Origin of the sequence: Haematobacter genomosp. 1, from assembly GCF_002196855.1 — a bacterium.
Taxonomy (GTDB): Bacteria; Pseudomonadota; Alphaproteobacteria; order Rhodobacterales; family Rhodobacteraceae; genus Haematobacter.
Map to the genome: position 1 here is coordinate 113787 of NZ_NIPW01000024.1, position 55760 is coordinate 169546.

The 55760-nt window shown below is 66.8% G+C and carries 51 protein-coding genes, 2 tRNA genes and 1 pseudogene (2 of these 54 cut by a window edge); 26 read left to right on the forward strand and 28 right to left on the reverse strand.

The genetic code is table 11. The features are described from left to right. On the reverse strand, positions 1–860 hold the 5' portion of the coding sequence (locus CDV49_RS12700; protein WP_088215799.1) for an NADP-dependent malic enzyme. The gene continues 1420 nt to the left of window position 1, outside the view; the window shows 860 of its 2280 coding nt (coding positions 1–860); its start codon is at positions 858–860; its stop codon lies off the left edge, out of view. A gap of 439 nt (positions 861–1299) precedes the next feature. Between CDV49_RS12700 and cdd the strand changes: the two genes are divergently transcribed. Genes cdd through CDV49_RS12730 form a run of 6 tightly spaced genes read left to right on the forward strand, consistent with a single transcriptional unit; the run spans position 1300 to position 6359 of the window. Further along, entirely contained in the window at positions 1300–1686 is a 387-nt protein-coding gene (cdd, locus tag CDV49_RS21110) for a cytidine deaminase (protein ID WP_373447803.1), read from the forward strand. Continuing rightward, positions 1686–2993, forward strand: a complete 1308-nt coding sequence (locus tag CDV49_RS12710) for a thymidine phosphorylase (protein ID WP_088215800.1) — start codon at positions 1686–1688, stop codon at positions 2991–2993. Before cdd ends, CDV49_RS12710 begins: the two co-directional genes overlap by 1 nt. Further along, positions 2990–4189, forward strand: coding sequence for a phosphopentomutase (locus tag CDV49_RS12715; protein WP_088215801.1), 1200 nt, complete (start codon positions 2990–2992; stop codon positions 4187–4189). Before CDV49_RS12710 ends, CDV49_RS12715 begins: the two co-directional genes overlap by 4 nt. Beyond that, positions 4186–5166 (forward strand): adenosine deaminase, encoded by a 981-nt coding sequence (locus CDV49_RS12720; RefSeq protein WP_088215802.1) that lies wholly within the window; start codon positions 4186–4188, stop codon positions 5164–5166. The genes CDV49_RS12715 and CDV49_RS12720 overlap by 4 nt, the downstream gene beginning before the upstream one ends. Continuing rightward, positions 5163–5795 carry a uracil phosphoribosyltransferase gene (gene upp / locus CDV49_RS12725; RefSeq protein WP_088215803.1) on the forward strand — a complete coding sequence of 211 codons (633 nt, stop codon included), beginning with the start codon at positions 5163–5165 and terminating at the stop codon, positions 5793–5795. Before CDV49_RS12720 ends, upp begins: the two co-directional genes overlap by 4 nt. 9 nt (positions 5796–5804) lie before the next feature. Next, positions 5805–6359, forward strand: coding sequence for an SPOR domain-containing protein (locus CDV49_RS12730; protein WP_088215804.1), 555 nt, complete (start codon positions 5805–5807; stop codon positions 6357–6359). Between the two features lie 48 nt (positions 6360–6407). Here the strand turns inward: CDV49_RS12730 and CDV49_RS12735 are convergent, their stop codons facing one another. The 7 genes from CDV49_RS12735 to CDV49_RS12765 all read right to left on the reverse strand — a co-directional run bounded on the left by CDV49_RS12735 (position 6408) and on the right by CDV49_RS12765 (position 14559). Beyond that, complete coding sequence (locus tag CDV49_RS12735; protein ID WP_088215805.1) at positions 6408–7427, reverse strand: hypothetical protein; 1020 nt, start codon at positions 7425–7427, stop codon at positions 6408–6410. Positions 7428–7609: 182 nt separating this feature from the next. After that, positions 7610–9808, reverse strand: coding sequence for a 3-hydroxyacyl-CoA dehydrogenase NAD-binding domain-containing protein (locus tag CDV49_RS12740; protein ID WP_088215806.1), 2199 nt, complete (start codon positions 9806–9808; stop codon positions 7610–7612). 23 nt (positions 9809–9831) lie between these two features. Continuing rightward, positions 9832–11043 (reverse strand): acetyl-CoA C-acetyltransferase, encoded by a 1212-nt coding sequence (locus tag CDV49_RS12745; protein ID WP_088215807.1) that lies wholly within the window; start codon positions 11041–11043, stop codon positions 9832–9834. A gap of 10 nt (positions 11044–11053) precedes the next feature. Continuing rightward, positions 11054–11692 carry a glutathione S-transferase family protein gene (locus tag CDV49_RS12750; protein ID WP_088215808.1) on the reverse strand — a complete coding sequence of 213 codons (639 nt, stop codon included), beginning with the start codon at positions 11690–11692 and terminating at the stop codon, positions 11054–11056. Positions 11693–11728: 36 nt separating this feature from the next. Next, entirely contained in the window at positions 11729–13507 is a 1779-nt protein-coding gene (locus CDV49_RS12755) for an acyl-CoA dehydrogenase C-terminal domain-containing protein (protein ID WP_088215860.1), read from the reverse strand. Positions 13508–13615: 108 nt separating this feature from the next. Further along, positions 13616–14068 (reverse strand): MerR family transcriptional regulator, encoded by a 453-nt coding sequence (locus CDV49_RS12760; protein WP_088215809.1) that lies wholly within the window; start codon positions 14066–14068, stop codon positions 13616–13618. A gap of 95 nt (positions 14069–14163) precedes the next feature. Further along, complete coding sequence (locus tag CDV49_RS12765) at positions 14164–14559, reverse strand: MerR family transcriptional regulator (RefSeq protein WP_088215810.1); 396 nt, start codon at positions 14557–14559, stop codon at positions 14164–14166. A gap of 113 nt (positions 14560–14672) precedes the next feature. Here CDV49_RS12765 and CDV49_RS12770 point away from each other — a divergent pair, with 113 nt between their 5' ends. From CDV49_RS12770 to CDV49_RS12780, 3 genes are read left to right on the forward strand one after another with little or no spacing between them, the layout of a single operon-like run. Then, on the forward strand, positions 14673–15098 hold the full coding sequence (locus tag CDV49_RS12770) for a PaaI family thioesterase (RefSeq protein WP_088215811.1): 426 nt from the start codon (positions 14673–14675) through the stop codon (positions 15096–15098). Position 15099: 1 nt separating this feature from the next. Continuing rightward, the gene (locus tag CDV49_RS12775) at positions 15100–15606 is read left to right on the forward strand and encodes a PaaI family thioesterase (RefSeq protein WP_088215812.1); all 507 of its coding nucleotides are present in this window, start codon (positions 15100–15102) and stop codon (positions 15604–15606) included. Positions 15607–15616: 10 nt separating this feature from the next. Continuing rightward, a complete protein-coding gene (locus tag CDV49_RS12780) occupies positions 15617–16222 on the forward strand; it encodes a hypothetical protein (RefSeq protein WP_088215813.1) in 606 nt (201 codons plus the stop codon). Here the strand turns inward: CDV49_RS12780 and CDV49_RS12785 are convergent. From CDV49_RS12785 to CDV49_RS12825, 9 genes are all read right to left on the reverse strand, one after another. After that, the gene (locus tag CDV49_RS12785) at positions 16215–17048 is read right to left on the reverse strand and encodes a substrate-binding periplasmic protein (protein WP_088215814.1); all 834 of its coding nucleotides are present in this window, start codon (positions 17046–17048) and stop codon (positions 16215–16217) included. The genes CDV49_RS12780 and CDV49_RS12785 overlap by 8 nt on opposite strands. Before the next feature lie 132 nt (positions 17049–17180). Beyond that, positions 17181–18941, reverse strand: a complete 1761-nt coding sequence (locus CDV49_RS12790; protein ID WP_088215815.1) for a pyrroloquinoline quinone-dependent dehydrogenase — start codon at positions 18939–18941, stop codon at positions 17181–17183. 66 nt (positions 18942–19007) lie between these two features. Next, the gene (locus CDV49_RS12795; RefSeq protein ID WP_179209198.1) at positions 19008–19601 is read right to left on the reverse strand and encodes a c-type cytochrome; all 594 of its coding nucleotides are present in this window, start codon (positions 19599–19601) and stop codon (positions 19008–19010) included. A gap of 144 nt (positions 19602–19745) precedes the next feature. After that, positions 19746–20582, reverse strand: a complete 837-nt coding sequence (locus CDV49_RS12800; protein WP_088215817.1) for a substrate-binding periplasmic protein — start codon at positions 20580–20582, stop codon at positions 19746–19748. Next, the gene (locus CDV49_RS12805; protein ID WP_088215818.1) at positions 20579–21394 is read right to left on the reverse strand and encodes an ABC transporter permease; all 816 of its coding nucleotides are present in this window, start codon (positions 21392–21394) and stop codon (positions 20579–20581) included. Before CDV49_RS12805 ends, CDV49_RS12800 begins: the two co-directional genes overlap by 4 nt. Before the next feature lie 1231 nt (positions 21395–22625). Continuing rightward, complete coding sequence (locus CDV49_RS12810; protein ID WP_088215819.1) at positions 22626–23606, reverse strand: ABC transporter ATP-binding protein; 981 nt, start codon at positions 23604–23606, stop codon at positions 22626–22628. A gap of 14 nt (positions 23607–23620) precedes the next feature. Next, entirely contained in the window at positions 23621–23977 is a 357-nt protein-coding gene (gene arsC / locus CDV49_RS12815; RefSeq protein ID WP_256947332.1) for an arsenate reductase (glutaredoxin), read from the reverse strand. After that, entirely contained in the window at positions 23968–25026 is a 1059-nt protein-coding gene (locus tag CDV49_RS12820; RefSeq protein WP_088215820.1) for a quinone-dependent dihydroorotate dehydrogenase, read from the reverse strand. The genes arsC and CDV49_RS12820 overlap by 10 nt, the downstream gene beginning before the upstream one ends. Further along, complete coding sequence (locus CDV49_RS12825; RefSeq protein ID WP_035707778.1) at positions 25023–25361, reverse strand: DUF952 domain-containing protein; 339 nt, start codon at positions 25359–25361, stop codon at positions 25023–25025. The genes CDV49_RS12820 and CDV49_RS12825 overlap by 4 nt, the downstream gene beginning before the upstream one ends. Before the next feature lie 165 nt (positions 25362–25526). On the opposite strand from CDV49_RS12825, the gene CDV49_RS12830 reads away from it, so the two are divergent. Both CDV49_RS12830 and CDV49_RS12835 read left to right on the forward strand, forming a co-directional pair. Then, positions 25527–27101 carry a bifunctional metallophosphatase/5'-nucleotidase gene (locus CDV49_RS12830; RefSeq protein WP_088215821.1) on the forward strand — a complete coding sequence of 525 codons (1575 nt, stop codon included), beginning with the start codon at positions 25527–25529 and terminating at the stop codon, positions 27099–27101. Positions 27102–27334: 233 nt separating this feature from the next. Then, positions 27335–27408 (forward strand) — tRNA-Gly (locus CDV49_RS12835). Between the two features lie 275 nt (positions 27409–27683). Here CDV49_RS12835 and CDV49_RS12840 read toward each other — a convergent pair. Then, positions 27684–28427: a hypothetical protein gene (locus CDV49_RS12840; RefSeq protein WP_088215822.1), complete on the reverse strand. Its 744-nt coding sequence runs from the start codon at positions 28425–28427 to the stop codon at positions 27684–27686. Between the two features lie 395 nt (positions 28428–28822). Between CDV49_RS12840 and CDV49_RS12845 the strand changes: the two genes are divergently transcribed. Further along, entirely contained in the window at positions 28823–29374 is a 552-nt protein-coding gene (locus tag CDV49_RS12845) for a manganese efflux pump MntP (protein WP_088215823.1), read from the forward strand. Between the two features lie 345 nt (positions 29375–29719). On the opposite strand, the gene CDV49_RS12850 is transcribed toward CDV49_RS12845, so the two are convergent. Both CDV49_RS12850 and CDV49_RS12855 read right to left on the reverse strand, forming a co-directional pair. Next, positions 29720–29796 (reverse strand) — tRNA-Arg (locus CDV49_RS12850). A gap of 56 nt (positions 29797–29852) precedes the next feature. Further along, positions 29853–31268: a sensor histidine kinase gene (locus tag CDV49_RS12855; RefSeq protein WP_088215824.1), complete on the reverse strand. Its 1416-nt coding sequence runs from the start codon at positions 31266–31268 to the stop codon at positions 29853–29855. A 242-nt stretch (positions 31269–31510) separates the two neighbouring features. Between CDV49_RS12855 and rpmH the strand changes: the two genes are divergently transcribed. From rpmH to CDV49_RS12880, 5 genes are read left to right on the forward strand one after another with little or no spacing between them, the layout of a single operon-like run. Beyond that, the gene (gene rpmH, locus CDV49_RS12860; protein WP_035707816.1) at positions 31511–31648 is read left to right on the forward strand and encodes a 50S ribosomal protein L34; all 138 of its coding nucleotides are present in this window, start codon (positions 31511–31513) and stop codon (positions 31646–31648) included. A 26-nt stretch (positions 31649–31674) separates the two neighbouring features. Further along, complete coding sequence (gene rnpA, locus CDV49_RS12865) at positions 31675–32217, forward strand: ribonuclease P protein component (protein WP_088215825.1); 543 nt, start codon at positions 31675–31677, stop codon at positions 32215–32217. Further along, positions 32214–32450, forward strand: coding sequence for a membrane protein insertion efficiency factor YidD (gene yidD / locus CDV49_RS12870; protein ID WP_035707821.1), 237 nt, complete (start codon positions 32214–32216; stop codon positions 32448–32450). The genes rnpA and yidD overlap by 4 nt, the downstream gene beginning before the upstream one ends. Continuing rightward, a complete protein-coding gene (ttcA, locus tag CDV49_RS12875) occupies positions 32450–33319 on the forward strand; it encodes a tRNA 2-thiocytidine(32) synthetase TtcA (protein WP_088215826.1) in 870 nt (289 codons plus the stop codon). Before yidD ends, ttcA begins: the two co-directional genes overlap by 1 nt. Before the next feature lie 57 nt (positions 33320–33376). Next, the gene (locus CDV49_RS12880; RefSeq protein WP_088215827.1) at positions 33377–34915 is read left to right on the forward strand and encodes a VOC family protein; all 1539 of its coding nucleotides are present in this window, start codon (positions 33377–33379) and stop codon (positions 34913–34915) included. Between the two features lie 4 nt (positions 34916–34919). Here the strand turns inward: CDV49_RS12880 and CDV49_RS12885 are convergent, their stop codons facing one another. Both CDV49_RS12885 and CDV49_RS12890 read right to left on the reverse strand, forming a co-directional pair. Further along, a complete protein-coding gene (locus CDV49_RS12885) occupies positions 34920–35477 on the reverse strand; it encodes an NADPH-dependent FMN reductase (protein WP_088215828.1) in 558 nt (185 codons plus the stop codon). A gap of 108 nt (positions 35478–35585) precedes the next feature. Continuing rightward, entirely contained in the window at positions 35586–44597 is a 9012-nt protein-coding gene (locus CDV49_RS12890; protein WP_088215829.1) for a GH36-type glycosyl hydrolase domain-containing protein, read from the reverse strand. A 198-nt stretch (positions 44598–44795) separates the two neighbouring features. On the opposite strand from CDV49_RS12890, the gene CDV49_RS20500 reads away from it, so the two are divergent. From CDV49_RS20500 to CDV49_RS12910, 4 genes are all read left to right on the forward strand, one after another. After that, complete coding sequence (locus CDV49_RS20500; RefSeq protein WP_218821966.1) at positions 44796–45059, forward strand: hypothetical protein; 264 nt, start codon at positions 44796–44798, stop codon at positions 45057–45059. A 317-nt stretch (positions 45060–45376) separates the two neighbouring features. Beyond that, entirely contained in the window at positions 45377–46183 is an 807-nt protein-coding gene (locus CDV49_RS12900; RefSeq protein ID WP_088215862.1) for a S49 family peptidase, read from the forward strand. Between the two features lies 1 nt (position 46184). Continuing rightward, a complete protein-coding gene (locus CDV49_RS12905; RefSeq protein ID WP_088215831.1) occupies positions 46185–46370 on the forward strand; it encodes a hypothetical protein in 186 nt (61 codons plus the stop codon). A 39-nt stretch (positions 46371–46409) separates the two neighbouring features. Next, positions 46410–47192 (forward strand): SDR family oxidoreductase, encoded by a 783-nt coding sequence (locus CDV49_RS12910; protein WP_088215832.1) that lies wholly within the window; start codon positions 46410–46412, stop codon positions 47190–47192. A gap of 81 nt (positions 47193–47273) precedes the next feature. Here CDV49_RS12910 and CDV49_RS20505 read toward each other — a convergent pair whose 3' ends face one another. After that, a complete protein-coding gene (locus CDV49_RS20505; protein WP_179209199.1) occupies positions 47274–47411 on the reverse strand; it encodes a hypothetical protein in 138 nt (45 codons plus the stop codon). Between the two features lie 117 nt (positions 47412–47528). On the opposite strand from CDV49_RS20505, the gene uvrC reads away from it, so the two are divergent. Further along, positions 47529–49400, forward strand: a complete 1872-nt coding sequence (gene uvrC, locus CDV49_RS12915; RefSeq protein ID WP_088215833.1) for an excinuclease ABC subunit UvrC — start codon at positions 47529–47531, stop codon at positions 49398–49400. Between the two features lie 5 nt (positions 49401–49405). On the opposite strand, the gene CDV49_RS12920 is transcribed toward uvrC, so the two are convergent. Then, positions 49406–50026: a restriction endonuclease gene (locus CDV49_RS12920; RefSeq protein ID WP_088215834.1), complete on the reverse strand. Its 621-nt coding sequence runs from the start codon at positions 50024–50026 to the stop codon at positions 49406–49408. Between CDV49_RS12920 and CDV49_RS12925 the strand changes: the two are divergent. Next, a pseudogene (locus CDV49_RS12925) lies at positions 49973–50165 on the forward strand (integrase core domain-containing protein); the annotation flags it as partial. The gene CDV49_RS12920 and the pseudogene CDV49_RS12925 sit on opposite strands and share 54 nt — an antisense overlap. 34 nt (positions 50166–50199) lie before the next feature. Here CDV49_RS12925 and CDV49_RS21115 read toward each other — a convergent pair. Continuing rightward, the gene (locus tag CDV49_RS21115) at positions 50200–50511 is read right to left on the reverse strand and encodes a winged helix-turn-helix domain-containing protein (RefSeq protein ID WP_143413170.1); all 312 of its coding nucleotides are present in this window, start codon (positions 50509–50511) and stop codon (positions 50200–50202) included. A gap of 223 nt (positions 50512–50734) precedes the next feature. Here CDV49_RS21115 and pgsA point away from each other — a divergent pair, with 223 nt between their 5' ends. Genes pgsA through CDV49_RS12940 form a run of 3 tightly spaced genes read left to right on the forward strand, consistent with a single transcriptional unit; the run spans position 50735 to position 52095 of the window. Continuing rightward, positions 50735–51400: a CDP-diacylglycerol--glycerol-3-phosphate 3-phosphatidyltransferase gene (pgsA, locus tag CDV49_RS12930; RefSeq protein ID WP_088215835.1), complete on the forward strand. Its 666-nt coding sequence runs from the start codon at positions 50735–50737 to the stop codon at positions 51398–51400. Next, positions 51397–51645: a molybdopterin converting factor subunit 1 gene (gene moaD / locus CDV49_RS12935; protein ID WP_088215836.1), complete on the forward strand. Its 249-nt coding sequence runs from the start codon at positions 51397–51399 to the stop codon at positions 51643–51645. Before pgsA ends, moaD begins: the two co-directional genes overlap by 4 nt. 3 nt (positions 51646–51648) lie before the next feature. After that, positions 51649–52095 carry a molybdenum cofactor biosynthesis protein MoaE gene (locus tag CDV49_RS12940; RefSeq protein ID WP_088215837.1) on the forward strand — a complete coding sequence of 149 codons (447 nt, stop codon included), beginning with the start codon at positions 51649–51651 and terminating at the stop codon, positions 52093–52095. Positions 52096–52850: 755 nt separating this feature from the next. Here CDV49_RS12940 and CDV49_RS12945 read toward each other — a convergent pair. The 3 genes in view from CDV49_RS12945 to ubiA are tightly spaced (at most 59 nt apart) and all read right to left on the reverse strand, a layout consistent with a single transcriptional unit that may run on beyond the window. Then, a complete protein-coding gene (locus CDV49_RS12945) occupies positions 52851–53168 on the reverse strand; it encodes a hypothetical protein (protein ID WP_088215838.1) in 318 nt (105 codons plus the stop codon). Between the two features lie 59 nt (positions 53169–53227). After that, positions 53228–55261, reverse strand: a complete 2034-nt coding sequence (locus CDV49_RS12950; RefSeq protein WP_088215839.1) for an OmpA family protein — start codon at positions 55259–55261, stop codon at positions 53228–53230. Positions 55262–55319: 58 nt separating this feature from the next. Next, positions 55320–55760: the end of a 4-hydroxybenzoate octaprenyltransferase gene (gene ubiA / locus CDV49_RS12955; RefSeq protein ID WP_088215840.1), read on the reverse strand. It continues 525 nt past the right edge of the window; only the last 441 of its 966 coding nucleotides appear in the window; its start codon lies beyond the right edge, outside the window; the stop codon is at positions 55320–55322.

The following is a 55760-nucleotide window of genomic DNA, read 5'->3' on the forward strand; positions in this document are numbered from 1 at the left end:
AACACGATGGGGGCGGGGGTCATCTTCGCCACCATCTCCGGGGTCAGCACGCCGGGGCCGGAAAGGCCGAGGAACATATCCGCCCCTTCAATCACATCGGCAAGGCTGCGGGGCCCGCCGGGCTGGGCGAATTCCGCCTTCTGCGGCGTCATCTCCTCCTCCCGGCCCTCATAGACGAGACCGGCGAGATCGCAGAGCCAGATGTTCTCGCGCTTCACGCCCAGCTTCACCAGCATGTTCAGGCAGGCGATGCCCGCCGCCCCGCCGCCGGTGGAGACGAGCTTGATGTCTTCGAACTTCTTGCCGGCCACCAGCAGCGCATTGGTCGCGGCGGCGCCCACCACGATGGCGGTGCCGTGCTGATCGTCATGGAAGACGGGAATGTTCATCCGCTCCCGGCAGAGCTTTTCGACGATGAAGCAGTCGGGGGCCTTGATGTCCTCAAGGTTGATCGCGCCGAAGGTGGGTTCCAGCGCGCAGACGATCTCCGCCAGCTTCACCGGATCCTTCTCGTCCAGCTCGATGTCGAAACAGTCGATCCCGGCGAATTTCTTGAAGAGGACCGCCTTGCCCTCCATCACCGGCTTGGAGGCCAGCGCGCCGATATTGCCCAGCCCCAGCACCGCCGTCCCGTTGGAGACCACTGCCACGAGGTTCCCGCGCGAGGTGTAGCGCCGCGCGGTGGAGGCATCCGCCTTGATCTCCAGGCATGCTTCGGCCACACCCGGCGAATAGGCGCGCGACAGGTCGCGGCCATTGGCGAGCGGCTTGGTGGCGCGAACCTCCAGCTTTCCCGGTTGCGGGAATTCGTGGTAGTCGAGCGCTGCCTGCCGGGCGTTCTCCTGCCGGGTTTCCTCCATCTGGATTCTCCTGCCCTCTGCCGCTTGCGGGGATCTAGTTTAATGCTGAACTATCTGCGACACGGGTCAAACTGCCCCCTTTGGCGGGCGGATTCAAGGGCGGGTTTCGTGGGCAGGTCGCTTGCATCGCGGGAATGATCGCCGCAAAGTCGCCTCAGACCCCGCGAGGCAGTACCACATCATCCAACGGCGGGGCCATGGCAAGGAGGCCGGTGTGTCCAAATCCGACGGATCGAAGGCGGAGGGGGCGAAAGCGGAGGGGGCGAAAGCCGCAGGCACCGGCCCTGAGGATGGCGCAGAGGATGCGGAAGCCGCCGCTGCGAAAGGCGACCCGGAGGGCTCGGCAGGAGGAGCAGGCAAAAGCCGTGGAAAAAGGGCCGATGCCACCGCCGCACCGGAGGCAGGGCACGGCCCGCAGGGGCACGGCACCGATGATTCCCTGAAGGACGCCGCCCGGATGGTGCGGGAGAATGCCTATGTGCCCTATTCCGGCTTCAAGGTGGGCGCGGCGATCCGCAGTGCCTCGGGCGCGATCCATGTGGGCTGCAACGTGGAGAATGCCGCCTATCCCGAGGGCACCTGCGCGGAGGCCGGGGCCATCGCGGCCATGGTCGCGGCCGGCGATCTGCGCATTGCCGAGGTCGCGGTGATCGCCGACAGCCCCCATCCCGTTCCGCCCTGCGGCGGGTGTCGGCAGAAGCTGGCGGAGTTCGGCGACCCGGACGTGCCGGTGGTGATGTACAACACTCAGGGAGAGATGCTGCGGACCACCATCCGTGACCTGCTGCCGGGCGGGTTCAGCGTCGATTACATGCTGCGTTCCTGATGCCCGCGCCGCTTTCCCCGGCGGGGGTCATTGCCGCCGTCCGGGATGGCCGGGCCATGCCGGACGGGGCGCTGGCGGCCTTTGCCGCCGGGCTGGCCACGGGAGAGGTCGGCGATGCGCAGGCGGGGGCCTTTGCGATGGCCGTGCTGCTGCGGGGCCTTGGCCCGGCAGGCCGCGTGGCACTGACGGAGGGGATGCGGGATTCGGGCCGGTTGCTGCGCTGGGACCTGCCCGGCCCGGTGATCGACAAGCATTCGACCGGCGGGATCGGCGATTGCGTATCGCTGGTGCTGGCGCCGCTGCTGGCCGCGGCGGGGGCTTTCGTGCCGATGATCTCCGGGCGTGGCCTTGGCCATTCGGGCGGCACGCTCGACAAGCTGGAGGCCATTCCCGGCTGGCAAGCGGAGCTTGATCCCGCGGCCTTTGCCCGCATCGTGCGGGCGGAAGGCGCGGCGATCGTCGCGGCCTCGCCGGATATCGTCCCTGCGGACCGGCGGCTTTACGCGATCCGTGATGTGACCGGCACGGTGGAAAGCATCGACCTCATCACCGCTTCCATCCTGTCCAAGAAGCTCGCCGCCGGGCTGGGCGGGCTGGTTCTGGATGTGAAGGCGGGCTCGGGCGCGTTCATGAAGACCCGGGCGGAGGCGGAAACGCTTGCCCGCGCGCTGGTGGAGACGGCGGTGGGCGCGGGCTGCCCCACGGTCGCGCTCCTCACCGGGATGGAGGAGCCGCTGGCCCCGGCGCTCGGCAATGCGCTGGAGGTGGCGGAGGCAATGGCCGTGCTGGAGGGCGGCGCGGGTCCGCTCCGCGAGGTGACGCTCGCGCTCGGCGCGGAGGCGCTGGTGCTGGCGGGGCTGGCCGCCCCCGCCGAAGCGGAGGACCGGCTGGCGCGGCTTCTCTCCTCCGGCGCGGCGCTGGAGCGCTTCGGGCGGATGGTCGCGGCACAGGGCGGCCCGCGGGATTTCACGGCCCGCTGGCGCGAGATGCTCCCGGCGGCGCCGGTCGTCGCGCCGGTGTTCTTGCAGGAGAGCGGCACGCTCTCCGCGGTGAAGGGCGTTGAACTAGGCCGGATCGTGGTGGAGCTTGGCGGTGGGCGGCGCTATCTGGGGGATCGGATCGACCCTGCGGTTGGCCTGTCCGACGTCGCGCGGATCGGCACGCGGGTCGGCCCGGAGGCGCCGGTCGCCGTGATCCACGCGGCGGATGAGGCAGCGTGGCAAAGGGCGGCGGAGACACTGCGCGCCGCCGTCGTTCTGGGCGGGGACACAGCCCCGCCGGCAAGGATATTGGGGCGCATCGCATGACACGGGCCTTTCTGATCGTGATGGACAGCGTCGGCTGCGGCGGCGCGCCGGATGCGGCCGATTTCGGCGACGAGGGGGCGAATACGCTCGGACATATCGCGCTGGCCTGCGCCGGGGGCCGCGCGGAGGAGGGGCGCTCGGGGCCGCTCCACATGCCGGTGCTGGACCGGCTTGGGCTGGGCGCTGCCATCCGCCTGGCCTCCGGGCTGGAGGCGCCGGGGTTGGGAGCCTCCCCGGAAGGGCTGTGGGGGGCGGCGACGGAGGTGTCGCGCGGCAAGGACACGCCCTCCGGCCACTGGGAGCTGGCCGGGGTGCCGGTTCCATGGGACTGGCACTATTTCCCCGACGAGATACCCGCCTTCCCGCCGGAGGTCACGGCGGAGGTCTGCCGCCTTGCGGGAACGGCGGGCATCCTTGGCAACTGTCATGCCTCCGGGGTGCCGATCATCGAGGAGCATTGCGCCGCACATCTGCGGACCGGCTGGCCGATCTGCTACACCTCCGCCGACAGCGTGTTCCAGATCGCCGCGCATGAGGAGGCATTCGGGCTGGACCGGTTGCTGAAGCTCTGCGCCGATCTTGCGCCGATGCTCCATGCGATGCGGGTGGGCCGGGTGATCGCGCGGCCCTTCACCGGCACGGTGGAGACCGGCTTCACCCGCACGGCCAACCGGCGGGACTTCGCCGTGGCTCCGCCCGCGCCCACGCTGCTCGACTGGGCCTATGAGGCGGGGCGCGTCAGCCATGCGGTCGGAAAGATCGGCGACATCTTCTCGCATCGCGGCATCACGAAGCTTCACAAGGGACAGTCGGATGCGGCGCTCTTCGACCATCTGATCCGGCTGGCGGGGGAGGCGGAGGAAGGCTCGCTCACCTTTGCCAATTTCGTGGAGTTCGACAGCCTCTACGGGCATCGCCGCGACGTGTCGGGCTATGCGCGCGCGCTGGAAGGGTTCGACGCGCGTGTGGGCGCGTTCCTGGACCTGCTGCGCCCCGGCGATCTGGCGGTATTCACCGCCGATCACGGCAACGACCCCACGTTCCGGGGCAGTGACCACACGCGGGAGCGGGTGCCGGTTCTGGCCGCCGGGCACGGCGCGGAAGGCATCGGGCTGCGCGGCTATGTCGATGTGGGGGCGAGCGTCGCCGCCCATCTGGGCCTGCCGCGTCGCGGGCCGGGGGAGAGCTTCCTATGAGCCTTGCCGATCTGCCGAAGGTGGAACTTCACCTGCATCTCGAAGGAGCAGCCCCGCCCGCCTTCATCCGCGGCCTCGCCCGGGAGCGGAACGTGGATATCGAGGGGCTGTTCGATGAGCGGGGCCATTACCGCTTCAATGGGTTCACCGGATTTCTGAAAGCCTATGAGGCCGCGACGACCGCGCTCACCTCTCCGGCGGACCATGCCCGGCTGTTGCGCGCGGTGCTGGAGGCCAGCGCGGAGCAGGGGGTGATCTACACGGAGCTTTTCGTCTCCCCCGATCTCTGCGGGGGCGGCGATCTTTCCGCGTGGCGGGATTACGTGGCGGCGTTCACGGAAGTGGCGGCGGGCATGGCCGGTGACATCACCTGCCGCGGCATCGTCACCTGCATCCGGCATCTCGGGCCGGAGCGGGCGAAGCGGACTGCCCTCTGCGCGGCGGAGACGATGGGCGGGTTCGTCACCGGCCTGGGGCTTGCGGGCGACGAGCGGGTCGGCGCGGCGAAGGATTTCGCCTGGTCCTTCGACCTTGGCCGCGAGGCGGGGCTGGGCCTGACTGCCCACGCCGGGGAGTTCGGCGGGCCCGCTTCCGTGCGCGAGACGCTCCGCGACCTTGGCGTCAGCCGCATCGGGCACGGCGTCCGCGCCATCGAGGATCTGGCGCTGGTGGACGATCTGGCGGAACGGCAGGTCGTTCTGGAATGCTGTCCGGGGGCGAATATCGCGCTGGGCCTCTATCCCGACTGGCGGCGGCATCCCGTGGGAGAGCTTTTCAGGCGCGGGGTCAGGGTCACGCTTTCCACCGACGATCCGGCGTTTTTCCGAACCGGGATGGCGCGCGAATACGAACGGTTGCATGATGCCTTCGACTGGGACGAGGGCGTGTTTCGCGATATGGCCCGCACCGCGCTGTCGGCCGCGTTCTGTGACGAGGCCACGCGCGCAAGACTGATGAAACGTCTGGAGGACGCATGACCGAACATCTCACCGTCGTCACCCATCCGCTGGTGCAGCACAAACTTACCATCATGCGGAAGAAGGACACGTCCACCGCTTCCTTCCGCCGCCTGCTGCGGGAGATCAGCCAGCTTTTGGCCTATGAGATCACCCGTGACCTGCCGCTGACCTCCACCCGCATCGAGACGCCGTTGCAGGAGATGGACGCGCCCACCATCGAGGGCAAGAAGCTCGTCCTCATCTCCATCCTGCGGGCGGGCAACGGGCTGATGGACGGCATTCTGGAGCTGATCCCTGCGGCGCGCGTGGGGTTTGTCGGCCTGTATCGCGACCCGGAGACGCTGCAACCGGTGCAATACTACTACAAGGTGCCGAGCGAGCTGGACGACCGGATGGTCATCGCCGTCGATCCGATGCTGGCCACCGGCAACTCCTCCGTCGCGGCCATCGACCTGCTGAAGAAATCCGGGGCGAAGAACCTGCGGTTCCTGTGTCTCCTTGCCTCTCCCGAAGGGGTGAAGCGGATGCGGGAGGCACATCCCGATGTACCGATCGTCACCGCCGCTGTGGATGAGCGGCTTGATGACCATGGATATATTGTTCCAGGCCTAGGGGATGCGGGAGATCGCATGTTCGGCACAAAATAGGCGAGAAAATTGTTGTCCTACGACCGCTATGCGTGCATTCTCCGTGAAAAGACTACCGCAGGGACAGCAGGCCTTCGGACGGTGCTGGCAGCGGGCGTGATCGGCGCCTTCGGGTTCCTCCCCGCTGCCAGTGCCGACGATGCCCCCTCCGTCCCTCCGCCGGCGGGTTACGCGGCGGACGAATTCACCGATACGCAGGGCTGTCTGTTTTCGCGCGTGGAGCAGGGCGACCGTCTGCTCTGGGCGCCGCGTTACCGTGCTGATGGCAGCCAGCGCTGCGACGGGCCGGTGGAGGCGGGCGCTGCCGAATGCCCGCTGCCGACGGAGGTCGGGCGCTATGCGCAGGCGGGGGTCTATGTGGATCTTGCAAATGCCCGCAATGCGGCGGCAGAGGTGCGTGCGCTGGGGCTTCCCGTGAATATCGTGCGGCTGAGCCGGAACCCGGAGGGGCGGCATTCCGTCGTGGCCGGTCCCTTCGTCGGGCGGGAGGCCGCGCGGCAGGGGCTGGGCGCGCTGCGCTGCAACGGTTTCCCGGATGCGTTCGGCCGAAACGGGCTGCGCTGAGCAGATTGCGCTGAACGGGCTACACTGAACAGGTTGCGCTAAACGGGGTCAGCGCGTGCAGATCCCCTGCAGGCCCACCCATTCCGTATCGGTAAGGATGGCCGGCGCGGCAACGTCGCGGAACGGATCACCGGTCCGCAGGGCTTCCGTGCGCGCGCCCGTCGGGTCAATGGCCTGAGCATAGGGGGTTGAGGGCACCTTTGCGGCTGCGAATCGCGTCAGCAGGGCCTTGGGATCGGCGTCCGACACCGGGGCCGTCAGCAGGGTCTCGGCAAAGCCGCGAACGGCGGTCGGCGGCAGCTCGCCCGTCGTCAGCAGCCGGAAGGTCGCCAGCAGACCGGCATGCTCCAGCAGCGGCAACAGGGGGTCGGCGGAATCCGCGCGCACCTGTTCGGCCAGCACATATCCCGCGGCAATCTCCTCGCTGTCTTCATCCTCCAGCAGATCGCGCTGCAGCAGGATGCGCCCGCCGGGAAGGTGGACGGCATCGGCAAAACCCTTGGGAAGAACCGAGATCCCCCCCGGCCGCCCGTCCGACAGCCGCGCCCACATCTTGCGGAGCGCGCGGTCGCCGTTCGGCGTGGAACAGACCGGCCCGGTGAGGCGGACCATGTCGCGCAGAACGAGTTCCCCGATGGCTTCGCGTGTGGCCTGCGGCACGGCGGCGACGGTGTGGCGGGTAAGGGCGGTCGGCAGGAAAAGGACCGCCGCGATCAGCAGGGCACCGACAAGCAGCGCGATCAGCGGCCCGCGCAGCCGGCCTTCCTTGGGACGCTGCGAGTCGATGACGCGGCGGACCTGTTCGATCGCGTTGATCATCAGGTCATCGTCGATCTCCAGTGTCTCGCCCGCCGAAGGGTCCGGGCTGTAGCGCGCGGGAAGGTCGCCCGGATTCAACCGTTCCAGCGCCGGCAGGGACCAGTGCGTCAGGGCAAGCGAGTTCTGGATATCCGACAGGATGAGGGAGGCGTCCCCAAAGGAGACGACCACCTCACGTGCTTCCGCGTCGGGCGATTCACGCCACCAACCGAAACATTCCAGTCGCTGGTACCGGGTAAGCGCCGTCATCTTCCCACGGAACCTTGCTGCAACGCCGAAGAAATCATGGATGCAAGATAGCCGAGCATGCGAGCAGCCACAATCGGCCCAAGGGGGGATGCGCGACCTTCTTCCAATGCAAAATAAGTAACGGATTTCCCGTGATATTCTGGGAAAGGAAGCCGGAATCGCGGGGATCCCGGCCCTGTTGGTCAGGCAGCCTTGGCGGTGGGGGCGAAGCGGCTGTAGAAGGTTTCATCCTTGGCGGCCATGTCGCGGAGCAACTGCGGTGCAGCGAAACGCTCGCCATACCGCGCGCTCAGATCGTCGGCGATCTCCACCGCCTTCGCCGCTCCCATCATGTCGAGCCAGGAGAACGGCCCGCCGGACCACGGCGCAAAGCCCCAGCCGAGGATGGCCCCCACATCGCCTTCGCGGATGTCGGTCAGCACGCCTTCCTCCAGCGCGCGAACGGCCTCCAGCGTCTGCACGAACATCAGCCGGTGTTCGACATCGGTGAGCGTCGGCTGATCCTCCACATGCGGATAGCGGTCGGCGAGCCCGGCCCAGAAGCCCTGCCGCTTGCCCTTTTCGTCATAGTCGTAGAAGCCCGACTTCGACTTGCGGCCCATGCGGCCCTGATCTGCCATCCAGAACAGCACCTCGTCCACCGCGCCGTCGGGATAGGCATTGCCCATCGCCGCCTTGGTGGCCTTGGCGATCTTCACGCCGAGGTCGATGGAGGTCTCGTCCACCAGCTGCAGCGGGCCGAGCGGCATGCCCATCAGCTTGGCCGCATTCTCGATCAGCGCCGGCTCCGTGCCCTCCTTCACCAGCCGCACCCCTTCGTTGATGTAGGGGATGATGCAGCGGTTGGCGTAGAAGAAGCGCGCATCGTTCACCACGATCGGCGTCTTGCGAATCTGGCGCACGAAGTCGAGCGCCTTGGCCACCGCCACGTCGCCCGTCTCCTTGCCCCGGATGATTTCCACCAGCGCCATCTTGTCCACGGGGGAGAAGAAGTGGATGCCGATGAATTCCTTGGGGTGGCGGGAGGCCTCGGAGAGCATGGTGATCGGCAGGGTGGAGGTGTTGGTGGCGAAGATCGCCTCCGGTGCGGCCTCCTCCGCCTTCTTCGTCACCTCGGCCTTCACCTTCGGATCCTCGAACACCGCCTCCACGATCAGATCGACGCCCTTGAGCGCGGCATAGTCGGTCGTGGCGGTGATGCGGGAGAGCACCTCCTCCTTCTTCTCCGCCGTGACTTTCCGCTTCTCGATCCCCTTGTCCAGGATGCCGGCGGAATGCGCCTTGCCGCGATCCGCGGCCTCCTGTGTGCTGTCGATCAGAACGACCTCGATCCCGGCGTTGGCGGAGACATAGGCGATGCCTGCACCCATCATCCCCGCGCCCAGAACGCCGAGTTTCCTCACGCTCTGATCCGGCACGTCGGGGCGGTTCGCGCCCTTCTCCAGCGCCTCCTTGTTCAGGAAGAGCGAGCGGATCATCGCGGCGGAGGAGGGGTTCAGCATGACATGCGTGAACCAGCGCGCCTCGATGCGGAGCGCCTGATCGAAGGGGACGAGCGCCCCTTCATAGACGGCGGAGAGCAGCGCCTTCGCCGCCGGATAGACCCCTTGCGTCTTGCCGTTCACCATGGCGGAGGCGCCGACGAAGGTCATGAACCCCTGCGGGCTGTAAGGCGCGCCGCCGGGCATCTTGTAGCCCTTCGCGTCCCACGGCTTCACCAGATCGGCGTCCGTGGCGGAAAGCACCCAGTCCTTCGCCCTTGCCAGCAGCTCCCCGGGGGCAACCACCTCGTCGATCACGCCCTGCGCCTTCAGCGCCTTCGGCGACTGGAGCTTGCCCTCCAGCAGCAGCGGCGCGGCCATCATCGCGCCGAGCTTCCGCGCCAGCCGCGTGGTGCCGCCCGCCCCGGGGAAGATCCCGACGAGGATTTCCGGCAGGCCGAGCCGCGCCTTGGGATTGTCGGCCACGAAGATGCGGTGCGTGGCCAGCGGCAGTTCAAGGCCGATGCCCGCTGCCGTGCCGGGAAGGGCGGCGGCGATGGGCTTGCCGCCTTTCAGCGTCTTGGGGTCCATCCCGGCGCGTTCGATCTTGCGGAGCAGCGCATGGATTTTCATGATCCCGTCGAACAGGCCCTTCGCGGGTTCCGCGCCCGCCGCATCCTTCATCCGGCCGAGGACGTTCAGGTCCATCCCGCCGGCGAAGTCCTTCTTGCCGGAGGTGATGACGATGCCCTTCACCTCCGGGTCGGCGAGGGCCTTGTCCACCGCCGCGTCAAGCTCGTTCAGACCGTCGAGGGTCATGACGTTCATCGACTTGCCGGGCACGTCCCAGGTGATGGTGGCGACGCCGTCGGCATCCGTGGCGTAATGAAATTCGGTCATGGAAGTCTCCCTGCTTCGCCGGATCAGACGCGTTCGACGATGGTGGCCGCGCCCATGCCGGACGCGACGCACAGCGTGGCGAGGCCGGTGCTCTTGCCCGACCGCTCCAGTTCATCGACCAGCGTGCCGAGGATCATCGCCCCCGTCGCGCCGAGCGGGTGGCCAAGCGCGATGGCTCCGCCGTTCACGTTCACCCGGTCCGCATCGACGTTGAACGCCTGCATGAAACGCAGCACCACGGCGGAGAACGCCTCGTTCACCTCGAACAGGTCGATGTCGGAGATCGACATGCCGCTGTCGCGCAGGATCTTCTCCGTCGCGGGCACGGGGCCGGTCAGCATGATGGTGGGGTCGGTGCCGATCTTCGCCGTCGCGCGGATGCGGGCGCGGGGCTTCAGGCCGTATTTCTCGCCGAACGCCTTCGAGCCGATGAGGATGCCCGCCGCGCCGTCCACGATACCGGAGGAGTTGCCCGCGTGGTGGACGTGCTCGATGCGCTCCAGATGCGGATATTTCATGATGGCGATCTTGTCGAAGCCGGGCATCTGTTCGCCCATGTCCTTGAAGGACGCCTTCAGCGCGCCGAGCGACTGCATGTTGGTGTCGGGCCGCATGTATTCGTCGCGGTCAAGGATCGGCAGGCCGTTGATGTCCCGGACCGTCATGACGGAGCGGTCGAAGCGGCCTTCCTCCCAGGCCTTGGCGGCGCGGCGCTGGCTTTCCACCGCGAGCGCATCCACATCCGTGCGGGAGAAGCCGTATTCGGTGGCGATGATATCCGCGGCGATGCCCTGCGGCACGAAATAGGTGGACATGGCGATGGAGGGATCGACCGCGATGGCCGCCCCGTCGGAGCCCATCGCGACACGGCCCATCATCTCCACCCCGCCGGCGACATAGGCCTGCCCCGCACCGGCCTTGACCTGGTTGGCGGCGAGGTTCACCGCCTCCAGCCCGCTGGCGCAGAAGCGGTTGATGGCGAGGCCGGGCACCGATTCCGCAAAGTCGGAGGCAAGCACCGCGGTCCGCGCAAGGCAGCCGCCCTGTTCGCCGACCTGCGTGACATTGCCCCAGATCACATCCTCGACCGCCCGCGTATCGAGGTCGGAGCGCGATTTCAGTTCGTTCAGCACCAGTGCCGAAAGGCGGGCGGAGGTCACCTCATGCAGGCTGCCGTCGGTGCGGCCCTTGCCCCGCGGTGTGCGGACGGCGTCGTAGATGTAAGCTTCGGACATTGGTCCTCCTTCAGAGACCGCGGTCGGAGGGCCGACCGGGCATCATGTCATAGGGATGTTTCCAGCCGGGCAGGGCGGCGACGTTATCGAGCCAGCGGTCGATATTCGGCCAGGCCTTCCGGTCGAAGGTGAAGGGTTCCGGGTAGTAGAGGTAGCCGCAGCAGGCGGTATCGGCGAGGCTGGGCACGTCGTCCACGATGAAGTCGCGCCCTTCCAGATGCGCGTCGAGCACCTTGAACGCATCGCGCAGCCGCCCCGACAGCCAGCGGATCACTTCCTGCGGGCGCTTCTCCTCCGGGACGAAGTTCATCAGGAACCGCAGCGTGCCCGCCTGAGAGGACATCTTGTGATTGTCCCAGAGCACCCAGCGCATGACCTCCTGCCGCAGGTGGTGGTCCTGTGGCAGCAGCTTCCCGGTCTTTTCGGCGATGTGATACTGGATGAGCCCGGATTGGGTCAGCACCTCATCCCCGTCGCGCAGCACGGGAACCTCGCCCATCTCGTTCAGCGCGCGGAATTCCGGGGAGCGGGCGTCTCCGTGAAAGAAGTTCACGAAGACCGGCACCCAGTCCACCCCCGCAAGGGTCATGGTGAGCGCCGCCTTGTAGGAATTTCCGCTTTCCCCGAAACAGTAGAGCTTCATCGCCATTCCGTCGTCCTCCCTTTGACGGGCGGCAGCATGGCCTCAGAACCCCGCCACGTCGAGCGCCATGACCGGCTCCGCCCCGGAAGTGATCCGGGCGAGATGCAGTCCCGTCGCCGGAAGCTGACGGGCCATGTAGTAGCGCCCCGTGGCGATCTTGGCGTTGAGGAAATCGGCATTGCCCCGGCCCGCGGCCAGCGAGTCTTTCGCAGCCTTCGCCATCCGCGCCCACATCAGGCCGAGACAGACATGCCCGAACAAGTGGACAAAATCGTTCGACCCGGCGAGCGCCGCGTTGGGGTTCTTCATGCCGTTTTCCATGAAGAACATGCCCGCGGACTGCAGATCCTTGGACGCGGCCTTCAGCGGATCGAGGAAGCCCGCCTTCAGTTCGGCATCGCCCTCGTTCTCCTTGAGGAAGGTTTTCACCATGTCGAAGAAGGCCATGACATGCTTGCCGCCGTCCTGCGCCAGCTTGCGGCCGACGAGGTCCAGCGCCTGCACGCCGTTCGCGCCCTCATAGATCATGGTGATCCGTGCATCACGCACGAACTGGGAGACGCCCACTTCCTCGATATAGCCGTGGCCGCCGAAGATCTGCTGGGCCTGCACCGCCATCTCGAAGCCCTTGTCGGTCTGGAACGCCTTCAGCACCGGGGTCATCAGGGAGATCAGCCCTTCGGCATCCTGATCATCGAGCCGCTTGGAGCGGTCGATGAGATGCGCGCCCCAGAAGGTGAAGGCGCGCGCCCCTTCGATGAAGCTCTTCTGGTCCATCAGGCTGCGGCGGATATCGGGATGCACGATGATCGGATCGGCGGGGCCGTCCGGGTTCTTCACCCCGGTCACGTCGCGGCCCTGAAGCCGTTCCTTGGCATAGGTCAGCGCGTTCTCGTAGGCGGCCACGGCCTGCGCATAGCCCTGCAGGCCCACGCCGAGACGGGCCTCGTTCATCATGGTGAACATCGCGCGCATCCCCTTGTGGAGATCGCCGATCAGCCAGCCCTTGGCGCCGTCGTAGTTCATCACGCAGGTGGCGTTGCCGTGGATGCCCATCTTCTCCTCGAGCTTGCCGACGGAGAGGTTGTTGCGCGCGCCGGGGGAGCCGTCCTCATTCACGAGGAACTTCGGCACGATGAACAGGCTCACGCCTTTCGTGCCCGGGCCGCCGCCCGGCGCCTTCGCCAGAACGAGGTGGATGACGTTCTGCGACAGGTCGTGATCGCCCGCGGAGATGAAGATCTTGGTCCCCGTGATGGCGTAGCTGCCGTCCTCCGCCGGTTCGGCCCGCGTGCGCATGATGCCGAGATCGGTGCCTGCCTGCGGCTCCGTGAGGTTCATCGTGCCGGTCCATTCGCCGGACACGAGCTTCGGCAGATAGGTCTGCTTCTGCTCGGCCGAGCCGTGGGTATGGATGGCCGAATAGGCGCCGTGGGTCAGGCCCTGGTACATGTTGAAGGCCATGTTGGCGGCCACGAACATCTCGCCCGTGGCGCTGTTCAAGACATAGGGCATGCCCTGGCCGCCGTATTCCGGGTCGCAGTCCAGCCCCATCCAGCCGCCGGCGGCCATCTGGTCATAGGCCGCCTTGAATCCCGTGGGCGTGATCACCACGCCGTTTTCCAGCCGGCACCCTTCCCGGTCGCCGACGGCATTCAGCGGGGCCAGCACCTCGGAGGCCAGCTTGCCCGCCTCCTCAAGGATGGCGGCGGTCGAGTCGCGGTCGAGTTCGTCGTAACCCGGCACATCGCTTTCGCTCACCTTCAGAACCTCGTGCAGCAGGAACTGCATGTCCTCGACGGGGGGCGTGTAGGTGGTCATGTCGGTCATTCTCCGCTTTTCCGGGCCGGGGTAAGGATATGCCCCTTGCCGCAGGTGTCCTGGGCGCGCAGGCGTTTTCCGCCGCGCAGCCGCTTTTCGGGGGAAGGATTATTGCGCCGCGGTCAGGTCGCGCGGGCCGCCGGCCAGCACGTCATCGGCCCAGGCGATCTCCTCCTTCAGTTCGGCAATCGCCTCGTCCAACTCCGCCCGACGGCGCTCAAGGTCATCGAGACGTCTGGCCGCCACGTCACGCGTGCGGCGGAGCTGGGTGAGCTGGCTGCCGTCCCTGTCGTAGAGATCGAGAAGCTGGCGCATCTCCTCAAGGCTGAAGCCAAAGCGCTTGCCCCGCAGGATCAGCTTCAGCCGCCCGCGGTCGCGCCTTGTGAACCAGCGCGTCTGTCCCTCCCGTATGGGCGAGAGCAGCTCCTTGGATTCGTAGAATCGCAGGGTGCGCGGCGTGACGTCGAAAGCCGCGCACATTTCACCGATGGTCATGAGCCTGCCGGTATCATCTCTGGCCGAAGCCAGGCTGACCGGCGCGGAATGTATCGCCCGCTGCATCCTGTTCCTCCTTCGCGTTCCCTGAGGAAATCGCGTCCCGAAGAAAGGTTACAACAGGGCATGACGTTTACGTAAACGAAACGTAGCGTAACGTCTTATCCTGACGTGACGTGAGGGGCGGGCTCCACCTTTTCAAGCTCTTCTGCCACCTGGTTCCGCAGCTCCCGCAGGTCTTCGAGGGTCGCACGGAGTTCGGCGATCTGGTTTTCCAGCTTGTCGATCTGCCGGTCCGCCATCACGACCCAATCCTCCATCTGGGTACGGGTTCCAGACTTGTCATAGACCTCCAGCCACTGCCGGATTTCCTCAAGGCTGAAGCCGAAGCGGCGGCCGCGTAGGATCAGCGTCATCCGCGCCACCTCCCGCGGCCCGAACAGGCGCGAGCGCCCCTCCCGCACCGGACTGAGCAGTTCGATATATTCGTAATAGCGCAGGGTGCGGGGCGTCACATCGAACTTCGCGCACATTTCCTTGAAGGTCAGCATGGTCATGGAGTGTCTCCTTGGGTCACAAGGTAATCACCACACCCGCGTAACGCAACGTCACGGGCGGCTTGCTCCTGCCCGCAGATGGGCCAATAACGGGGTGGATACGGGGGTGACGCATGACATCTGAGCGACGCAAGAAGTTCTACGACGAGATCGACCGCAGCCCGCATGCCGCGGCCCTCGGGCTCAGGGTGGAGGAGATCGGCGTGGGCGAGGCGCGGATTTCCATGCCCTACGACCGCAAGCTCATCGGCGAGCCGGCAAGCGGGGTGATCCACGGCGGCGCGGTCTCCGCCCTCATGGACACCACGGGCGGGGCCTCCGTTGTGAGCGCGGATGAGGGGGTGATCGCCACGGCGACGCTGGATCTGCGAATCGACTACATGCGCCCCGCCACGCCGGGACAGGCGATCACCGCGCATGGCGTCTGCTACCATATCACCCGGCTGCTGGCCTTTGTACGCATCACCGCGACGGATGAGGACACGGCCCACCCGGTTGCCAGCGCCACCGGCACCTTCACCGTGGAAAGGGAGGACTGAGATGGCCCGACCCGCGCCCGAACCCGTCGCCGCCATCAAGGAGCGCCGCGACGGCGTGCTCCGCCGGCTGATCGAGGCGGTTCCCTATATCGGTTTTCTTGGCATCGACTTCGACCGGCGGGGCGATGAACTGACCGCCGTGCTGAACTACAACGAAAAGCTCATCGGCAACCCGTTCCTGCCCGCGCTGCACGGCGGAGGAACCGCCGCCTTTCTGGAGACGACGGCGATCATCACGCTCGCCTGGTCCACCCTGTGGGAGGATATGGAGAACGGCAGGCTGGACCCTGCCGATTTCTCCGCCGGGACGATGCCGCGCCTGCCGCGCACCATCGACTTCACGGTGGACTACCTCCGCTCCGGCCTGCCGCGGGATGCCTATGCGCGCGCCCGTGTGAACCGGTCGGGTCGTCGGTTCGCCTCCGTCCATGTGGAGGGGTGGCAGGACAATCGCGACCGGCCGTTCATTCAGGCGACGGGACATTTCCTGATGCCCCGGCGGGATTGAGGCGCGGCGTATGTCGCTTCTTCAGGACCTGACCGTCCAGCAGATCGTGACCCGTATCTTCGCCATGCTGATCTATGCGGCGGTGCAGGGGGCCTTGCTGGCGGGGCTGGCCCGCGGTCTGGGCGATGTCCGCCCCGCGCGGGAGGGGCGGCTCACGCTGAACCCCTTCCTTCAGGCCTCCGCCTGGGGCGTCGCCATGGGGGTGCTGTTCCGCATGGGCTGGATCGCGCCGCTGCGTCTTTCGCCCGCACAGGGGTTCGGCGAACGGGTCAGGATCCTCGTGATCGTGGCGGTGGGGCTGGGGGCGATGCTCGTTCTCGTGCCGCTTCTGGATCTGCTGCGCGCGCCGTTGCAACAGGTACTGCCGCGCACCGCCGGCTACTACGTGCTCTACGCGCTCCAGATGGTGCAGGAGGTGACCTTCGGCTCCGTCGCGCTGAACCTGCTGCCGGTGCCGGGGCTGATCGCCGGCAACCTGTGGCGCGCGGTCTGGCCAGGCGGAGAACGTCTCCTTCAGCGGGCCGAGCCGCTGGGACTGGTGCTGGTCGGTGCGGCGCTGATCCTCGGCTGGGTGCCGCTGCCCTTTGGCTGGCTGGACCGGCTGCACCTCATCTGACCGGACCTTCGCCCGCGACGCCCTCATAGCCGAAGCGTGTCATGATCTCCGCGATCGTGCCATCCGCGACCAGCGCGTCGATGGCCGCGTCGATCTGGCTGCGCAGATAGCTGTCGCGCACCCCGACCAGCGCCCCCACCCGCGTGGCCGCAGCCGGAACCGGCGCCGTGTCGATCACCCGGAGCGCCCGCGCCTCCGGGTGATGGGTCTTCAGCGCCGTCAGAACCGGCTGCCACAGGAGCATCCCCGCCAGCCGCCCGTCTTCCACCCGCCGGAGCATCAGCTCCGGGTCGGCATAGGGCAGGCGGACCCAGCGTTGCTCCTTCGGTTGCTGCTGGTTCCAGGTGATATAGACCATCTCGCCCATGCTCTGGATCGCGGTTCCGATGAGCCGGTCATGCGGTATATCGCCCAGCCGCGACCACCCGGCCTCCTTCACGGCCAGAACGAAGGGGATCGTGGCATAGGGGCGCGTCACCATGGCCCAGTCGGGGAAGGGCGAATCCTCCTGCACGGAGATACCCATGAGCAGGTCGCAGGTATTGGTCATGGCGATCTGCAATTCGTCCATGAACCCGTCACCGCTCAGGGGGAACCCCTGGAACCCCTGTGCGAATTTCACGTCGAGCAGAAGGGCGGAGCCGATGGCGCGCGCCACCTCCCGGTCGAATTCGAGTATCTTGCTGCTGGCATCGTTGCAGACGGTCAGACTGTCGCCCTGCTGCCTGCGGGTGGAGTTGAGCAGTTCCCCCGGCACGCCTGCCGTCTGGGCATCTGCCGTTCCGGTCATAGCCAGAAGCGCCCCGGCAAGGATGAGATGCCGCATGTGAACCCCTTTCTGTGGGAGGGGGCGGACGTGCCGCCCCCGTTCAGTGGCCGCCCCTCCATCCGGGGCAAAAAGCTCCCCCGGTCAGTGGGCAAGGGGCGGATGGCCCGCCCCCGACCTGTCAGGTGCCGGTCAGTTGCTGGCCTTCGGCAGCTTGTAGACAAAGATCGAGTTGCCCGAACCCGTCGGCAGCGGCGTCTCCGGGAAGGCGGAGGAGATGGAGCTGGCCGCGTTGGAGTAACCGGTTGGGACGACCAGATACTGCTCCCCGTCGATCTCATAGGTCACGGGGGAGCCACCGATCGGCGCGTTCAGCCGCTGGCGCCAGAGCACCTTGCCCGTTTCCTGATCCCAGGCGGAGACGTAGCGCGCGGCGTCGCCGCCGAACACCAGCCCGCCCGCGGTGGCAAGAACGGAGCTGGTCATGGAAGGCCGCTCCCGCGCCTGCCATTTCGACTCGCCCTGCTTGGGATTGATGTCGAGCGCCTGAAGCAGCCCCGCCTCCGTGATGCCTTCCGGCAGAACACGGGGGCCGAACTTCACCGAGCCGACGGCGTTGCCGGCGGTGAATTCCGACTGGGTCGGCGTCACCGTGTTGCAGGCCTCCGTCAGCGGCACGAAGAACGCCTTGGTGTCCGGGCTGTAGGCCCCGGCCATCCACAGCTTGCCGCCCGAGACGGAGGTGCAGGCGAGCTTGCTTTCCCCGATGGAGCTGGAGACGAGGTCCGTATTGATGTGAACCGTGCCGTCCGCATCGATCTTGGAGATGACGTTCTGCTTCACCGTCTCCTTCGACCACAGGTATTTCCCGGTGTCGCGGTCGAGCGCGAAGGCGATGCCGTTCTTGCCCGGAACGGAGATCAGCATGTGGCTGGTCTTGCCGCCGGTCTCCTGATCCACGAGAATCCGCTCGAACGGGCTGTCGAGGTCCCAGTTGTCGCGCGGGAGGTGCTGGAAGTACCACTTCAGCTTTCCGGTATCGGCATCCAGCGCGAGCGTGGAGTTGGTATAGAGCACGCTGCCCTCACCCGAACCGCGCACCAGTTCCGAATACGGCCCCGGCATCCCGATGCCCCAGAAGGTCGTGTTGGTCCGTTCGTCATAGGAGCCGGTCGCCCATGGCGTGCCGCCCCAGCGGTTTTCCGCGGGCACCGGCCCCCAGCTTTCCTGCTGCTTGGGATTGTCCGGGTCGTCGATCGTGTTGAAGCGCCACAGTTCCTCACCGGTATTGAGGTTGTGCGCCATGATGAAGCAGCCGCCGGCCGTGCCCGCGATGGAGCAGCCGGAGATCGCGGAGATGATCTTGTCCTTCACGATGATCGGGCCGACGGTGTAGCTGTAGCCCTTCTGGTAATCCAGAACCTGCTTTTCCCAGACGACCTTGCCGTCCGCCGCGTTCAGCACCACGATCTTCGCGTCCGCGGTCGTCAGCACGACCTTGTCGCCGGCAAGGGCGATGGAGTTCTTCTGCCGCCGCGCCTGGTTGGCCTGATAGGACCAGGAGGCCGGGATCTCCGCCAGAACGTGACGGTAGGTCCAGATCAGGTCGCCGGTCTTGGCGTCCAGCGCCTCGACGATGTTGTTGTTGGTCTGCAGGAACATCACGCCGTCATGGATGAGCGGCACCGTCTCCTGGATGCCTGCTTCCGCCATCGGCCAGGCCCAGGCGAGTTGCAGCTTGCCGACGGTTTCCTTGTTGATCTGCTTGAGCTTGCTGTAGCCGGAGTTGAAGCGGTCGCCCCGCCACATCAGCCATTCGCCCTCCGGCGGATTGGCAAGCATCTCCTCCGTCACGGGTTTGTAGTTCTCACGGACGTTCTGGGCGAAGGCCGCGCCGCTCAGCGCCACGAGGGCGGTGGTGGCGGCAAGAAGCGGTTTCGAAAAGAATGACATCATGTCCTCCTCGGTGCGCATGGCGCGCGATATGTGCTGTGCGCGGGCCGGTCGCGGCCCCGCGCGTCACTCGACGGTCGGGAGCTTCTTGCCCCAGGTGAAGGCCTGCGGAATGCTGCTGGCGGCGGCGGTGGTCTGCATGGTGTCCACGGCTGGGCCGCCCGGAAGCGGCTTGCCCCAGGTGAAGGCCTGCGGGACGTTCGTGTCCCCCGCCATATCCGGGGCCGCAGCGCCCCCGCCGGCCGGACCGGCCGCGGTTTCCGCCGTCAGGCTGATGGCGGCGAGCTTCTCCTCATCCTCCACCAGAGGATCGGGGCCGGGCTGGGCGCCGTTGAACGCCATGATGTAGGCGATGATGTCGAGATAGGTCGCCGTCCCGAGCTGACCGGGCGCGGAGGGCGGCATGGCGACGGAAATGAAATCGTAAAGCCCGCCGGGTGTATCCCAGTTGGCCATCACGTCCGGCCCGACGAGGCCGGGGGCCTCCGGGCCTTCGAGCTGCATTCCGTGACACTGGGCGCAGTTCGCATTGTAGGCGGTCTTGCCCGCCTCTGCCTGTTCCGCCGTGAACCCGCCGGCAAGGCCGGGCAGGGCGGAAGACAGAGTTGCGACTGCTGCCAGCATCCCGGGGATTGCGGATCGTTTTGTGAAGAAGATCACGGCTACCCTCCCTCCTGAAGATGCGCGAGCGCCGGCGACTGGGGTGTCGTAACGGCAGGTGGCGCGACAATCTGTCCCATACCTTAGTAGGAGGTGCAATATCATGCAGCAGAGAAATGGAAAAAAGCCAATTATACTGGCATATTACATATGCGAAGCCGCCCCTGCTTCGGCGGTCAGGCCGTAGCGGTTCCGAAGGGTCGCGATTTCCTCCCGTCCCGCCGCATCCGAAAGCGCGGCAGTCAGGGCGCGCTTCAACGTCACATCCCCCTTCCAGGTTCCAAAGGCCAGCGGCACTGGCGCGAGGGCGGGGTCGTCCGGCCAGACAGCGGTGAAACCCGGCAGGGCATCTTGTTGCCCGGACAGCGCGAAATTCTCGCCGACCGCGGCCGCCGCACGCCCCTCCAGCAGCGCCGTGCGGAGCGCCGCGCCATCCGCCACCAGCAGGGGCCGGTAGCCCTCGGCCCGCATCCATGCGGAAAGCGCCAGCCGGTCAAGCCCGCTCGCCCCCGGCAGGACCGCGAGGGTGCTGCCTGATGGCGGAAGGGCACCCGCGGGCAGCAGCAGGAGCCAGCCGATCCGCTCCCCGGTCGGGAGAAGCTGCAGGAAACCGCGCGCGGTCGGCGTATCCGCGATGCCGCCGCCGATCATGTCGCATTGGGCGCGCGTCAGGTTCCAGTTCCGCGGGTTGAAGTCACGCCCGATGGTCGGCACGACGTTCACCGCAAGGCGCAGACCCACGCGATCCGCGAGAATGCGGGCAAGCTCAACGTCGTAACCGGGCCGATCCGGCTCTCCCGTCACCAGCGGCGGATAGGCGGGGGGGACGCAGAGTTTCAACACGCCTGCCGCCCGGCGCTCGGCAAGGGAATTGTCCTGCGGAAGCAGGCCGGCAAGGGCGAGGATCACCACCACGATGCCGAGATTCCTAATCGCCGGTCCCCAGCGGCCCCGGAGCGGAGAGGCGGGCGGCGCGTTCATGCCCTGCGGAAGTCGATCACGGCGAGGAGGAAGAACACCGCCGCCATGCCGAAGATCACCAGCGGCCCCGTCGTGGGGGCGAACTGGTAGAAGCCGATCAGCACGCCCCGAAGCGCATCGACCGCATAGGTGATCGGGTTCGCGCGGACCAGCGTCACCAGCCATTCGGGATAGGTCGCCACCGTCTGTGTGCGGGTGAGCGAGGGATCCAGCGGAAAGACCGAGGAGGAGGTGAAATAGAGCGGCAGGATGATGGTGTTGGAGAATACGCCGAACCCCTCGAAGCTGCGCACCCGCTGGGCCAGAAGCACGCCGAAGGAGGTCAGCCCGAAGGCCAGCACGAACATCAGCCCGATTGCCGTGAGCGACTGCCCGACCGTCAGCGTCACATCGGCAAACCGCGCGAGGATCAGCACCAGCGTGCCATGCACTGTCGCGACCGTCGCCCCGCCCAGCACCTTGCCCAGCAGGATCAGCCATCGCGGCATGGGAGAGACGAGCACCTCCCGCAGGAAACCGAACTCCCTGTCCCAGATCACCGAAACGGCGAACTGGATGGACGTGTACATGATGTTCAGCACGATGACGGCGGGGAACAGGAACTGCAGGTAGGTGAAGGGGATGACCGTACGCACCTCTCCATAGACCTCTCCCCGGAAGTAGGGGTTCAGCCCGATGCCGAGGATGAGCAGCCAGATCAGCGGTCGGCTCACGCCGCCCACCATCTGTCCCCGGTCACGGGTGGCGCGCAGTACCTCCCGCAGCCAGACGCCATAGAGGCCTCGCAGAAGGCCGGGGAGAGCGCTGGTCATGAGGCGCTCCTTTGCGACTTGGAAGGGGGTGGGGGCGCGCCATCGGCCGTGACCCACGGGCTTGCGGAGGAGGTCCGGGAACGTGGCCCGCATGATGAGCGGGATGTGCCCGACGCGCCCCTCCGGGGTGGCCGGGGTAGGGCCTGCGGTGCGGGCGACAGGAGTGGCCCCTGCCCGAAGGCTGAGGGTACCGCGCTTGGCAGAGCGGCGAACTGTGGGCTTGTGGCACCGGGCGCCCTGCGGACCGGTTCGAGGCGCTGAGACCGGAAGCAGCGGGAGGAGCCGGGTATCGGGTTGTGGTGCCGCTTCTTGCGCTCGGACATGACGGCTGCCGGTGTCGGGCCATTGGCGAGGAACGGCGGCCAGCCCGGCAGGGCTATGGGCGGCCGGACGGTTCCTTGCGCTGCAACGGGCGCGACGATCTGTGAGCGAGAGGAGCAGGCAGTGCCCGCCCATGCCGGAATGAGCCGAGCGACGCGGGGTTGGACGAGGGCGCAGCAGCTGGAAAAAGCGCGGCGGCTGGAGGAAGGCTGGGCAGGGATGATCCGAAGGGTGATGGGCCGGAGGGCGGGCTTGAGGGTGGCGGGCCACAGGGGGACGGGCGGCAGTGAGATGGGCCGGAGAGGGGCGGGCCGGACAGCCTCCGCGCCGCTGGGATGGCCGACTGTCGTGGGATCGTCGGCGGTGCAGACCGTTTCCAGTCCGCATGTGCTTCGGCAGTTCTGCCGGCAGGTCGGTTGGACGCGTGACGGCCTGTGCGTCCGGCCTCTGCCCAAGGGTTTGCCGCAGGGGAGCGGGTGTAGCGCTCGGCGCGCCGGCCGTGGACCCATGGCGGGCCGGATTGAGTGCCCCAGCCTCCTGAAGGTCAGCGATGCGGTCCCATGCCGCTGCTGAACCTTGCGGAAGACCGCTTGTCCGTCCCGCCATGCTCGGATCGGGAGCAGGGGCCGAAGGCGCCGCCCCTCACCCCTTGCCGACGGCAGGGGGAACCGGGCGTTCGCGTTTTGCGGTCGATGCCGTGCTGTCGGCCCCCGCAGCAGCGGGGAAGAGCTGCAGTCCGGCGGCGTTGGACCTGCCCGCAGAGACCCGGCCCGCAGACACCCGGTCCGCGGATGCAGTGAACCGGGGTTCAGGCACAATCCGTTCGCACAGGGCCTGCGCAAACCTCGACCGGGCAAACCGCGCCCGGCTCCCTCCCGACGATCCGGTCCTGTTATGACGGCCGGAGACATCATCGCCGCCCGCCCTTGCGTCCGGCTTCGCGCTCCGCCGCGCGTGCGCCTTCCCCGCGATCGCGAAGCTCGCGGCCTGTGAGGGAGAGGAACACGCTTTCCAGTGTCGGCTCCTCGAAGCGCACCTCCGTCAGCCGGTTGCCGAAGGCGGCGAGGAACGCCTCGACCGTCGCGGCGTCAGGAGCGGGGATCGCGAGGTGCAGGGGCGCCACTTCCATCGCCGCAGGATAGGCGCGCCGGATGGCCGAGGCAGTTTCCGCCTCCCGCGCGATGACGCGGAGCCACCGCTGGCCATATCCGGCCTTCAGGCTTTCGGGGCTGCCTTCGGCGAGGATGCGGCCATTGTCGATGATGCAGACGAGGTCCGCGCTCTCCACTTCCTCGATGTAATGGGTGGTGGTCAGCACCGTCAGCCCCCGCTCGCGCCTGAGCCCGTCCAGATAGCGCCAGATGCGCACGCGGGTCTGGGCATCAAGGCCAACGGTCGGCTCGTCGAGGAACAGGATGCGCGGGTGATGCATGAGGGCGCGGGCTATCTCCAGCCGCCGCCGCATCCCGCCGGAGAAGTTGCGCACGACCGTTTCCTGCCAGTCGGTGAGTTCGACAAGCGCCAGCACTTCCGCCATTGCGGCGTGCCGCACACGGCGGGCCATGCCATGCGCGAGCCCGTGGAAATCGAGATTCTCCGCCGCCGTCAGCCGGTCGTCGAGGCTCGAATCCTGAAACACCACCCCGATGCCGCGCCGCGCGCGCAAGGGTTCGCGCGCCACGTCGGCACCCGCCACCAGTGCGGTTCCGCTGTCGGGCCGGAGCAATGTGCAGAGGATGTTGAGGAGCGTGGTCTTGCCCGCGCCGTTCGGGCCAAGCAGCGCGAAGCTCGCGCCAGCAGGCACGGAGAGGCTGACATCCTCCAGCGCCCTGGTGCCCCCGAAAGCATGCGAGAGATGTTCGACTTGGATGGCAGGCGGTGTTTCCGGCATGACGGCCCCTCCCCTCAGGGAGTGAGGACATCCAGCACGGCTTCCGCCGGGCGGCCAAGGACGGCGCGGGTCTCGGAAAAGACGATGGGGCGTTCGATGAGAATGGGATGCGCCACCATCGCGGCGATCAGGGTATCGTCGTCACTTGTCTCCGTCAGCCCGGCGTCGCTCCGCGCGCCTTCCTTCCAGCGGAGGATGTCGCGGGGCGCGCGGTCGAGAAGCGAGAGCGCGGCGCGGAGTTCGGCCTCGCTCGGCGGTTCGTTCAGATAGTCCCGCACCACGGGCACCACGCCGTGTTCCTCCAGCAGCGCGAGCGCCCGGCGCGATGTGCCGCAACGCGGATTGTGCCAGATCGAGATGGTCACAGCCACCGCTCCCTCCCGGTTCCGACGGCCTCCGCCACAGTGGCGAAGCCATCGCGGAGAAGCCGGTCCTCGATGCCGCGGACGAGGTCTCCCACCAGCGACAGTCCTCCGAAGACGAGGCCGGTGTAAAGCTGAACCGCGCTCGCTCCGGCCAGAATCTTCTCATAGGCCTGATCGGGAGTGGAAATGCCGCCGACGCCGATCAGCGGCAGCCGCCCCTCCGTCGCCCGTGACAGGCGGGCCAGAACCCGGGTGGACCGCTCGAACAGCGGGGCGCCGGAGAGGCCCCCCGCCTCTCCCCGCGCCGCGCCGCCAAGCCCATCGCGGGAGAGGGTCGTGTTGGTGGCGATCACCCCGTCGATACCGGAGGCGAGCGCGACGGCGCCGATTTCGGCGATTTCGTCATCGGTGAGATCGGGGGCGATCTTCAGGAATACCGGCACCCGCCGCGACAGCCCGTCCCGCACCTCCAGCACACCCGCGAGCAGCGATTCCAGCGCCGCGCGGCCCTGAAGGTCACGAAGCTTCTCGGTATTGGGGGAGGAAACGTTGACCGTGGCGAAGTCGATCCATCCGCCCGTGGCGGCCAGCACTTCCGCAAAGTCCTGCGCACGGTTGGCGCTGTCCTTGTTCGCGCCGAGGTTCAGCCCGATCACCCCCCGCTCCGGCCGGGCGGCCAGCCGGGCCGCGATGGCGGCGGCACCTTCGTTGTTGAAGCCGAAGCGGTTGATGACGGCGCGGTCCTCCGGCAACCGGAACAGCCGGGGGCGGGGGTTGCCGGGCTGCGGGCGGGGCGTCGTCGCGCCGACCTCGATGAAGCCGAAGCCCGCGCGGCTCAGCGGTTCGAGCGCGGTCGCGTTCTTGTCGAACCCGGCGGCAAGGCCCACGGGGTTGGGCAGGTCGATCCCGGCAAGGCTGGTGCGGAGCCGGGGCGAGGTGATCTCCCCCGGCAGGGCGACCAGCCCCGTGCGGAGGGCCATCAGCGACAGGCCATGCGCCCGCTCCGGGTCCAGCCGCGTGAGCAGGCCAAGGCCAAGGGACTCGTACCGGTTCACAGAACCCCCTCCGGGAAGATATGCCCCGTGGCCCCGAGCGGCAGGGACTTGTCCCAGACCACATCCGACAGCCGGAGCGGCCGATAGAGATGCGGAAAAAGCGCGCCGCCCCGTGACGGCTCCCATTTCAGGTCCGCCCCCAGAGGCTCCACGGAGACGGCGACCAGCACCAGATCGCTTTCCTCCGCGAAATGGCGGGCGGCTGTCTCTCCCACCTGTGTGGGCGTGGAAAAATGGATGAAGCCGTCCGCCACATCCACGGGCGCGCCGTGGGTGACACCTGCGGCGCGGAACGCATCCCATTCGGGGCGTCGGAAAATCTTCAGGATCAGCATGGCCGGGTGATGCCCTCACTCCGCCATCCGGTCAAGGAGAACGTGTGCCCGACGGGCGTGGCTGCGCGCGCCGGGGGCGCATCGGGATGGCTCCTCGGGCACGAGAAGCTTTGACAGAGCCGCCGCCGCTCCGCAGACTGCGAGCATCCGCACAGGGAGAACCGCATGTTGGTCCGTCTTCTCGCCACGGCAGGGGTGCTCGCCCTCAGCGCCGGGGCCGCTTCTGCCGAATACACGCTCACCATTCTGCATATCAACGACTTCCATGCCCGGTTCGAGCCGATCAACGGGTCCGATTCGACCTGCGGGGAAAAGGATGCGGCGGAGAACAAGTGTTTCGGCGGCATCGCCCGTCTGGTCACGGCGATAACGGATGCGCGGTCCCGGACCGCCAACTCGCTGCTGATCGATGCGGGCGACCAGTTTCAGGGCAGCCTGTTCTACAACCACTACAAGGGCAAGGTCTCGGCCGAGTTCATGAATGCGCTCGGCTTCGAGGCGATGGCGGTGGGCAACCACGAGTTCGACGACGGCCCCCCGGAGCTTGTGCACTTCCTGGACGAGATTCGATTTCCGATGGTCATGGCCAATGCCGACCTGAGCCGGGAGCCGCTGCTGAAGGGCCGTATCGCCAAATCGGTGGTGGTGGAGAAGGAGGGCGAGAAGATCGGGATCATCGGCCTCACCCCGCGCGACAACCCGGAACTGGCCAGCCCCGGGCCCAACATCATCTTCACGCCGCCCGCCGATGCAGTGCAGGCGGAAGTGGACACGCTCACCGCGGCAGGCGTGAACAAGATCATCGTGCTCAGCCATTCCGGCTATGAGTTGGACAAGCAGATCGCGGCAGAGACAGCCGGCGTGGACGTGATTGTGGGGGGCCACAGCCATACGCTGCTTTCCAGCACCGACCCTGCCGCCGCCGGACCCTATCCGACGATGGTGAACGGCGTGCCGATCGTCACGGCCTATGCCTATGGCAAGTATCTCGGGGAGCTGGCGGTCACGTTTGACGATGCGGGCAAGGTGATCTCCGCCTCCGGTGCGCCGCTTCTGCTGGATGCCGCGGTGGCGGAGGATGCGCCTGCGCAACAGCGGCTGGCCGAGCTTGCCGTTCCGCTGGAGGAGCTGAAGGCCCGTGTCGTGGCAGCGAGCGAGGCGCCGATCGACGGTTCCCGCGATCACTGCCGTCAGCGGGAATGCGAGATGGGCACCCTCATCGCCGATGCGCAGCTCGACCGGGTGAAGGATCAGGGCATCACCATCAGCCTCGTCAACGGCGGCGGTGTGCGCGCCTCCATCGACGCGGGCGATGTGACGATGGGTGAGGTGCTGACCGTGCTGCCCTTCCAGAACACGCTCGCCACGTTCCAGACCACGGGGGCCACTGTCGTTTCCGCGCTGGAGAACGGCGTGAGCCAGCTCGATCAGGGGGCCGGGCGCTTCCTGCAGGTGGCCGGGCTGAAATATGCGTTCGATCCTGCGCAACCGGCGGGCAGCCGCGTAAGTGACGTGCAGGTGCGGAACGGCGAGGGCTGGACCGCGATAGACCCTGCGGCCAGCTATGGTGTCGTGGTCAACAACTACGTCCGCAGCGGCGGCGACGGTTTCGCCATGTTCACGCAGGATGTCGCGAATGCCTATGATTTCGGGCCGGATCTGGCGGATGTGCTGGCGGAGTATCTGGCGAAGGAGGGGCCGTACAAACCTTACACCGACGGGCGCATCACGCGGAAATAGACGTGATCGTGGGCAGGTCGGGGCGGTTGCCTGAGTGCAGTTGCCACCCCGGTGCGAAGGCGCCTTTTGTTCGCATCGGGTGGCCGGGTGTGCCGTTCTCCGCGGCGATGGCCATGGCGACCGATGAAGCCCGCCCATGGGGTCGCCCCTGTCCACGGTCGGTTTTCTGGGGGGAATGCCGGACTTCACCCTTGAGCACCCCGCTGCCGGATGCTATCTCTCGCCCCGCGCTCGCGGGTATGGTGTAGTGGTAGCGCCTCAGCCTTCCAAGCTGATGGGGCGGGTTCGATTCCCGCTACCCGCTCCAATTCGCCTCCGGGCCATGGCGTATTTCCCAATAAATACCGTCGCTTGGGTCTCATCGCGATGCAGATTGAAGCACACGGGGGTCCACGCGTTGAAGCACACGGGGGTCCACGCGCCGAAACTGGCCGCTCTTCTCGGTTCGACGTTCGAGCTGGGGCCGCACCGGCCGCTTCAGAATTCCTGCTCAGATGCGGGCAGGTGTGGCGCCTGGCATCCCGTCTGCACTGGTCATTGTTCAGTGCCGCTTTGAAGATGTTTCATTTGCAGGATGGCGGCTTAATGCTCCGCCTCATCCTGACGCGGCGGAGGAAATTCCTCCTGCGCCCGGTTTGGCAGATATTTCGCCTGCCAGTCCGCAAGACGTGTGACGAAATCCGCCTTGACCCGACATATGTCCGGCTGTCCCGTTCTGATCGAACAGGAGAAGGTGATCGCTGCGAAGGCAAGCCGTTGGGCCAGTTCTTCGCTACAACTCCGCAGCACTCCGTAGTCTGAAAACGGACCTATGCGGGTTTCCCCTTCCGGAGAGATCAGGTGGAAACCGCCGGGGTTGGCATGCGCGGCTTGCTGGCAGAGCAGGTCGTAGGCCTGCGTGCGCTTCTTCTTGGTGTAGCCCGCAAGCTTATCCAGGCGGTCCCGCACTGCGCCGGGGCTGAAACGGTTCCTGCGTTCCTTGTCCGGGAGAGAAAGCCACGCATCCAGACTGCCGGGTTCTCTAGTGAACAGGAGAAGCAGGGACTGCACCTCAAACAGATCCCGAGCCATTGTCATGGCGGGCTGAAAATAACCGCAGCGGAGCAATCGCAGCGCTGACGCCCCGCTGTTGAAGCAGCGTATGCCAAGACGAAGCAGCGCGGTTTCATTGGCATCCCGTTCCGCATGCAGCGCGGGTATCCGCGACAGCAGGTCCAGCGAAGCATTGATGATCCCCAGGTGCTGCGACAGGTCCGGGTCGCTGGCGAGCATCCTGTCATGTGCGGCCACGATCACCCGCTCATCGACCAGAAACAGGTTTGTCATGCCATTCTCCGGTTTGTCCGGCGAAATATGCGGCTGCGGGCGTGGCGCAGCAAGCAGCGGGCTGGCAGTGCCCCAGCAGTGCATTGTTGCCGGTGGCAGTGTTGCGCAAGGATCGGACAATCGGGAATCCGCGAGCAGAAACAACGGGCTTGGCCGAAGTCATGTTCTGCGAATGAGACGCATTCATAACATCATGTTTTCGCTTGACTATTTATTGTTCAACGGTATTTTCCCCGCCATCGGGGAGTAGCGACTGCCGGTTTCCGGCAGGGGCGCGTCAACAGGCTCGCGGGGGATCCGCGTGGCGCGTCCAGCCCAGCGGGCCTTGCAAGACCGTGGCGTGGGACTCTGCGGGCGGGGTCTGTCCATCGCCCGGCTGGCCCAGGAGAGTTCCCATGTCCCCGATGACCATCGGTCTGCTTGCTGTTTCCATGTCCGTGGATGCGTTTATCGCCTCATTGGGCAAAGGTGCAGCGGAACGGCGGCCCAGCTTCGGCCACGCGCTTCGCACCGGCGCGATCTTCGGCACCGTGGAGGCGATTACACCGATCCTCGGCTGGGCGTTGGGCATCGCGGCCAGTCAGTATGTGGAGGCGGTGGATCATTGGATCGCTTTCGCACTGCTGGGCGCGGTCGGTGTCCATATGGCGCTTCAGGCCTTCTCGCCGGAGGAGCGATCGGCAGGCACGTCGGGATGGGCGGTCATCGCGACGGCCATCGGCACCTCCATCGACGCCATGGCGGTAGGGGTGTCGCTCGCCTTTCTGCAGGTGAACATCCTGGTCGTAGCGCTTTGCATCGGTCTTGCGACGATGGTGATGAGTTCCACGGGGATCCTCGCGGGACGGTTCCTGGGCCGCCGCTTCGGGCGGGTGATGGAAGTCGCCGGGGGGCTGGCGCTGATCGGGTTGGGGAGCGTCATCCTGTTTGAACATCTCGCCGTCTGACCACGTGGTCGATCGGATGTCGCGGGTCGGAGGGTTTCGCGGAAGCAGCCCGACCTGCCGCACGCAGGCGTAAGCCTGCGGGCCGCGCCAATCGACAGTCATCTGTGGACGGGGCGACGCCCTTTGCCCGCGCTGTTCCGCCGGAACCTGTGCTTCCGGTCAGGTCGGACCGCCGGAGGCGCTGCCCGAGAGGTGGGCGGAGATTCAAATCCGAACTTTCATCTGGAAACCCAAGACCCGCGGGCGTGATCTCGGCTGAACCGAAGGCCAGACGTGCCGAACCGCGCCACGAGACAATTCCGTGACGCAAAAAGGTAAATTTGCCTGGAACTTGCAAAGGAAAATTGGCGCACCCGAAGAGATTCGAACTCCTGACCCCCAGATTCGTAGTCTGGTGCTCTATCCAGCTGAGCTACGGGTGCGCTGTGGGGGCATGTACCGCCCTGTGCGGGGGGATGCAAGGGAGAAAGTGAAGAAGTTATTGCGCCGCGGTTTCGACCTGCACGCTGCCGCGGGGCAGGCGGATGATGAACTCGGTGCCTTCCTCGTCGCTGCGGACAAGTTCCAGCCGCCCGCCGTGGCCGCGGACCAGTTCAGCGGAGATGGCGAGCCCAAGACCGAAGCCGCCCTTTCGCGCACCGCCCTGAAACGGGGTGAACAGGAACTCCCGTGCCTTCTGCGGCAGGCCGGGGCCGGTGTCCCCCACGCGGATGAACCACTCGACCTCATCCTCCCCGGCGCTGACCTCGATGACACCGGGCTGGCCGGTGGCCTCGATCGCCTGCCGGGCGTTGCGGATGAGGTTGGACAGCACGCGGTGAAGCTGCTCGGGGTCGGCGCGCAGCCACAATGTGGGCGGTACGTCGTTCAGGAAGGTGATCTGGCCGCCAGCCGCCTCATCCGCCATCGTCTCGCTTTCAAGAATCTCGGACACCGTGCGGATCAGCGGGAATCGGGTAAGGCTGGGCGGCGGCTCCTCTGCCCGGCCGAAGGCCAGCGTGCTTTCACACAGGTTGATCGCGCGGGAGAGGGAGCCCACGAGCTTCGGCGCTGCCCGCTGCACGGCAGGGTCTTCGGAGCTTTCCATGCGGTCGGCGAAGAGCTGCGCGGCGGTCAGGATGTTGCGCAGGTCATGGCTGATCCGGGCCACCGCTCCGCCGAGCTGGGCAAGCCGGTCCTTCTGGCGCAGCGCCTGGGTCAGCTGCGTCTGCATGGAGCGGAGGGCCACTTCCGCCTCACGGATTTCCCGCACGCCCCGACTGGACGGCTCGATGATGAGCCGCGCATCCTCCGGCGCCTCCGCATAGGCGGTGACATGCTGGATCAGGTGGCGGATCGGGCGTAGCAGCAGCCGGCTCACCGCCGCGAACAACAACACCGCCGTCACCACGGAGAACACGGCGGAGAGCAGGAGGATGCGCAGCCCGTAGTCCACCATCGCCTTGCGCATCGGCTCCGTTTCCGTCGTCACCTCGATCAGCAGGCCCGCGTCGTGCACCGGATTGCCGATCACGCGGATGATGCGGTTGTCCCGCTCCAGCAGAACGGAGAGCGAGTCGCGGATGAGCTGGAAGGGGCCTGCCTCCCGCAGGTCATAGGTGCCGTAGATCGGCTGGGTGATGGGGGAGGACAGAACGAGCTGGCGCACCTCGTCCCGGCGGAGGACCACGTTCATCACTCCCGCGGTGGCCAGCAGTTCCTTTTCCAGCGATTCGTCCAGCACATCGTCGCTGGCCAGAACGGAGAGCGCAGCGATCTGCGCCCGCTCCAGCCGGAGATGCAGATAATCCACCCGATAACGCGCGATGGAGGGGACGAGGATCAGCACCTCGGCCAGCAGCACGAACAGCGTCGTGACGAGGAGGAATCGGCCGGAGAGGGAGTTCAACACCATGCGAAGCGCCTGCCCCCGGTCGCAGCCCGACGCCGCCGGGGATTTTTCCCGGTTTTTTCACAGCTGCGCGACAGGATAAAGCGGAAAGCGACCTTGCGGCATCTCTCGGCGGGGGAGAGCGACGCCCGGATTGACTTCCTGCCGCTTTCCGCCTATTGGGCTGGCTTCGAACAACCCCGGCCTTCGAATCCGCGCGTTTTGCGGGTTTGGGTCGCATGACAGACGACGAACGGAGTGCCGCGATGAGCAAACGTACTTTCCAGCCGAGCAACCTGGTCCGCAAGCGCCGGCACGGGTTCCGCGCCCGCATGGCGACCAAAGGGGGCCAGCGCGTCCTCAACGCGCGGCGCGCCCGTGGCCGGAAGGTCCTCTCGGCGTAAGCCGGGACGACCCTGAGGTCAGAGACATGACGCCGCCGGAACCCGGTCAGGACGGCCTTGTCGCCGAACCTGATGGGGGGACGGCGGCGGTTTCGTCTGTGGACCAGGCTGCTGTGGACCCGGCTGCGGGCGGGCGGGCGCAGGAGCCTCTTGATCAGCACACCCGCCAGCACACCGGGTTCAGTATTCTGAAGCTTCGCGCGGATTTCCTGCGCGCGGCGCAGGCCCGCCGTCAGGCGACCTCCGGTTTCCTGCTTCAGGCCCGCCGCCGGGCGGAGGGAGAGCCGGGGGAGGGGATCCGCGTCGGGTTCACCTGCTCCAAGAAGGTTGGCAATGCCGTCGCTCGCAACCGCGCCAAACGGCGGCTCCGCGCCCTCGCGCGCGAGCGGCTGCCGCTGATCGGGCGCGAGGGATGGGATTACGTGCTGGTCGGGCGGCCGGGCGTGACGACGGATCGGCCCTTTGCCGATCTGCTGTCCGATCTCGACGCGGCCATCGCCTCTGTCCATCGCGCCTCTGTCCACCGCGAAGGGCCGCGACCGGAGAGGCGGGAAAGGCGGCCAAAGTGACGCCGCTCGCGCATGTGGTGGCACTGCCGGTCCGGGCCTACCGGCTGCTGATTTCGCCGTGGCTGGGCCAGTCCTGCCGGTTTCAGCCGACCTGTTCCGCCTATGCGCTGGAGGCGCTGGAGCGGCATGGCGGGCTGCGCGGCGGCTGGCTGACGCTCCGCCGCCTTCTTCGTTGTCACCCGTGGGGCGGGTCGGGTTATGATCCCGTGCCGCCCGCAAGAAGGGACCGCTGATGCTGGACGAGGCCGACGACATCCATCCGCTGTTCCACGGCGCCCCGCAGAGCACGGAGTTCCGCAAGCTCCGCAAACGTCTCGTACGCGAGGTGCGCGAGGCGATCGACGCCTATGGCATGATCGAGCGCGGCGCGCGCTGGCTCGTCTGTCTGTCGGGGGGCAAGGACAGCTACACGATGCTCGCGATCCTGCACGAGCTGCAATGGCGCGGCCTGTTGCCCGTCGATCTGCTCGCCTGCAACCTCGATCAGGGCCAGCCCGGATTTCCCGCGACGGTGCTGCCGGAGTTTCTGTCGCGCATGGGCGTGCCGCACCGGATCGAATATGCCGATACCTATTCCATCGTGATGGACAAGGTGCCGCAGGGCCGGACGATGTGCGCACTCTGCTCCCGCCTCCGGCGCGGCAACCTCTACCGCGTCGCGCGGGAGGAAGGATGTTCGGCGGTCGTTCTGGGACATCACCGGGACGACATCCTGGAGACGTTCTTCATGAACCTCTTTCACGGCGGGCGGCTGGCCACCATGCCGCCGAAGCTGCTGAACGAGGATGGCGACCTGTTCGTCTATCGCCCTCTGTCCTTCGTGGCGGAGGCGGATTGCGAGAAATTCGCCCGTGCCATGAACTATCCGATCATCCCCTGCGACCTCTGCGGGTCGCAGGACGGGTTGCAGCGCCAGCAGGTGAAGCAGATCCTCGACGGGTGGGAGGCGCGTTCGCCGGGCCGGCGGCAGGTGATGTTCCGCGCCCTGATGAACGCCCGCCCCTCGCATCTGCTGGACCCGGCGCTCTTCGATTTCGCGGGGCTGTCCCGCGGCGCGGAGCCTGCGGAAGCGGACCCGGCCATCCCCCGTCTTGCCGACTGACCTTGCCCCGCTCCCCGCCCGGCGCATATGCGGAAAGGGCAACGAAAAGGGAGCGGCATGGTTACGGGCATCCATCACATCACTCTGGTCACACGCCGCGTTCAGGCGAATGTGGATTTCTACGCGGGATTTCTCGGTCTCCGGCTGGTGAAGCGCACGGGCGGATTCGAGGATGCCGAACAGCTTCACCTGTTCTACGGTGACCGGACAGGCTCGCCCGGGTCACTGGTGACCTTTCTCGTGTGGGAGGATGGCGCGCCGGGCCGGGTCGGTCACGGGCAGGTGGCGGAGATCGCCTTTGCCGTTCCCCGCGCCGCGCTTGGCGACTGGCTGGGCCGCGCGCTGGAGCGGGGGATCCCGCACGAACATCCCCGCAGGGAATTCGGAGAGCCGGTCCTGCGGCTGAAGGATCCCGACGGCGTGGTGGTGAAACTGGTGGGCAGCGATCTGGCCGCGACCGCACCATGGACCGAGACCGTGCCGGAAGCGCTGGCGATCACCCGCCTGCGCTCCGCGACCCTGTTCAGCGAGGCGCCCGAGCAGACGGCGGCCTTCATCGCGCGGTTCGGCTATCGCCCGGTGGCGGAGGAAGGGACGGTGCGGCGCCTGCTGTCCGATACCGACGCCATCGACATCCGTGACGCCACCGGCTTCTGGCCGGGTGTGCCGGGAACGGGGATCGCCGATCACGTGGCCTTCCGCGCGCCCGATGTGCCCGCGATCCGCAGTATGGAGGCGGAGCTCTCCCGTCTGAACGCCACGGAAACCAACCTGCACGACCGGAAGTATTTCGTTTCTCTTTATGCCCGCGAACCTGCCGGAACGCTGATCGAATACGCGACCGACGGCCCCGGTTTCCTTGTGGACGAGCCGGAGGAAACGCTGGGAACCGCCGTGATGATCCCGCCTTCCGATGCGGAGCGGGCCAACGATCTTCGCGTGATGCTGCCGCAGTTCGCATTGCCGGACGCGCCCCGCTTCCCCCGGCGCGACCTGCCCTTTGTCCACCGCCTGAACGAGCCGGAGGAGCCGGATGGCAGCGCGCTGTTCCTGCTGCACGGCACGGGCGGAAGCGAAGCGGACCTGATGCCGTTCGCCCGCCGCGTGGCGCCGCATGCCACTCTCATCGGTCTGCGCGGCCGTTCGACGGAGGAGGGGACGCTCCGCTGGTTCCGTCGGCTGGGAGAGGGGCGTTTCGACGAGGAGGACATCCGCTCGGAGGCAGAGGCGCTTTCCGCCACCATCGCGACCGCGATCCGGGGCTATGGGCTGGATGAGGCGCGCACCGGCTTTCTTGGATATTCCAACGGTGCGAACATGATCTGGGCGGCGATGCTGCTGGAGCCGCGCGCGGTGCAGCGGGCGGTGCTGCTCCGCCCCGTGGCTGTGCTGTCGGCACCGCCAGTGCCGGAGGCGAGCGGAGCGGCGCTGATCGTGTCGGGGGCGATGGACGAGGTTGCTCCGCCCTCTCCCCTTGTCGCGGAAGCGCTGCGGGCGGCGGGCGTGGAGGTGACGGAGGAGGTGGTGGAGGCGGGACATGCCCTGACCCCTGCGGATGCCTTGGTAGTCAAGGCATGGCTGGAGGAACACCTTTGAGCGGTCAGACGCCCTCCCGCACGAAATCCACGAAGCCGGCGAGGAAGCTCGCAAGCTGCTTCCGCGTTTCCTCGTTCTCCAGTTCGTGATCTGCGTCCATCAGCGTATGGGCGCGTGACACCATCATCCGCCCGCCGAACCATGGCCGCGTGCCAAGTGTGCGGAACACCGGCAGCCAGGCGTTCTGGGCAAGGATGGTGCCGAAGCCGCCCGGAGAGGCGCCGATGACCGCGACGGGCTTGCCGCCCCACACCTGCGCGATGTCATCGGCGGGCCGGGTCATCCAGTCGATCGCGTTCTTGAACACGCCGGGCAGCGAATTGTTGTATTCCGGCGTCACGACCAGCAACCCGTCAGCCTGCGTCAGCGCATCCTTCAGGCGGGCTACCGGCTCCGGGATACCCGACGCGGCCTCGTCATCGGCATTGTAGAGCGGTACGTCGGCGATGCTGCCCATCTGCAGGGCCGCTCCCTCCGGCATCAGCCCGGAGGCGGCGCGGAGCACCGATGCGTTGAACGAGGCGCGGCGGAGGCTGCCGGACAGTCCGAGGAGGGTGGTCATCGCGTTCCTTTCCTGTTGCTGGGCGGGAATATAGCATTCCCGGACGCTCCTTCATCTCCCGGGAAAGCGGGCCCGGCTGTCGGGGCTGCCCTGTCTTGCCGGCGGCGTCTAGCGGCTGTCCGTCTCTGCCGCATCACGGGGTACCGGCGCTGCCGATCCGTCGAGGGTGTCCGCGCTTTGCCGGGTCACCTCGACAGTATGGGAGCCGTCCCGCCTGGATACCGCGACGTGGTAGCGGCGGCCGTCGGGAAGCCGGATGTCTGCCTCGTAGCCCGGCCATTCGGGCGGGATCCTCGGCTCCACGCGCAGGTTTCCATCGGCCAGCGTGATGCCGAGGATCCCCTCCACTGCAGCGCGGTAGAGCCAGCCTGCCGAGCCGGTATACCACGTCCAGCCCCCGCGCCCGCGCTTGTCGCCGATGCCATAGACATCCGCCGCCACGACATAAGGCTCCACCCTGTAGCGATCCGCCTCCGAACGGTTCTCCGCATGGGAGACGGGGTTGATCATGTCGAAAAGACCATGCGCATCCGCACCCCGGCCCATTCGCGCCAGCGCATAGACCATCCACGCCGCGGCATGGGTGTACTGTCCCCCGTTTTCCCGCACGCCGGGGGGGTAGCCCTGGATATAGCCGGGATCGCGGCCCTCGCCATCCGCACCGCCGACGAAGGGCGGCTGGAACAGGCGAATGAGCCCCGCCTCGGTATCCACCAGATGCGACAGGGCCGCATCCACCGCGATGGTTGCGTGCTCGTCCGGTGCGATGCCGGAGATGGCGGCCCAGCTCTGCGCGATGGAATCGATGCGGCAGGCGTCGCTTTCCCGGCTTCCGAGCGGGGCGCCGTCGTCATAATAGCCACGGCGATACCACCCCCCGTCCCATCCCGCCGTTTCCAGCGCCTGCGCCAGCCGCTCCCGATGCGCCTGCCAGCGGTCAGCGCGCTCCGCCTCGCCCCGCGCCCGCGCGAAGGGCGCGAAGGCGTCGAGCGTGGCGGCAAGGAACCAGCCAAGCCAGACGCTCTCTCCCCGGCCCTTTTCGCCCACCCGGTTCATGCCGTCGTTCCAGTCGCCCCCCAGAATCAGCGGCAGCCCGTTCGCCCCCGTCCGCGCCACGGCGAGGTCGAGCGCGCGGGCGCAGTGTTCGTAGAGCGGCGCCGTCTCCGCGCTGTGACCGGGTGTGTAGAAGGCGTCATGCTCCCCTTCCTCCAGCCTCCGGCCCTCCAGCCAGGGCAGCGGATGGTCCAGCAAGGCGGTATCGCCGGTGGCCGCCACATAGCGCTCGGTCAGATGGCCCAGCCACACCACATCGTCGGAGATCATCGTCCGGACACCCGCGCCCGTCGCAGGCAGCCACCAGTGCTGCACGTCGCCCTCGGGGAACTGGCGACTGGCGGCATTCAGGATCTGCGCGCGGGCGAGGGAGGGGTCCTGCAGGAGCAGGGCGCTCGTATCCTGCAGCTGGTCGCGGAACCCGAAGGCGCCGGAGGCCTGATAGAAGGCGCTGCGCGCGCGGATACGGCAGGCGATGGCCTGATAGGGCAACCAGCCGTTTATCATGAGATCGAGCTTCGGATCAGGGGTGCTGACCTGCAGGGTATCCGTGATCCCGCCCCATTCCCGTGCCACCGCGGCAAGCGCGGCCTGCCAGGCATCCTCCCCGAGCACGCGGGCGGGCAGGTGATCGACATCGGCTTCCGCCCCGTCGCCGAGCGCGAATGTCACGCTGCGGCTGGCGCCGGGGGGGAGGGTCACTTCCGAGACGAGCACGGCGCAGGGATCGCCCTCCGTCTCCAGGGAGGATCCCGGCCAACCGTCCACCAGCGCCGCCGGACGGCGGGTGTTGCCCCCCCGCCCGAAGAACGCGGTCCGAGAGCCGAGGAACCCCGTCACGACACGGTCGCAGGCGAAGACGGCGGCATGCCCTGCCGCTTCCGTTGCAAAGGGGTTCCGCGCGGCAAGCCCGCCGGAGGCAAGCCGCCGGAGCCGGATCATCGGCGCGGTCCGGCTGCGGTTCTGGCCCAGAACGCATTCCGCATAGCCCGCAATGCGGAGACGCAACGTCCGCCCGGACCGATTGTGGAGCGTGAGACGGGTGAGCTTCGCCGGTTGATCCGCGTGGAGCGTCTGGACGGCCTCCACCTCCAGCCAGTCGGTAAAGACGCGGAAGGTGGTCTGACCGAAGCCGTGCCGCACCTCGTAGAGCGCCAGCGGATCGTCGGAGAGGCCCGCGAAGGGTGTCGCGATGCGGCCGGTCTCTGCATCGTGGATGAAGAAGCCCTCGCCCGGCGGGTCGATGACCGGATCGTTCGACCATGGCGTGATCTGGTGATCGCGGGAGTTGACCGACCAGGTGAAACCCGCCCCGGTGGCCGAGATGTGGAAGCCGAATGCGCCGCGCGCGATGACGTTGATCCAGGGATGCGGTGTCGCCTCCCCATGGCGGAGACGGATGACATAGCTCCGCCCGTCCGCGGAAAAGCCGCCATAGCCGTTCCAGAAGCGCAGCGTTTCCTCGGGGAAGGCAGGGGGCGGCAGGGCTTTGACCGGCACGGGGGGCGGCGGAGCCTTCGGGGCAACGGTTTCCTCGGCGATGGTGTCGAGCCGGTGGATCTGCTCGGACAGCCGCCCATTGCGGGTATGTATCGAAATCCGCGCGGCGGCGAGGAGCGTGTCCAGCGTCTCGCGGCCCAGCATGTCGCGGCGCAGGACATAGACATTGCCGCCTTCCCCCGTCCTGCGGCGCTCATAGCTCTGCGACAGGGCGTTGATCTCGTCCTGCAACTGCTCGGAATAGGAGGTGGCGCGCTCGTTCAGGATCACCAGATCCGCCAGCACCCCGCGCGCGCGGAAGTAGAGATGCATCCTGAGCGCTTCCCGCACGATGGGAAGATCCGCCTCGCTGTCCAGGCGGAGCAGGAAGATCGGCACATCGCCCGATATGCCCGCAGGCCAGAGCGCGGATTGCGGACCCATCGCCGCCTGCGTTTCCGCATCCATCGCCGTCAGTGACAAGTCTGGATAGACCAGCAGCGCGGCATACCGGCGGAAGAGCGCGGCTTCCTCCAGCGGGATGTCCAGATGGCGGAGCTGCACCTGCGAATAGGTCCAGGCGAGGCGGCTCTCGTGCTCGAAGGTTTCGGCGCGGCTGTAGTGCGCCACCGCCCGCTCGAGTTCCTCCGCCGTGTCGGTGACGACGGTCCAGAAGATCAGGCTCGCCTCCTTGCGGGGCAGGATGCGGATGCGGCGGCGGAGGGAGAATATCGGGTCCAGCGTAAAGCCCGTCGCCCCGGTGAGTTCCACGCCCGGATCGAAGGCGGCCGCCGTGCCGAGCGTGCGCCCGCGGCCGATGAAGGCACGCCGGTCTGTCTCGAACTCGGTGCCCCGCCCCTCCGGCGGCCCGCTCAGGAAATGGGCGAGGTGCAACTGCCTGTCGTCCGCGTTACGCCGGTTGCGCCGCGCGGTGATGACACGGCCGTTCTCCCAGACCTCCGTGCGGACGAACATTTTCGAGAAGGCGGGATGCGCCGCGTCCGACTCCGCCCGGTCGAGCACGATCTCCCCATAGGAGGTGATCTCTATGGTCCGCGCCTCGGTGCCCAGATTGCGGAGCACGATGCGCCGCCCTTCCGCATTGGCCTCTGCCGCGACGATGACTTCCATCCGGCTGTCGATGCCATGCGCGACCTTGTGGAACTCCGCCTTGTGGTCGGAGAAGACGGCGCCCGCGATCTCCCGTCTGGCGCGGCGCGGGCTGGTGCTGGCGGACCACCACTGGCCCGAGGTCGTATCCCGCAGGAACAGAAAGCTGCCGCCGTTGTCGAAGGTGGGGTCTGGCCGCCAGCGCGTGACCGCGAGCCTGCCATATGTCATATAGCCCGCCCCGGTGGTGGAGAGCATGACCGAGTGGTGCCCGTTGGACAGGATGGCCACCGCGTTGCGGTTGTCCTCCGGCTCGGGCGCGACGTTCAGGGGCTGCGCCTCCGGCCCGGCGACATGGGCGGGGACGGAGGCCGCGTCGCTCCGGGTAAGGGGCACGATTTCTCGCGGCGCCTTTTCCTGCAACAGCAGTTCCGCCGCCTTGATGACCGGATCGTCGTGAAAGCGCGTGCGGTGGATGCCGTCGAGGATGGAGTTGCCGATCGCGACGATGCTCATACCGTGGTGATGCGCCATGTAGTTCCGCACGACCGCGTATTTCGCGCCTTCCTGCAACCGGCTGGGGGTGAAGTCCACGGCATCATAGGCCCCCTGCGGGCCGAAGGCGCCCATCTTCTCCAGCCGCCGCAGGTTCGCCACCGCCGCATGGGGACGCAACTGGCTCGCCAGCAGCGTGGCGTAGGGGGCGACGACCACGTCCTGCCCGAGGGCGCGTTTCAGGCCAAGCTCCGGTACTCCGAAGGCGTAATACTGGTAGTTCATCTCCCGGTCGCGGGCGTTGAAGGCGCTCTCCGACACTCCCCATGGGATGCCCAGGCGGTTGCCGTGTTGTATCTGCACTGCCACTGCCATGGCGTTGGACTGGTTCAGGATACCGCCCACGCGCTCCTGCATCACGAGCGGGGGCATGAGGTATTCGAACATCGACCCGGACCATGACAGCAGCACGCCCCGCCCCTCAAAGGCGGTGACGGGCCGGCCGAGGCGGGTCCAGTGCTCCACCGGCAGGTCGCCCTTGGCGATGGCAAAGAAGGAGGCGAGCCGCGCCTCCGACGCCAGCAGGTCGTAGCAGGACAGGTCGCGCTCCCCCAGATCCGGCCTGTAGCCGATGGAGAGGAGCCGCTTCTCCGGATCCATCAGGAAGCGGAAGTCCATGGCGAAGGCGAGGGCGCGCGCCCGTTCCGCCAGCGCGGCGAGGCGCTCTGCCAGACTGTCCTTCTCCTCCCATCCCGCAAGCGAATCCCCCGTCATCGCGTCGCATGTCGCTTTCAGCGCATTGGCCCACCAGACGAGTTCCGCGGTGGCCGCGTGGCCCGCTTCCCGATCGAGGTCGAGGCTCAGCTTGCGGATGTCCTCGGCGATGACGGCGAGGTTGATCGCGCGCACGGGGGCAAGCTGCGGCTCATCAAGATAGCTGGCGAGGCTCCGGGCGAAACCGTCGATCCGCTCCTCGATCCGGCGGCGGAGGGGGCGGAGCGTGCGGCAGTCATCCGGCACGGCGGCATGGCGCTCCCGCACCAAGGCCAGCACGTCGCCGATCCCGTCCAGATTGCCCAGCATGTTGACCGAGGGATTCCGGCTCCACTCGCGGAGCGCGGAAGACAGCGTGACCAGATGTCCGGCGAGGTTGCCGCTGTCCACGGCGGAGACATATCGCGGCTCCAGCACGGCGAGGTTCGCCGTGTCATACCAGTTGTAGAGATGGCCCCGATACTTCTCCATCCGCTCCAGCGTGCCGAGGGACTGTTCGATGCGGCCCACGGCGGCCTCGAAGCTGATCCAGCCGAAATCGCGCGCGGTCAGGACGGAAAGCAGATAAAGCCCTATGTTGGTGGGGGAGGTCCGCTCGGCAATCTTCGGGGCAGGGGCTTCCTGAAAGTTGTCGGGGGGCAGCCAGTTCGACTCCGCGGTGACGAAGGTTTCGAAATACCGCCAGGTGAGCCGTGCCGTCCGGCGCAGCGTGTCACGGTCCGCGGGACGGATGTTCAGCCGATCCTCCGTGGCGAGCGGGCGGCTCACCTCCCATGCCGCCAGCGGCGCCAGCGTCCAGATCAGCGCGAAGGGCAGGGCGACGGCCAGACAGGCGGGGTTCACAAGCGCCACCGCAACAAGAAGCCCCAGCCCGATCACCGGCGATATCCACATGTAGCGCAGGTAGTCTTTCAGATCGGACCGCGCGCCAACATGGACCTGCTGGGCCGTGCGCCATTCCAGCAGATGCTTGCGCGAGACGAACATGCGGTAGAGCGCGCGCACGATCGCATCGCCCATCGTCACCGCGAGATGCGCCATGAAGGTGAGCCGCAGGCCGAACTCCACCAGCAGGCCGCGCCCCTCGCTCAACACCACGTGGACATGGCTCCGGGGAGAGGTTCCCCGCTGCCGGGGCACGACCCCGATCAGGAAGTTGGCAAGCGGCACCAGGATGAAGGTCAGGACAAGCCCCACCTGCCACCAGAGCGCGGCGGTGAACGGCATCGTCAGCCAGCCGATGGCGGACCCCAGCACCCAGGCGATGGGGACCAGCGTGCGGCGCAGGTTGTCCACCATCTTCAGCCTCGCCACGCCGTTCAGCCCGTTCGTCGGGTCGAGGATGAAGGGCAGAAGCTGCCAGTCCCCCCGCGCCCAGCGGTGCTGGCGGGAGACATCCACTTCGTAACGCGTCGGGAAATCCTCGATCACCTGCACATCGGAGACGAGCGCCGCGCGGGCCAGCGAGCCTTCGATCAGGTCATGGCTCAGAACCGCGTTTTCCGGCAGGCGGTTGTCGATGGCGGCGTCGAAGGCGCGGACGTCATAGATGCCCTTGCCGGTGAAGCTCCCCTCGTCCAGCAGGTCCTGATAGAGGTCGGACACGGCAAAGACGTAAGGATCAAGACCCCGGTTGGCGGAGAACACCCGCTGGAAAACGGAGCTTTCCGCCCCGGATGTGAGTGAGGGTGTGACACGCGGTTGCAGGATGCCGTGTCCGCGCGTGACAAGGCCAGTTTTGGGGTCGTTGCGGGGCCGGTTCACCGGGTTGTCGATCTTGCCGACCAGATCGGCGATGGAATCGCGCGGCAGACGGGTATCCGCATCCAGCGTCACCACGTAGCGCACCCCGTCCGGCGGGCGGGGGCCGGTGTCGAGGAAGGTGGTGTCGCCCTCACCCTCCAGAAGCTGGTTCAGCTCGCTGAGCTTGCCGCGCTTGCGCTCCCACCCCATCCAAACGCCCTCGGCGGCATTGAACAGGCGGCGGCGGTGCAGAAGGAAGAACCGCCGCCGCCCGTCATGGGCATAGCGCTCTGCCAAGAGGTCAATGCCGTCTCGGGCATAGGCCACCAGTTCGTCGTCGGAGGGCTGCGTCTCCTCCGCCGCATCGGCCCAGTCGGAGAGCAATGCAAAGGACACCTCGCCGCGCGGATTGGCGAGATAGTGCCGCTCGAGATTGCCCAGCAGGTCGTCGATCGTGTCGTAATCGGTCAGCAGGCAGGGGATGACCACCAGCGTCCGCGCCTCCGGGGGGATGGCGTCGGTGTAGTCATAGGCGGGCAGCCGCGCCGGCGGCACGAGCCGGGAGGAGACGAGGCTCACCAGCGCCATCGCCGCATCCGAGGCCGGAACCAGTGCCAGCAGGATGAGCAAGACGGAGACGGGGAGCGGCAGCATCGGCTGGGCGGGAAGCGTGAGGGCCAGCAGCCCGGTGATGATCACGGAGAGCACCAGCACCGGCACGAAGATCGCCGGCCAGCCCAGCCGCCGCGCAAAGCGGAGGCAGCGCTCCCCGAAGCGCATCCGGTAGCCGCAGGCATGTTCCAGCTCGCCGAGCCTGTCGCCCACCAGCACACGCCCAACCTCTGGCCCAACCGCTGGCCCGGTATCGTGGGGCGTGTCGCGCGGGGTGTCGGCGGGACTGCCCGCCTCACCCGTGCGGGTATCTGCGGGGTCTGCCTGCGCCTGTGGTTCCGTTGGACGGGCGGCGAAGCGATTCGGATCACCTGCGCCTGAAAGAGCACCCGCCGCGTCGGAACTGACCGGGGCGGGGGACGCGTCGAAGGACTGCGCAGGCGAAATGGGTGAGCGATCATTTCCCGGATCATCCGGGGGCGATGCGTTACCGGTCGAACCCGAAGAGGCCGTGCCTGACAGGGACGTGCCTGACAGGGGCGCGCCTGCTCCGGCATCCTGCAAGGGAGGGCGCCCCTCCGGGTGCGAGGGAAAGCCCCCCTCCCGTTCAGCGCCAGAGCGGAGGCTTTCCGCCGCTCCTTCACCCGACACGGGCCGGCGAGCCGATTGCGCCGCGTCAGGCGTCAGGCGCGTGTCCCGATCATCTGACCCGGTTGAGCCCCGCCCGATTGTGGCAGGCCCGATCGCGTCAGGCCACCCATCTGCATCGCGTGGCACATCTGCATCATGAAACCCGCCTGCATCCTGTGGCCTGTCCGTCCGGGCGAGGGCCACGGCTTTTTCCGCCACCTCCACCTCGTCGAGCCGGCCATGACGCGCCACGCGTTCGACCGTGTCGCGGTAGGCATTGCGTGACGGCTTGTCGAGGCGGCCATAATCGGAAGACTGCCGGAGCACCCTGTCAACAGCGCTGACCTTTTCGAACCATGTGAGCCAGTCCACGTCGTCCACCAGCCTGAGGCCGCGGATGATGTTGCCGCTGGAGACGTTGCTCGCCGACTGGCGTGCATGTTCCAGCGCAACCATGCGCTCGGCAGTGGTCCCGCGTTCCGCCAGCCGGGCATCCAGCCAGGCCGTGCCCTCGCGGGATATCTGCGTGCCGTCGCGGAAGCGATAGACGAGCTGGGACGCGAAGGTATCCTCCCGCGCTTCCGCGACATGCGTGGCCAGAAGCAGCGCCACGCCGCCTTCGCCCGCGGGGATGAGCATCTGATCGGCGAGCGCATTGGCCGCAAGCCTCTGCCGACGGGCGCTGTCCACCTGTTCCGATTGCCGGCGGAGGTTTTCGAGCAGCACGAAGCGCAGGAGCGCCGGAACCGCCCAGAGCTCTCCGATGGTGAGGATGCGGCGGGTCTGGTAGCCCTCGACCATCTCCGTCAGCCCGGCGAGCGAGATCTCGGAATCCACAATCGCCACGTATTGCCAGGCAAGTGCGAAGGCACGGGGGACCCGCTGCCCGTTGACAAGCGTGATCTGTGGCAGGTGGCGGTAGAAGGAGGGGGTGAGGTCGCGGCGGAGGTGGCGGAAGTTTTCCTCTACCACATGATGGTTGTCGATCAACCATTCGGCGGCGGGGGTGATAAGCTCCCCATCCCGCGCGGCGGCCATGATGGAGAGGTAGTTCCGCGCGATGACGGCCTGATTCTGGTCCAACCGCTCCATGATGCGGAAGGGCTGGAAGGCGTAGAGGTCGGGGCTTTCGCTCTCCGCGACGGCAGCGCCCGCCGCGCGGAGACTGCCGCCCGACCAGAAGGGGATACGGATGGAGGACGCCTCGGGGCTCGTTCCGTCCACGGTTAAGCCCAATGCCAGTGGGTCATGCAGCGCCTCCCTGAGCGACGGGCGGCGATCAGAATACCTCGCTCACCCTGGCCGCAACGCGGCGAAAGCGGCGTTGTTCCCTGAGCGGGGGGCTTGCTTGACCGGCCTGAGCCTGACGCCCGAACTTTAAGCGCCCCACCGCCTTGCGCCTGTCCTGCAGGCAGAAGACGCATGTCGGAGCAGTCGGAGCAGTCGGAGCAGTCGGAGCAGTCGGAGCAGTCGGAGCAGTCGGAGCAGTCGGAGCAGTCGGAGCAGTCGGAGCAGTCGGAGCAGTCGGAGCAGTCGGAGCAGTCGGAGCAGTCGGAGCAGTCGGAGCAGTCGGAGCAGTCGGAGCAGTCGGAGCAGTCGGAGCAGTCGGAGCAGTCGGAGCAGGTCAGAAGAAATTCCGCAGCCCATCGTTGGAAAACCCGTGTTACCTCCGGTTCCCGGACATGAGCTGACCCGGCATTGTGGCGGAGCGATTCCGACGGCTGGCGGCTGATCAGCCACTGTCATCCGACGATACGCCTTCTGCTGTGCCATCCCGGCACTGGCGACAGGCTGCCCTGTCTCCGCCAGACGGCCTGCCGCGCGCCGCCGCGTCTCCGGCACAGGGAACCAAATCCCCCTGACCTGCCGCCGATCACCTCCCTTCTGAGCCGCCGACCACCGCCCTTTTGACAGGAGTTGTCGCCAGGCCGGCGAGGCCTGTGCGGTGCCGGTCCCGGCGGCACCACTTGCCGGAGGGGGGTATCCGCGCATAGATGCGGCTCATGGCTTTCACATTTTCCTTGTCCCGCCGTCCGACCGTCGCTGTCATCCGCCTGCAGGGCACCATCGCCGCAGGTGGCCGCGGGGGGTTGAGCGATGCGTCCCTTGCTCCGGTGATCACCCGTGCTTTCGCGAAGAAGCCGGTTGCGGTGGCGCTTGCCGTGAATTCTCCCGGTGGCTCTCCGGTGCAAAGCGCGCTCATCGCCGCGCGCATCCGCCGTCTGGCGGAGGAGAAGCAGGTGCCCGTCCATGCCTTCGTGGAGGATGTGGCGGCCTCGGGGGGCTACTGGCTCGCCACGGCGGGGGACGATATCTGGGCCGATGACAGTTCCCTTCTCGGATCCATCGGGGTCATCCATGCCTCCTTCGGGTTTCCCGAGTTCATCCATCGCCACGGCATCGAGCGGCGGGTGCTGACGGCGGGCCGCTCAAAGAGCCTTGCCGATCCGTTCCGCAGCATGACGGAAGCCGACGAGCAGCGGATCCGGGCTTTACTGGAGCCGATCCATGGGAATTTCATCCATCACGTGGAGATGCGGCGCGGTCCGCGGCTGGCCAGCGACGTCGATCTGTTTCAGGGCGATGTTTGGGTCGGTCAGCAGGCGGTTGCACTGGGTCTCGCCGATGGGATCGGACATCTCGTGCCGCGCATGAAGGCGGTCTATGGTGACAAGGTCCGCTTTCGCGCGTTCGGGCCGAAACGGTCCCTGCTGTCGCGGCTTGGCATGCAGGCGCTGGGCGCGGAAGCGCTGGCCGGGGTGGAGGGGGCTGTGGAGGAGCGGGCGCTGTGGGCGAGATACGGATTGTGACATGCTGTTGAAAATCGCGATATTCTTTCTGGCGGCGGTCGTTCTGCTCGGCTTTCTGGGCCAGATGCGCTGGTTCCGGCCCACGCGGAAGCAACAGCCGCCGCAGATCTCGAAGCCGCAACGGTGTGGCGACTGCGGAACGTGGCTCATCGGGCGGAAGACCTGCCCCTGCAAGGACAAGGCCTGACGCGTTTTCGGGCGCATCCGAGGGCGGAAGGGAGAAGACATGGCACCCAAGGCACTGGTTACGGGCGCAGGCAAACGCATCGGGCGGGAGATGGCGCTCTACCTCGGCCAGCGGGGATATGAGGTCGCGGTCCATTACTCCGCCTCCGCCAATGGGGCGGATGAGGTCGTCCGCCAGATTCGCGACGCGGGCGGACAGGCCGTGGCACTTCAGGCCGACCTGCTGAGCGCCTCGGAGACGGAAAGCCTCGTGCCTCGCGCAGTGGATATGCTGGGCGGTGCGCTGACCCTGCTGGTCAACAATGCGTCGATCTTCGAATACGACACGCTTGCCTCGGCCACGGCGGAAAGCTGGGACCGGCATATCGGCTCCAATCTTCGTGCGCCGTTCTTTCTGACGCAGGCCTTTGCCGCACAGGCGCCGCAGGCGGGCAAGGATGACCGGGGAGAGACAGTGGCGCAGGCGCTCGTCGTCAACATCATCGACCAGCGGGTAGAGAAGCTGACGCCGGAATTCATGACCTATACGATCGCCAAGATGGGGCTCTGGGCCTTTACCCGCACGGCGGCGCAGGCGCTTGCTCCGACGATCCGGGTCAACGGCATCGCACCGGGGCCGACGCTTCGCGGCGCGCGTCAGGATGACGACCACTATCGCCGCCAGCGGGCCGCGACGATTCTGGAACGCGGGGCCGATCCCTCGGACATCACCGCGGCTCTGGGATATCTGATCGAGGCACGGTCCGTCACCGGGCAGCTTCTGTTCGTCGATGGCGGGCAGCGGCTTGCCTGGCAGACGCCGGACATCCTCGGGACGAAATAACATTTCGCGTCCTTTTTGCCCGGGGGTAAGCGGCACCGAGACTTGACTTTTCCCGAGCGGGCGCGGCCCGTCACGAATTGTTCACGATTCATCCGCATTTGCTGCCGCTTTGCCTGCGTCAAAAAATTTTACTCGCAAAATCAGCGTGTTGTAATCATGCCCAAAAAACGGGCAGCTTGACGAAGGGGCAGGAAAACAAGGAAAAAGGCTCTCTGCCATGAAGTTGTCTCCAGACTTATCCACAAAAGTCGTGGACTCCTTTTCCCTTGCATACCGAGTGCCCAGATTGCAGCCCATGCCGGGAATCGACCCGGTCGCCAAGAGGAGAGCCATCCCGTGACCGCCGCCGAACCCAGACCGGATCAGCCCAAAACCGGACATGCGGTGATTGCGGATTATCTTCGCACGCTCGACTCCTCGCCCGGCGTTTACCGGATGCTGGATGGCGAGGGGCGCGTGCTCTACGTCGGCAAGGCGCGGAACCTGAAGGCGCGGGTGTCGAACTACGCGCGCCCCTCCGGCCATTCGGGGCGCATCGCGCGGATGATCCGCGAGACGGCCTCCATGATGTTCCTGACCACCCGGACGGAGGTGGAGGCGCTGCTGCTGGAGCAGAACCTCATCAAGCAGCTGAAGCCGCGCTATAACGTGCTGCTGCGCGACGACAAGAGCTTTCCGAACATCCTGCTGTCGCGGGAGCACCCCTTTCCGCCGATCAAGAAGCACCGTGGCCGAAAGGCGGAGAAGGGGGACTACTTCGGCCCCTTCGCCTCCGCCGATGCGGTGAACCGGACGATCAACCAGTTGCAGAAGGTGTTCCTGCTGCGCACCTGCTCCGACGCCACCTTCTCCAGCAGGACGCGGCCCTGTCTGCTCTACCAGATCAAGCGTTGCTCCGCCCCCTGCGTGGGCCACGTCTCGGAGGAGGGCTATGCGGGCCTCGTCCACGATGCGAAGGAGTTTCTGGAAGGCCGCACGACCCATGTACAGGCCGAACTCGCCACCGAGATGCAGGCCGCGTCGGAAGCGATGGAGTTTGAGCGCGCCGCCGCCCTGCGGGACCGTATCAGGGCGCTGACGCAGGTGCAGTCCTCGCAGGGGATCAATCCGCGCGGCGTGGCGGAAGCGGACGTGATTTCGCTTTACTTGGAGGGGGGGCAGGCCTGCGTGCAGGTCTTCTTTATCCGCGCGAACCAGAGCTGGGGCAACCGGGACTACTACCCCCGCACCGGTTCCGGCGCGGAGGCGGGGGAGGTGCTGGAGGCGTTTCTGACGCAGTTCTACGACGACAAGACGCCGCCGCGCCTCATCCTGCTGTCGCAGGAGATCGACAATGCCGATCTCGTGACGGAGGCGCTTCGGGAGCGCGCGGGCCGCAAGGTGGAAATCAGCGTGCCGCTCCGCGGGGAGAAGGCGGAGTTGGTTGCCAACGCGCTCCGCAACGCGCGCGAAAGCCTTGCCCGCCGCCTGTCGGAGAGCGCCACACAGGCGCGGCTCCTGGAGGGGGTGGCGGAGGCCTTCGGGCTTGAGGCGCCGCCCGCGCGGATCGAGGTTTACGACAACTCCCACATTCAGGGCACGAACGCGGTCGGCGGCATGATCGTCGCGGGGCCGGAGGGATTCATCAAGTCGCAGTATCGCAAGTTCAACATCAAGGGCACCGAGATCACGCCCGGCGATGACTTCGGCATGATGAAGGAGGTGCTGACCCGGCGGTTCCAGCGGCTGCTGAAGGAAGACCCGGAACGGCAGGGCGAGGCCTGGCCCGACCTGCTGCTGATCGACGGCGGGGCGGGGCAGGTTTCGGCCGTGCATGAGATCATGGCCGAACTGGGTGTCGAGGATATTCCGATGGTGGGCGTCGCGAAGGGGATCGACCGGGATGCCGGCAAGGAGGAGTTCTACCGCACCGGTGCGCCGCCATTTGCGCTCCGCCACAATGATCCGGTGCTCTATTTCATCCAGCGTCTCCGCGACGAGGCGCACCGATTCGCGATCGGCACCCACCGGGCCAAGCGGGCAAAGTCCATGGGCGCCACTCCGCTGGACGAAATACCGGGCGTCGGCGCGTCGCGCAAACGCGCGTTGCTTCAGCATTTCGGTTCCGCCAAGGCAGTGGCAAGGGCCGGTCTGTCCGACCTGAAGGCAGCGCCCGGCATATCGGAGGCCATTGCCCAGACGGTTTACGATTTCTTCCACAAGGACTGAGTTGATCAAATCTCTGCTTCGTCGAAGAAATCCCTATCCACCGTCCTGATGAGATAGGTAGCCCGCGTTCGCACGCCCACGGCATGGGTGAGCATGAGATCGGCCAGCCGACGGCCGTCGATCAGGACGACACGGAGTTGCATCCGCCGCAGATAATCCGAGGCATCTCGTGAAAAATCCGAAGTCGTGACGAAAACCCCCTTCGTCGCGCCTTCGCCGGTGAGCGAGCCGATGAACTTCTGCATGTCCGGCCGACCGACCCGATGATTCTCCGCATAGCGCTTGGCCTGCACGAATACCGCATCGAGGCCCAGGGCGTCCTCATGGATGATCCCGTCGATCCCGTCATCGGCTCCTTGGGCGGTCAGGCGTCCGTTCGTCAGGTCTCCGCCTCCGAATCCCATCGCATCAGGCAGCTTCAGGATGACACGCTCGAAGCGCCGAGGAGTCATCCGGCGCACCAGGGTCAGCAGTTCGTCCCGCACCGCGGCATTGAGTTGCTGCGGTGCAGTTTCGATGGCGTCTTCAGGGGTCTGGTCGGTGGCAGAATGTTTCACCGCGGAAGGTGGGACGGGAAGCCGCAGCAGAACGCTTACGTCGAGCGTTACAACAGGACGGTCCGGCATGAATGGCTGGACCTCTTAATCTTTGAAACAATCGAGGAGGCACAGGAGATCCGACGGGCTATGGACTTACAATAATGAGCGCCGCAACACGGGCATCGGCGGCATTACGCCCGCCCAGAAACTGAAGATGGCTGCTTGAGGTCCACTTCTGCGCCCCGTTGAAACGGAGAGGATTACCGGACGCGTGGCAAGGAAAATGCCCGTTCCTGAGCCGCGCCACCCGTGTGCAAGATTTCCAGCCAGTGAACGCAGGCTGGATATCGCTCCAGCATTCTGACGTCCATCTTGTCTGGTTTGGAAGCCAGCAATGCCTTCCCCTCCGCTGTGATCTGATGGTTGCCTCGCCCGACCGACCCCAAAAGCCCGGCTTTGGCGAGATAGGTCCGCGCCCGGTGGATCCGCCCGCTGGATCCGATTGTGGATGACTGTCTGTTTCCCGCAGGAGAGAAGGACATCTTCGTCGCTGATATGCAGCTACTATGCATCTACGGCTGAAGGGCACATACATTCACCCACGCGTTCGTCCTCAAGACAAGTGAGGAGGGGAAGCGTGCAGGTCTGAAAGTGTGAAAGCGATATGATACGCTGGAGCAGAAATCCTGATATTGGTAGACCGGTTCTGAACTCCGCCGCAAGAAGCGGGCTCTCCCCTTTCAACCCCCGATCCGACGGGCTAGGTATGTCGCCGAGACAACAGGGGCGCCGCGCATGAAGTGGAACATTCCGAACATCCTCACCGTGTTCCGGCTGATCGCGGCAGCGGGGGTGCCGGTGATGTTTCTCTACTTTGCCCGCCCATGGGCCGACTGGTTCGCGCTGGCGCTGTTCATCGGCGCGGCGGTGACCGACTGGATCGACGGCTACCTCGCCCGTGCCTGGGGACAGGAGAGCCATTTCGGCGCGGCGATGGACCCGATCGCCGACAAGGCGATGGTGGTGATCGCTCTGCTCGTGATCACCGGCTATTCCGGCATGAACCCATGGCTCATCCTTCCGGCGACCGTCATCCTGTTTCGGGAGGTGTTCGTCTCCGGCCTGCGGGAATATCTGGGAGACCGTTCGCGGCTCCTGAAGGTGACCCGGCTCGCCAAGTGGAAGACGACGGCCCAGATGGTCGCGATCGCCGTGCTGTTTCTCGGCACCGGCCTCGACTATCTGAACGGCATCCACCTGCGCGGCATGACGGCGGAGGCTTATGCCCGCGCGGTGGAACTGGGAACGGCCGATCCGGTCCGCACCTGCTTTGCCACCGGCTGCGCCGGTGCGGCGACGGTTCTGGGGCTGGGGCTGATCTGGATCGCGGCCGGCCTTACCATCGTCACGGGCTTTGACTATTTCAGAAAGGCGCTGCCCTATCTGAAGGAGCCGAAATGATCGACATCCTCTATTTCGCCTGGGTGCGGGAGCGGATCGGTCTGCCGAAGGAGCGGCTGGAGACGGCGGCCCCCGACGTGACCGCGCTGGTTGAGGAGCTGAAGGCGCGGGAGCCGCGCTATGCCGCCGCCTTCGCCGATACGCGCGCCCTGCGTGTCGCGCTGGATCAGGAGCTTGCCGATTTCGACGCCCCGCTGGCCGGGGTGAGGGAGGTCGCTTTCTTCCCGCCGATGACGGGGGGCTGAGGCATGGACATCCGCGTCCAGAGCGAGGCCTTCGCGCCGGGGCAGGAGCTTGACGCCTTTACCCGCCGTGCCTCCGCCGCGGGGGCGGTCGTCAGCTTCACCGGTGTGGTGCGCGACGTGACGGGCGGCCTCGTCGCCATGGAGATCGAGCACTACCCCGGCATGACCGAGCGTGCCATCGCCGGGATGGTGGAGGAGGCGGTGCGCCGCTTCGCGCTCCTGGATGCGCTGGTGATCCACCGCTACGGACGGCTTGCGCCGGGGGATCAGATCATGATGGTCGCCACCGCCTCTGCCCACCGTGGAGCGGCCTTTGCCGCGGCGGAGTTCCTGATGGACTGGCTCAAATCCCGCGCCCCTTTCTGGAAGAAGGAACTGACGACCGGCGCAGCCGACTGGGTCGCCGCGCGGCAGGAGGATGAAGACCAGCTTGACCGCTGGCAGGACTGACCGCAGGCCCTCGTGGCTCGTGGCTCGTGGCTAGAGTGAAAATCGGAGCAGCGGCGGGGCGTCATCGTGCTGTTGGGGCCTCCTGACATTGCGGAAGCGAACAACTGATCGAGTAGCCTCTGATTTTAGACGCCTTCCGCCTTTCAAGCGCCGCTGTCATTCAAAAGTTGATGGGTGACGGCATCAAGTTTCTGACGTGTTTGCCTACCGGGCGGTGGTGCCCATACATCGAACACGTCGTGCTGTGCTTCCCGCGCGTGTTTGTAGGTGCGGTGCCAGATATGCTCGCGCTCGATGAGCGGAAGCGCTGCGTTGTCATGGCTCTCGCCGCTTCTCATCAAGAGTTCAGGATTGTGAGCCGGGATGAAGTCCGCCCGGTCCACACCGGTGGCCGATTTTGGGGCGGATCAACACGCCGTGCTTCGGGGCCTTTGCCGCCCTCGCGCCAAGTGCAGCGGTTACGGCACCACGTCGGTCGTTTGGATCGACCAACCAACCACGTGGCGGGAACAACGGCCTATCATAACGGCAAGCTACTTCCGCGTGGCCTGCCGCCAGATGAACGAGATTGCTGCCGACGGCTCCGCGATACTATCAGGAAAGGGACCGGGCTCAGGAAGCTTGCAAAACCTACCTATCTACCGCTCACCGCTGGCGCAGGAAGCCTGCAAAGCCCGACCCACTGCCAGCATTATGCAGTGACCGGGGCGACCTACTGCTGGTGGAGCGTGGACGGCTGGCACGACGCGGCGCGTTCAGTGCTCGCCCAAGCGATGACGGAGGCGTTCGTTTTCCTCACGCGCCTGCCGCACGGCATCCATCGCCGCCATCAGTTCGGCTTCCCGGCCCTCGCTCTCGTGGCGCATCTCCTCCTCCCGCGCGGACAGATGGGCGAGGGCCGCGTCCCGCGTCTCCTCCGCATCGTGGAGCGATTGCGCCATGCTTTCCAGTTCGTCCAGATCGGCCTGCGACACGCGCGTCAGGCGGTGGACGAGCCAATGCGCGAACCAGCCCAGCAAGAAGGCGATGAACAGCGCAATGGCCGTGGCGATGATGAATTCGGTGCGGTTCATGGTCTTGGCCGTCGCTGGGTTCTGGTTGCCGGGAGGACCGCCTGCGGAGGCGGGGCGGATCAGTTGGTATCGGGGGCTTCCGTGGCGGGGGGCGGTTCCTCGTCGCCATCGATCGCATCCATCGGTTCACCCTCCTCACTCGCATCGTCGTCCATGGACCCTGCCGTTTCCTCTGCCGGGGGGGCTTCGGCCTCTGCCGCGCGAGCGGCATCGGTCACCGCTTCGGGGCGGGCCGTCGGGGCGGGCACCGGCTCCGGCAGGGCGGGCTGATCGGGGGATCCGATGATGAGGGTGAAGGCGATGCGCCGGTTGGCCTCACGCCCCTCCTCCTTGCCGTTGTCGGCGATGGGGCGCGTCTCGCCATAGCCGCGCGCCGTGAGGTTGGAGATCGGCACCCGGCGCGCAAGCAGCGCCTCCAGCACCGCCTCCGCCCGCGCCTGGCTGAGCTGGAGGTTCATTTCGTTCCGTCCCTGGCTGTCGGTATGGCCGCCGATCTCCATCTTCACGTCGATGCAGGGGATCATCGCCTCCGCCACCTTGTCGAGCGTCTGGCGGGCATCGGCGTTGATCGTGGCGGAGCCGGGTGCGAAGGTGATCTTGTGGCTGTCGAGGATCGCGTTGATCGTGCGCACGCATTCCTGCGGGGTCGGCAGCGCGGCCTGCGGATCCAGCCGTTCGTCATAGCTGACATCGACCGTATAGGCCGCGCGCCCGAGACGGGAGGAGAGAGTGCGGGTAATGTTGCCCCGCGCAGACTTGTCGCCGGTGACGCCACGGACGGCGATGCGGTCCTGCGTGACCAGCAGTTCACCCCGGTTCAGCTCTCCCAGCGCCTCCAGCCCCGCGAGCACGCGGAGTGCCCAGCCCTGGGGCAGCCGGTCGTCGAGCCGGGTCGTGACGTTGACCGCCCCGGCGCCGAAACGGGCGCGGGCGTAGCTTTCCACGGCCGCGCGCTGGCGTTCGTCAAGGAACCGGCCGCGCAACGTGACGCCGCCTTCGGCATCCAGCGTCGCGGTGAATTCGGGCGGACCGCTCTCCGCGGTCGCGGCCTCCTGCACCGGGGCAACGGGACGATTGGCATGAAGGGAGAAAAGGCTTGGGAGGGACGCGTCGAGATTGCTCACCACCTCCTCGAACCTCTGCGCATCGGTGCCTTCGGCGGCTTCCAGCGTGATATCCGCATCTGCGAGCGTCAGCGTGCCGCCGCCAAGGGCCGCCAGCGCCGCGATGCTCTGCGCCGCGGCCTGCCCCCAGTCCTGCGAGGGCGCGCCGAGGCCGACCTGACAGTCGATCGGCTCTTCCATCCCCGCTGCCAGCGCGGCGGCGATGATCTGGCCGAGGGCCGCCTCATCCGGCGCGGCGCAGGCATCGAAATGCGGGGTTTGACCGTCCATGACGAAGCGCAGCGTGAATGGCGTGATGACCGGGCGGGGCGCGGAAATGTCGAGCGTGACCGGAACGCTTGCGGGCATCTGCGCCCGCAGTTCACGTTCCAGCCGCTGTTTCTGCTCCGGGCTGTCGGCGACGGCGGTCACCGCCACCCTGCCTGCGGCGATGGAGATCTTCGAGCGGGGCAGGAGTTCCGCCGCCTTCACCCCGAAACCGACTGCCTCCGCCCAGCCCTTGGGCACCGGCTGCTGCGTGGCCTCCACCATGTCGGAGACGCGCACGCCATTGGCTACACGGATGAGCGGGTCGAGGATCGCCTCCCGCCCGGTTGCCACCGGGATCAGGCCGATCACCGAGATGCCGTCACGGTTGCGCAGGATTTCCACGGAAAGGGTCGGCGCGGGGATCACGGCGGCTGCCGCCACCTCCAGCGTATCGATGACGCGGGACGGGTCCACCACGCCCCCCGCCACGGTGAGCGCGCGGAACCGCGCGGCCTCCGTCGGCGCCGTGCCTGCCAGAGTGACGGTCAGCCCGTCGGCCGAGGCGCGCGCCCATGTCACGTTCGCTGTGTCGAGCGCGCCATCCACCGCACGGACGGCGCGATCCTCCACCGCGCGGGCGGCGAAGCTCGCCCCGATAAGGGAAAGGCCCGCCGCGGCTGCGAGGGCAAGAGTGCTGAGAAGCGCAGGGGAAAGACGCATGAAGGCCCCGTGTCGTTCCGGTCGGCGCCTGCTTAAGTCCCCTGCCCCCCGGCTTCAATCAAACGAAAAGTGAGATGGCAAGAAACAGCGCAGGGATCAGACCCGCATCGCGGTTGGAGCGGAAAAGCCTGAGGCAGAGATCCCAGTCGTCGATGCGGAGTTTGGTCAGTTGCCACCACAGGTGAAAGCCGAAGCACCACACGCCCGCGAGCCCGAGGATCAGCTTCAGCGGGCTGCCTGTCGGCCCGAGCGCGGAGAGGAAGGCGAAGCTCATCAGCACGACGGAGGCGCCGAGGAAGATCGTCAGCCAGCGGTGCGTATCCTCTCCGAACAGCCGGGCGGTGGACTTCACGCCGATCAGCGCGTCGTCCTCCTTGTCCTGATGGGCATAGATGGTGTCATAGAACAGCGTCCAGGAGATCCCGGCGAGATAGAGAAATACCGGCGCCCAGGACAGGCTGCCCATATGCGCCGCCCAGCCGAGCAGAGCCCCCCAGTT

What these genes read in the sequence shown, in the direction of transcription:
- CDV49_RS12710 (WP_088215800.1), top strand. Translation starts at nt 1,686, where the DNA reads ATGCCCGCGCCGCTTTCCCCGGCGGGGGTCATTGCCGCCGTCCGGGAT.
- CDV49_RS12715 (WP_088215801.1), top strand. Translation starts at nt 2,990, where the DNA reads ATGACACGGGCCTTTCTGATCGTGATGGACAGCGTCGGCTGCGGCGGC.
- CDV49_RS12720 (WP_088215802.1), top strand. Translation starts at nt 4,186, where the DNA reads ATGAGCCTTGCCGATCTGCCGAAGGTGGAACTTCACCTGCATCTCGAA.
- upp (WP_088215803.1), top strand. Translation starts at nt 5,163, where the DNA reads ATGACCGAACATCTCACCGTCGTCACCCATCCGCTGGTGCAGCACAAA.
- CDV49_RS12735 (WP_088215805.1), bottom strand. Translation starts at nt 7,427, where the DNA reads ATGACGGCGCTTACCCGGTACCAGCGACTGGAATGTTTCGGTTGGTGG.
- CDV49_RS12740 (WP_088215806.1), bottom strand. Translation starts at nt 9,808, where the DNA reads ATGACCGAATTTCATTACGCCACGGATGCCGACGGCGTCGCCACCATC.
- CDV49_RS12745 (WP_088215807.1), bottom strand. Translation starts at nt 11,043, where the DNA reads ATGTCCGAAGCTTACATCTACGACGCCGTCCGCACACCGCGGGGCAAG.
- CDV49_RS12750 (WP_088215808.1), bottom strand. Translation starts at nt 11,692, where the DNA reads ATGGCGATGAAGCTCTACTGTTTCGGGGAAAGCGGAAATTCCTACAAG.
- CDV49_RS12755 (WP_088215860.1), bottom strand. Translation starts at nt 13,507, where the DNA reads ATGACCACCTACACGCCCCCCGTCGAGGACATGCAGTTCCTGCTGCAC.
- CDV49_RS12760 (WP_088215809.1), bottom strand. Translation starts at nt 14,068, where the DNA reads ATGCAGCGGGCGATACATTCCGCGCCGGTCAGCCTGGCTTCGGCCAGA.
- CDV49_RS12765 (WP_088215810.1), bottom strand. Translation starts at nt 14,559, where the DNA reads ATGACCATGCTGACCTTCAAGGAAATGTGCGCGAAGTTCGATGTGACG.
- CDV49_RS12770 (WP_088215811.1), top strand. Translation starts at nt 14,673, where the DNA reads ATGACATCTGAGCGACGCAAGAAGTTCTACGACGAGATCGACCGCAGC.
- CDV49_RS12775 (WP_088215812.1), top strand. Translation starts at nt 15,100, where the DNA reads ATGGCCCGACCCGCGCCCGAACCCGTCGCCGCCATCAAGGAGCGCCGC.
- CDV49_RS12780 (WP_088215813.1), top strand. Translation starts at nt 15,617, where the DNA reads ATGTCGCTTCTTCAGGACCTGACCGTCCAGCAGATCGTGACCCGTATC.
- CDV49_RS12785 (WP_088215814.1), bottom strand. Translation starts at nt 17,048, where the DNA reads ATGCGGCATCTCATCCTTGCCGGGGCGCTTCTGGCTATGACCGGAACG.
- CDV49_RS12790 (WP_088215815.1), bottom strand. Translation starts at nt 18,941, where the DNA reads ATGTCATTCTTTTCGAAACCGCTTCTTGCCGCCACCACCGCCCTCGTG.
- CDV49_RS12800 (WP_088215817.1), bottom strand. Translation starts at nt 20,582, where the DNA reads ATGAACGCGCCGCCCGCCTCTCCGCTCCGGGGCCGCTGGGGACCGGCG.
- CDV49_RS12805 (WP_088215818.1), bottom strand. Translation starts at nt 21,394, where the DNA reads ATGACCAGCGCTCTCCCCGGCCTTCTGCGAGGCCTCTATGGCGTCTGG.
- CDV49_RS12810 (WP_088215819.1), bottom strand. Translation starts at nt 23,606, where the DNA reads ATGCCGGAAACACCGCCTGCCATCCAAGTCGAACATCTCTCGCATGCT.
- CDV49_RS12825 (WP_035707778.1), bottom strand. Translation starts at nt 25,361, where the DNA reads ATGCTGATCCTGAAGATTTTCCGACGCCCCGAATGGGATGCGTTCCGC.
- CDV49_RS12830 (WP_088215821.1), top strand. Translation starts at nt 25,527, where the DNA reads ATGTTGGTCCGTCTTCTCGCCACGGCAGGGGTGCTCGCCCTCAGCGCC.
- CDV49_RS12840 (WP_088215822.1), bottom strand. Translation starts at nt 28,427, where the DNA reads ATGACAAACCTGTTTCTGGTCGATGAGCGGGTGATCGTGGCCGCACAT.
- CDV49_RS12845 (WP_088215823.1), top strand. Translation starts at nt 28,823, where the DNA reads ATGTCCCCGATGACCATCGGTCTGCTTGCTGTTTCCATGTCCGTGGAT.
- CDV49_RS12855 (WP_088215824.1), bottom strand. Translation starts at nt 31,268, where the DNA reads ATGGTGTTGAACTCCCTCTCCGGCCGATTCCTCCTCGTCACGACGCTG.
- rpmH (WP_035707816.1), top strand. Translation starts at nt 31,511, where the DNA reads ATGAGCAAACGTACTTTCCAGCCGAGCAACCTGGTCCGCAAGCGCCGG.
- rnpA (WP_088215825.1), top strand. Translation starts at nt 31,675, where the DNA reads ATGACGCCGCCGGAACCCGGTCAGGACGGCCTTGTCGCCGAACCTGAT.
- ttcA (WP_088215826.1), top strand. Translation starts at nt 32,450, where the DNA reads ATGCTGGACGAGGCCGACGACATCCATCCGCTGTTCCACGGCGCCCCG.
- CDV49_RS12880 (WP_088215827.1), top strand. Translation starts at nt 33,377, where the DNA reads ATGGTTACGGGCATCCATCACATCACTCTGGTCACACGCCGCGTTCAG.
- CDV49_RS12885 (WP_088215828.1), bottom strand. Translation starts at nt 35,477, where the DNA reads ATGACCACCCTCCTCGGACTGTCCGGCAGCCTCCGCCGCGCCTCGTTC.
- CDV49_RS20500 (WP_218821966.1), top strand. Translation starts at nt 44,796, where the DNA reads ATGTCGGAGCAGTCGGAGCAGTCGGAGCAGTCGGAGCAGTCGGAGCAG.
- CDV49_RS12900 (WP_088215862.1), top strand. Translation starts at nt 45,377, where the DNA reads ATGGCTTTCACATTTTCCTTGTCCCGCCGTCCGACCGTCGCTGTCATC.
- CDV49_RS12905 (WP_088215831.1), top strand. Translation starts at nt 46,185, where the DNA reads ATGCTGTTGAAAATCGCGATATTCTTTCTGGCGGCGGTCGTTCTGCTC.
- CDV49_RS12910 (WP_088215832.1), top strand. Translation starts at nt 46,410, where the DNA reads ATGGCACCCAAGGCACTGGTTACGGGCGCAGGCAAACGCATCGGGCGG.
- CDV49_RS20505 (WP_179209199.1), bottom strand. Translation starts at nt 47,411, where the DNA reads ATGGCAGAGAGCCTTTTTCCTTGTTTTCCTGCCCCTTCGTCAAGCTGC.
- CDV49_RS12920 (WP_088215834.1), bottom strand. Translation starts at nt 50,026, where the DNA reads ATGCCGGACCGTCCTGTTGTAACGCTCGACGTAAGCGTTCTGCTGCGG.
- CDV49_RS21115 (WP_143413170.1), bottom strand. Translation starts at nt 50,511, where the DNA reads ATGCATAGTAGCTGCATATCAGCGACGAAGATGTCCTTCTCTCCTGCG.
- pgsA (WP_088215835.1), top strand. Translation starts at nt 50,735, where the DNA reads ATGAAGTGGAACATTCCGAACATCCTCACCGTGTTCCGGCTGATCGCG.
- moaD (WP_088215836.1), top strand. Translation starts at nt 51,397, where the DNA reads ATGATCGACATCCTCTATTTCGCCTGGGTGCGGGAGCGGATCGGTCTG.
- CDV49_RS12940 (WP_088215837.1), top strand. Translation starts at nt 51,649, where the DNA reads ATGGACATCCGCGTCCAGAGCGAGGCCTTCGCGCCGGGGCAGGAGCTT.
- CDV49_RS12945 (WP_088215838.1), bottom strand. Translation starts at nt 53,168, where the DNA reads ATGAACCGCACCGAATTCATCATCGCCACGGCCATTGCGCTGTTCATC.
- CDV49_RS12950 (WP_088215839.1), bottom strand. Translation starts at nt 55,261, where the DNA reads ATGCGTCTTTCCCCTGCGCTTCTCAGCACTCTTGCCCTCGCAGCCGCG.